The organism is Actinacidiphila sp. DG2A-62, assembly GCF_035825295.1.
GTDB lineage: Bacteria > Actinomycetota > Actinomycetes > Streptomycetales > Streptomycetaceae > Actinacidiphila.
On sequence record NZ_JAYMGI010000002.1, the window covers coordinates 1492951 to 1549431 of the forward strand.

Consider the following 56481-nt stretch of genomic DNA (forward strand, 5'->3'; position numbering starts at 1 on the left):
CCTCCCGCAGCCGTGAGCTGCCCGGCATCGACGAGCTGCACGCCGCGCTGGGCCGCCGGATGCCGGTCTCGCCGCCGCCCGCAGTCGTGCACGGCGACTACCGCCTGGACAACGTCCTCGTCGGCGCCGACGACCGGCTGACCGCCGTGCTGGACTGGGAGATGTCCACCCTCGGCGACCCGCTCACCGACCTCGGGCTGCTGGTGATGTACGGCGAGCAGCAGGACATCCCCGGCTTCCCGGTCCCCACCGCGGCCGGCGCCCCCGGCCACCCGACCTCCGCCGAGACGGTGGAGCGCTACGCCGCCCGCTCCGGCCGCGACGTGTCGGAGATCGGCTGGTACACCGCCTTCGCCTACTTCAAGCTCGCCGTGATCCTGGAGGGCATCCACTACCGCTGGACGCTCGGCCGGACCCTCGGCCGCGGCTTCGACCGGATCGGCTCCGTGGTGCCGCTGTTCATCGACCGCGGACTGCACACACTCCAGCACCAGAAGGGCTGACCCATGGACTTCGGCTACGACGCCAGGACCGAGGAGCTGCGCGGGCGCCTGGACGCGTTCCTCCACGAGCACGTCTACCCCGCGGAACCGGTCTTCGACGAGCAGCGCGAACAAGCGGTCGGCGAGGCGCGCTGGTCGGCGCCGCCGGTGGTGGAGGAGCTCAAGGCCGCCGCCCGCGCCCAAGGCCTGTGGAACCTCTTCCTGCCCGGCGAGCACGGTGCGGGGCTGACCAACCTCCAGTACGCGCCGCTGGCCGAACTGACCGGCCGCAGCCCGCACCTGGCGCCCCCGGCCCTCAACTGCGCCGCCCCGGACACCGGGAACATGGAGGTGCTGGCCGAGTTCGGCACCCCCGCGCAGCGCAAGGAGTGGCTGGAGCCCCTACTGGCCGGGGAGATCAGGTCCGCCTTCGCCATGACCGAGCCGGACGTCGCCTCCTCGGACGCCACGAACATCGAGACGCGGATCGAGCGCGACGGCGACTCGTACGTCGTCAACGGTCGCAAGTGGTACATCTCCGGGGCGATGAACCCCAAGTGCGCGATCTTCATCGTGATGGGCAAGACCGACCCGGGCGCCGAGCGGCACCGCCAGCAGAGCCAGATCCTGGTGCCGCGCGACACCCCGGGCCTGGAAGTGCGGCGCGGCATGCGGGTGTTCGGCTACGACGACGGCGACCACGGCGGCCACGCCGAGGTGGTCTTCCGCGACGTGCGGGTGCCGGCCGAGAACCTGATCGGCGAGGAGGGCGGCGGCTTCGCCATCGCGCAGGCCCGCCTCGGGCCGGGCCGCATCCACCACTGCATGCGGCTGATCGGCATGGCGGAGCGGGCCCTTGAGCTGATGTGCCGGCGCGCGGCCGGCCGGGTGGCCTTCGGCAAGCCGCTCGCCGCGCAGGGCGTGGTGCAGGAGTGGATCGCCGAAGCCCGGGTGGAGATCGAGCAGTTGAGGCTGCTGGTGCTCAAGACGGCCTGGCTGATGGACACCGTCGGCAACCAGGGAGCGCACACCGAGATCCAGGCCATCAAGATCGCCACGCCGGCGGCCGTCCAGCGGATCGTCGACCGCGCCATCCAGGTGCACGGCGCGGGCGGCGTCGGCCAGGACTTCCCGCTCGCCCACCTGTGGGCCGCGGCACGGACGCTGCGGCTGGCGGACGGCCCCGACGAGGTCCACAAGCGCTCGCTGGCCCGGCGCGAGCTCAAGCGGTACAGCTGAGGGTTCCGGCCGGCGCGAGGCATCAAGCGCTGAGGGCTCCGACGCGAGGCCTCAAGCGCTGAGGCCTCGCGCGGAACCGCTGGGGTCCTTCGCGGTACTTCTGGGGCCGCGGCTCCTCAAAGGAGGACGACCAGCCGGCCCACGGTCGCGCCGTCCGCCACCCGCTGGACGGCGTCGGCCGCGCCGTCCAGCGGGACGCGCTCGCTGACCAGCGGGCGCACCTCGCCGTCCGCGGCCAGCCGGGTCAGCTCGTCGTGGGCGTGCCGCACGGCGACCGGGTCGTGGGTGTTGTACAGGCCCCAGTGCAGGCCGTGGATCGAGTAGTTCTTCACCAGCGCGTGGTTGAGCCCGGGCGTCGGGACGGTGCCCGAGGTGAAGCCGACCACCACGATGCGGCCCTCGAAGGCGATGCACTTGGTGGACCGGGCGTAGGCGTCGCCGCCGACCGGGTCGTAGACGACGTTGGCGCCGCGGCCCCCGGTCGCCTCCTTGACCACCGCCACGAAGTCCTTCGTGCGGCGGTCGACCACGATGTCCGCGCCCAGCTCGCGGGCGGTCTTCGCCTTGTCGGCCCCGCCGACCACGCCGATGACGGTGGCGCCGGCCGCCTTGCCCAGCTGTACGGCGGCGCTGCCGACGCCGCCGGAGGCCGCGTGCACCAGGAGCGTCTCGCCCGGCCGCAGCGCGGCGCGCCGGTGCAGGCCGAACCAGCCGGTCTGGTAGCCGATGTGCAGCGCCGCGGCCTGCGCGTCGTCCAGCGCGTCGGGAGCCGGCAGCACGCCCTCCGCCGGCACCACCGCGTACTGGGCGAAGGCGCCGCCGGGCAGCGCGGCCGGGCTGATCACGCGCGCGCCGGCCTCGATCCCGGTCACGCCCTCGCCGAGGGCGTCGACCTCGCCGCACATCTCGACGCCCGGCGTGAACGGCAGCGGCGGCCGGATCTGGTACTGCCCGCGGCAGAGCATGGCGTCGGGGAAGTTCACGTTCGCCGCCCGCACCCGCAGGCGCACCTGGCCGGGGCCGGGCTCGGGGACCGGCGCCTCGTCGAGGCGCATCACCGTACGCGGCTCGCCGGTCTCGTGCACGCGCCATGCCTTCACGTGGGACTCCCCAAGGGGTCAGGGCCGCCGCAGCGAGTGCAGCAGCAGGTCGGAGAACTCGGTGGCCACCTGCCGCGCGGTCAGCGGTCCGTCCGCGTGGTACCAGGTGCCCAGGTGGTGCACCGAGCCGAAGAAGTAGTCGACGACCAGGTCCGGCCGCGGCTCGGGGCGGAAGTGCCCGTCGCGCTGGCCCTCCTCGACCAGCGAGCGGAACGTCTCGTGGTAGCGGCGGCGCTCGGCGCGCACGGCCTTCTGCTTCTCCGGGCTCAGCTGGTGGATCGAGCGGAAGAAGATCTTGGTGTCGTCCAGGTTCTGGATGCTGGTCACGACCACGTCGGCGGCAGCCTCCGCCAGCCGGGCGCGGACGTCGCCGGGGCCGGCCGCGATGGCGTTCAGCCGCTCGGTCTGCAGCCGCAGGACGCGGGCGTAGATCTCGTGCAGCAGGTCGTCCTTGGAGCCGAAGTAGTGGTAGAGCGCGCCCTTGGTGACGCCGGCCGCCTCCACGATCTCCTGCACCGAGGTGCGGTCGTAGCCGCGTTCGGCGAAGAGCCGGGTGGCCTCGGCGAGCAGCCGCTCGGGAACCGCCGGACCGGAACCGGAGGCGGAGCCCGTGCCGGAGCCCGCCGCCGTGCGCGTCCCGGACGCCGCGCGCGTCCCGGACGCCGCGCGCGCTCCGGCGGCCGTACCCGCCCCCGCGCCCGCCGCCGTATGCCTACCGGTGCCCTCGCCCTCGCCCTTCGGCCTGCGTGCCATGCCCTGTCGTCCTCTCTCAGCCCTGCCGGGCGCCCGTTCCCGGCCGGTACGGTCGCGGTGCGGCCGCGCTGCGGACCGTACCCCGGGTAAGGACCCTATCCGGCCGGTCCGCCGCGCCCGGCCGTCACCGGCCCAGCGCCTTCAGCTCGCGCCGCAGGATCTTGCCGGTGGCGGTCTTCGGCAGCTCGCCGAGCACCTCGACCTCGCGCGGGTACTTGAACGCCGCCAGCCGCTCCCTGCAGTACGCGACCAGCTCCGCCGCGTCGGCCCGCGCGTCCGGGCGCAGGCTGACGTACGCCTTCACGCTCTCGCCGCGGTAGGCGTCCGGCACGCCCACGACCGCGGCCTCGCGCACCGCCGGGTGGGTGTACAGGACGTCCTCGACCTCGCGGGGCCACACCTTGAATCCGGACGCGTTGATCATGTCCTTCTTGCGGTCGACCACGTAGAGCCAGCCGTCCTCGTCCATGAAGCCGATGTCGCCGGTGAGCAGTTCGCCGCCGGGGAGGGCGGCCTCGGACTCCCGCGGCCGGTTCCAGTAGCCGGGGACGACCATCGGTCCGCTCACCGCGATCTCGCCGGTCTCGCCGAACGGCACCTCGGCGCCCGCGTCGTCCAGGATCCTGACCATCGTGCCGGGGCCGGGCACGCCGACCGCGAGCGTCCCCGAGGCGGGGTCGACCGGCGCCTCCCGGCCGGGCGGGACGCTCGCGCAGGGCGCGGTGCACTCGGTGAGACCGTAGCCGTTGGCCAGGTACAGCCCGCCGCTGCGCTCGCGGAACGCCTCGACCACCGCCGGCGGCAGCGGCGCGCCGCCGGAGGAGATCAGCCGGAACGACGCGAAGTCCGCGGCGGTCGCGTCCGGCCGGGCCAGCAGCGCCATGAACGCGGTGGACGGGCCGACGGTGTACACCGGCCGGTGCTCGCGGAAGGCGTCCAGGACCACGCCCGGCTCGAAGCGGTACGCCAGCGCCACCGTGTGGCCGCCGGCCAGCGCCGCGGCGAGCTGGCAGACCATGCCGGTGATGTGGAACAGCGGCGCGAGCGCGAAGTACACCGCGTCGTCGTCGAAGCCCTGGACGCGCACCTGGCGGTGGGCGTTGAAGGAGATGTTGCCGTGGGTGTTGAGCGCGCCCTTGGGGTGGCCGCTGGTGCCGGAGGTGTAGCTGACCAGCGCGGTGTCGGCGGCGGCCGGCAGCGGCACGTCGGGGCGGGGCCGGCGGCGGCGCGGGCGGCGGCGAGCAGGTCCTCGGCGTCGTCCGCGGGCAGCCGCCCGCCGCTCAGCACACGGGCGTCGTCGCGGGTCTGCAGGTCGTACTCGCTGGCGGTCAGCGCGATCGCGACGCCGGCGCCGGCCGCCGCGCGGCGCACGTAGGCGTCCCAGGCGCGCTCGGAGCAGACGACGCCCGCGGCGCCGGAGTCGGCGAGGACGTACGCCAGCTCCTGTTCCTTGTACATCGGGTTGACCGGGACCACCGCGCCGCCCGCCTTCCACGCGGCGAGGACGGCGACGGCGAACTGCGGCGTGTTCTGCAGCATGACCGCGAGCCGGTCGCCGGGTGAAAAGCCGCCCGCGCGCAGGTGCCGGGCCAGGCCGTCGGACAGCGCGTCCAGGTCGCCGTAGCCGAGGACGCCGTCGAAGTAGCGCAGCGCGGGGTGGCCGGGGGCGCGCTCGGCATGCGCGAGGAAGGCGTGCAGCACGGACGGCGGGTAGGCGGTGTCCTGCCGCTGCTCGGGGGTGAAGTGCTTGAGCCAGGGGCGGTCGGCGTAGGCGGTCATGCGGGCCCTTCCGTGGAGCGGTCCTGGGCGGGAGCGGAAGCGGCGGGGGCGGCTTGAGCGTGGGCGGTCTGCGCCTGGAGCGCCTCGTAGCCGCGCTGCAGCTTGTTCATGCCGCCGAGCCAGCGTTCGGGCTCGGCGGCGCGCGCCGCGTAGTAACCGGCCACCTCCGGGTGCGGCAGGATCAGGAAGCGCTCGGCGGCGATGCCGTCGAGGACCGCGCGGGCGACGTCCTCCGGCTCGATCGCGGTGGGCCTGAGCACCAGGTCGCCGGCCGGTCCTGTGGAGTCGAGCATCGCGGTGCGCACGCCCTGCGGGCAGACCGCGTGGACGCGCACGCCGCGGTGCCGGTAGGTCAGCGACAGCCACTCGGCGAAGGCCAGCGCGCCGTGCTTGGTCACCGAGTACGGCGCCGCGCCGATCATGGTCAGCAGCCCGGCGGCCGAGACGGTGGACACGAAGCGGCCCTCGCCGCGCTCCAGCCACTCGGGCAGCAGCGCGCGGGCGGCCCGGACGTGGGCCATGACGTTGACGTCCCAGGCCAGTTCCCAGGCCGCGTCGTCGGCCTCGGGGCCGCCCCCGGTGCCGACTCCGGCGTTGGCGCAGAAGACGTCGATCCGGCCGCCGAGCGCGGTGCGGGCGGCGGGTACGACGGTCGAGGCGTCGCCGGGCACGACGGTGGCGCCGATCCCGTCGGCGGTCCTGCGGGCGGCGTCCGCGTCGAGGTCGTTGACCGCGACCCGGGCGCCCTCGGCGGCGAACGCGCGGGCGAGCGCCGCCCCGATGCCCCCGCCGGCTCCCGTGACGACCACCCGGGCGTCGCGCAGCGCTTCCACGGCCACGGCGTGTCTCCTTCGACTCGGCGATCCTCCCGGCCGCGGCGCCCGAGGGACGGCGCGACCTCCGCTCGCATACTAAGCGGTCGGTCACGCGACGGGAAGAGCGTTCGCCGGGCGCGGTCGCCCGCGTCCCCCGGACGGCCGCGGGGGCCGGGCGCGCGTGCGCCCGGCCCCCGCGTCGCCCTCAGCGGTGCGAGGGGAACTCCACGACCTGCTGGAAGGTCGGACGGTTCTGCCAGCTGATCCGGTCGTCGGTGACACCGCCCAGCGGGCGCTGGACGATCGAGTCGGCGCACCACTGGTCGCCGGCCGAGCAGCCGCCGTCGTCACCGGGGTAGACGGTGCTCGCCGGGACCGCGGCGGCCTGCTTCAGCGTGGACAGCAGCACGTCGCGGCAGGCCGCCAGCTGGCCGCCGCCGCAGTACGTCTGCGCGAGCGCGCCCTGCACCGGCTGCCCCAGCACCTTGCGCAGGTCCTTGTCCGCGTAGGACCACCAGCCGTACTGGAAGGAGCTGCCGGCGTGCGAGCCGGTCGGGCCGTGGCCGGCCGAGGGCGACTCGTCGACGGTCAGGTTCGCTTCCAGCGCGGTGTAGAGGTCGCTGCCGAGGCCGGGCTCGAACTCGCCCTGGATCAGCAGCGGCCACCACGCGTCCATCACCCGGATCGCGTCCGCGTTCGCGTACGCGTGGGAGCCGGGCGACGTCTCGTGCCGCTTGGCCCCCGCCTGGCTCCAGGCCGTCAACTGCTGGACGGCGGTGGCCTCCTGGGAGTCGGTGACCGGTGCGGTGCCGATGATCTGCAGCAGTTCGGGCAGCAGGTCCTCGCCGCGCAGGTCGGTCAGCGCCGCGTCCTCCATCGCCTTGGCCAGCGCGGAACGGGTCACGCCGCCCTGCTGGACCAGCGCCTTCACCCGGTCGTTCAGCAGGTCGGCGCGGTGCACCGAGCCGTCGCCGAAGCCGGCCGCGGTGTAGCCGGGGGCCTGCTTGTTGTTCCAACTGACGTAGTAGTCCTGGTCGATGGACTGCGGGTGCTGCGACGGCGGGGTGTAGTCCGCGGTGTTGTACGTCGGGTCCCAGCCGCGCCAGTCGTAGGCGGCCTGCGCCCACACCGGGAAGGAGGCGTCGACGCCGGTGGCGCGCACCGGGTTGGTGCCGCTGTTGTAGTAGGCGGTCTGCCGGGAGTCGGCGTAGAACCAGTTGAACGTGTAGTTGATGTTCTGCGCGGCCTGCTGGAAGGACGCCGCGTCGTGCACGAACGCCGGGTCGTTCAGCTCCTGGAAGCCCAGGATCGAGTCGGCCTCGTGCCGGTAGGAGCTGCGCAGCTGCGTGTACGCGACCGCCTTCCCGCCGATCGTGGCGCGGTACTCGACCGGGCCGTAGGCGGTGCGCCACACCTGCATCCGGTACGAGCGGCCGGCGTGGAGTCGGCGGTGGTGGGCTGCCAGGAGTTGGTCCGCTCCAGCTTCTCCATCGGCACGCAACTGCCGTGGAAAACGTAGTGCGTGGCGTCCTGGCACAGCTCGACCGCGTAGGTGTCGGTGACGTCCTGGGAGGCCGAGGTGGCGCTCCACGCGTAGTCCTGGCCGCGGCCCAGCTCGACGTACATGCCCAGGCCCGCGAAGGAGGCGCCGCGCGCGCTGATGCCGGGGCCCTGCAGTTCCTGGAGCATCAGCAGCTGCGGGGCGAAGTAGCCGGTCTGCGGGCCGAAGACGGCGACCGGGTGGCCGCTGGCGGTGTGCGCGCCGCTGACCACCAGCGCGTTGGACATGCCCTTGCGCGGCGAGGAGAACAGGTTGGACGGCAGCACGCCGGGGCTCTTGGTGGTGGACTGGGTGGCGCCGCCGGTCGCGTCGTAGACCAGCGGCTCGGGCACCACCGAGCCCGGGTCGGGCAGCGCCTCGCCCTGAGCACTGGCGGGCTTGCCCGCGTACGGGAAGCTGTGGCCGTCGTGCACGGTGGACACGGCCTCGGGGTCGTCGCGTTCGCGGAAGGACTCCCAGACCTGGGTGCCCTTGTCGACGCCGTACTTCTGCTGCGCCGCCGCCAGCGACAGCGCGGACTGCACCTCTCCCCCGCCGCCGGTGCCGAACAGCGCGCCGATCACCGAGGCGAGCGCGATCAGGTCGGTGAGCTTGAAGGGCTCGATGGTGCCCGCGTTGGTGATCGCGTCGACGTGCCCGGTCAGCACGTACTCGCCGGGGAAGTAACGGCCGTTCTTGGCCGCGGTGATGTACGCGTTGATGCCGTCGATGTAGGACTGCGCGTCGGCGAGCGCCTGCTGTCCGCGGGCGCCGCCCTGCTGGGAGAGCCAGTCGATCTGCGACTGGAGGTCGTCCTCGGTGTACGGGGCCTGCCGCCAGAACTCCTGCTCCAGACCGCGGTTGGCCGCCGCACCGCCGGCGAACGACGACAACTCGCCGCGTCCGACGTGGCGGAAGAGGTCCATCAGCCACAACCGGTCCTGCGCCGCTGCGTATCCGGCCCCGAACTCGGTGCCCGAGCGGGTGGTGCCCTTGATGTGGGGGATGCCGGTCTTCTTGTCCCGGGTGATCGTGACGTCGGAGCGCGGGCTCGTCGTCGAGGCCACCTGGTCGGAAGGGACGCCGAAAAAGGAGGAGTTGAAGAAGTTCATGATGCTCGCGTCGGTCAGGCCGGGGTAGCCGTCGGCCAGCGAGGAGTAGGGGCCGAGCTGGTCCATGGTGTGCGCGGGGCGGGTGCCGAACACCTTGTTCGCCAGGATGTCGGCGAGGGTGGCGTTGCCGTTCTCGCCGGGCGGGAGGATGTCCGCGCACTGCCCGCCGCAGTAGTCGACCGTGGGGTCGGCGGCGTGCGCGGCCATCGGCAGGGGTGCGATCAGCGTCGCGCCGAGCGCGAGCAGCGCGGCGGCGGTGGCCGTGCGCAGGCGGCCGAGCCGGTGGAACCTCTGGAACGCACCTCTGAACGGTCTGCTGCGCCTGCTGAGAGGTCTGGTGCGCGTGCCGGTCGGTCGTGGGGGAGTCCGCAGCGGCATGTCTGCTCCTTCCGGGTGCCGGTGCGCGGAGGTTACCGCCGGTACGGCAGAGCCGGAAGATGAACATACGTCAACTTTTGGTGAGGGCCGGGCGGGGGCCGCGCGCGGGCGCGACGACGGCCCGTCGGCGGCTCAGGCGGCCCGCAGCACGAACACGCCCCAGCCGAGATAGCGCCGGGTGTACGTCAGGTGGGTGCGGCGGGCGTGGTCGGCGAACTCGCGCATGTCCGCCGCGTCCGGGTGCCCGGGGTGGTCGCGCAGCCAGTCGGAGACGGTGAGCCACTGCGCGGCGGCGTAGCGGTCCCAGCTGTCGCCGTCGGCGAGCACCATCTCCACGAGTTCCATGCCGGCCGCCTCGAACCGGTCCAGCGTGCCGGCCAGCGAGGTGTGGTCGTCGGGCTCCATGCCCAGCGCCTCCAATGCCTCCTCGGGCGCGGGCTCGTTCCAGTAGGGCTCGCCGATCAGCATCAGCCCGCCCGGGCGCAGCGCGGGGCGCAGCAGGTCGATGGTGCCGGCCAGGCCCTGCCCGATCCAGGTCGCGCCGAGGCACGACACGATGTCGTACGCCCGCGGTTCGGCCTCGTACGCACCGGCGTCGCCGCGCACGAAGGCGACCCGGTCGGCCACGCCCAGCTCGGCGGCGCGCGCCCTGGCCGCGGTCAGGAACACCTCGCTGACGTCCACCCCGAGGCCGCCGCTGCCGTAGCGCGCGGCCCAGCTCGCGAGCATCTCCCCTTTACCGCAGGCCAGGTCCAGATGGCGGTCGCCCGCGCGGGGGCGGCAGATCTCGCCGAGCAGCCGCAGCTTCTCCTCGGTGATCGGGTTCATGACGCGGTGCCGGGCTTCGGCGATCTCGTGGTGGCGCAGGCTCATGGGCGCGCATGCTGCCGGATCGCGGGGCGCGGCGCAATCGACGCGGGAGAGGGCGGGGGCCGGGCCGGCCGGGAGCGGGGGCGCCCACCGGGGGTGAGCGCCGGTCCCGGGCGGTGAGCGCCGGTCCGGGGCGGTGAGCGCGGGTGCAGGGCGGGGGACGTTGACACGCGGGGCCCGGCTGACCATGCTGCTGAGCAAGCGCTTGGTCAAATCAACCGGAGGCCCATCCCATGCCGCAGCAGCCCCGCGTCTTCGCCTCGCTCGACGAACTGCGCTCCGCCGTGGGCGAGCAGCTCGGCTGGACCGACTGGGTTGAGATCGACCAGAAGCGCGTCGACCTGTTCGCCGAGGCCACCGGCGACCACCAGTGGATCCACGTCGACCCGGAGCGCGCGGCGAAGGGACCGTTCGGCACGACGATCGCGCACGGCTACCTCACCCTGTCGCTCATCCCGTCGCTGACGCCGCAGCTCTTCCACGTCGAGGGCGTCACGATGGGCGTCAACTACGGCGTCAACAAGGTGCGCTTCCCCTCCACGGTCCCGGTGGGCTCGCGGCTGCGCGCGACCGCGGTGATCGCGGAGGTGAGCGAGGCGGGCGGCGGCGTGCAGCTGGTCACCCGGGTGACGATCGAACGCGAAGGCGGCGAGAAGCCGGTGTGCGTGGCGGAGACGGTGGCCCGCTTCTACCTCTGAGCCGACGGTGTCACGGGCGGGCCCCGGCAGGCGGTGGTCCTGGGGCGGCGGCAGTTGCGAGCCGGCGGCGGTCCCAGGCCGACGCTAGCCCTGGGCCGACGCTAGCCCTGGGCGGGCTCCTGCTGGGTGCGGACCATGCGCAGCACGAGGTCGGCGTAGAGCGCGCCGACCTCGTCGGGCGTCCTGCGACCCTCGGGGTTGAACCAGCGCGCCACGTCGATGCAGAGCGAGAGCACGGCCAGCGTCGTACCGGAGACGTCGGGCACGTCGAACTCGCCCGCGGTGACGCCTTCCTTGATGATCGCGCGGATCGCGTCCTCGGACTGGCGGCGCAGCGCGACGATCTCGGCATAGTGCTCGGGTGCGAGCGCGCCGAGTTCGTACTGCACGACCCGGCCGGTGGTGTGGTGCTCGGCGTGCCAGCGGACGAAGGCGCGCACCGCGACGGCCAGCCGCTCGGTGGGCCCGCCCTCGGCGTCGCGCGCACCCGCCAGCATGTCCAGGGAGAGCCGGTGCCCGACCTTGCTGATCTGGTAGAGCAGCTCTTCCTTGGTCTTGTAGTGGATGTAGAGCGCGGCCGGGCTCATCCCGGCCCGGCCGGCGATGTCGCGGGTGGTGGTGGCGTGGTAGCCGCGCTCGGCGAACGCCTGGACCGCGGCGACCACCAGCCGCCTGGCGGCGTCGGGGGTGATGTCGCCCCACGCCTCGCCGGTTGCCGCCTCCGCAGTCATCGCTCGCTCCTTCCAGGGGTCCGTCGACAGGATCACACCCTACCTGGAAGGTGAGCAAGCGCTTAGATACCGAGCGGTAGCTTATGTCACGTCGCGGGGACGGGTGCCTGGGCGGCGGGTGCGCGGGGCGGGGCGGGGCGGGCCGCGACGGGGCCGGGACGGGACGGGACGGGTTTGGGTCGCGACGGGGCGGTCAGAACGCCGACACGCCCGTCAGCGCCCGACCGATGAGCAGCTTGTGTATCTGGCTGGTGCCTTCGTACAACGTCATCACCCGGGCGTCGCGCAGCAGCTTGCCGACCGGGAACTCGTCGATGTACCCGTAGCCGCCGAAGACCTGGAGCGCGTTGTTGGCGCAGCGCACCGCCGCCTCGCTGGCGTAGAGCTTGGCGACGGAGGACTCGGTGGCGAAGGGCAGCCCGCGGTCGACGAGGTCCGCGACCCGCCAGGTGAGCATGCGCGCGGCGTCGACGTCGACCGCGATGTCGGCGAGCAGCTCCTGCACCAGCTGGCGGCCGGCGATCGGCGCGCCGAACTGCTCGCGCTCCCCCGCGTACGACACGGCCGCGTCCAGACACGCCTGGGCGATGCCGACGCAGCCGGCCGCGACCGACATCCGTCCCTTGGCCAGCGCCGACATCGCCACCGAGAAGCCCTTGCCCTCGGGGCCGAGCATCGCGGCGGCCGGCACCCTCACGCCGCCGAGCACAATCTCGGCGGTGGCCTGGCCGCGCAGCCCCAGCTTGCCGTGGACCTCGCGGCGGATCACGCCGGGCGCGTCGGTCGGCACGAGGAACGCGCTGACGCCGCGGTGCCCCTCGCCGCCGGTGCGGGCGAAGACCAGCATGACGTCGGCCCAGGTGCCGTTGGTGATGAACATCTTGCTGCCGGAGATCACATAGCCGTCGCCCTCGCGGACGGCGCGGGTGGTGAGGTTCGCGGCATCGGAGCCGGTGCCGGGCTCGGTCAGGCCGAAACAGCCGAGCGCCTCGCCCGCGGTCAGCCGGGGCAGCCACTGCCGCTTCTGCGCCTCGTCGCCCCATTGCGCGATCGACTTGGCGACGAGTCCGAGCGAGACCGAGACGATGCCGCGGACCGAGGAGTCGCCGCGCCCCAGTTCCTCGGTGACCAGGCAGTACGCGAGATGGTCGCCGCCCGAGCCGCCGTACTCCTCGGGGATGGTCAGCCCGAGGAAGCCGATGTCGCCGAGCTTCTTGACGATGCCGCGGTCGACGCTCTCCGCGCGGTCCCAGGCCACCGCGTGCGGCGCCACGTCGCGTGCGACGAAGTCCCTGGCCAGCGCCTTGACCGCGGCCTGCTCCTCGGACAGTTCGAGGTTCACTGAGCCACCCGGACCCTTCCTCTTGCGCTCCCTGCGGTCGACGCCCGCCGTCCCGGCCGACACAGGCCGTCGCCATCTCAACTACCAGCGCTAGTTTTTGCGCGCAGCCCCTACTATGTGCCGCATGGCCCGTCCCCGCAAGCCCCTGCTCAGCCGCGACCGCATCGTGTCCGCGGCGCTCGGCCTGATCGACGAGGACGGGCTCGCGGCCCTGTCCACCCGGCGGCTCGCCGCGGTCCTCGGGGTCAGCGGGCCCTCGCTGTACAACCACTTCGCCACCAAGGAGGCGATCCTCGACGCCGCGGCCGACACGGTGATCGAGAAAGTCGACCTGTCGATGTTCGGCGACGGCACCGACTGGCGGGCCGCGCTGCTGCGCTGGGGCCGGTCCTATCGCGCCGCCCTCGCCGACCATCCGCACTTCGTGCCGTTCCTGGCCACCGGGCCGGGACTGCGCCCGGCCGGGCTGCGGATGGCCGACGCGGTCTTCGGCGGCATGGTCGACGCGGGCTGGCCGCCGGCCCAGGCGACCAGGATCGGCGCGCTGATGCGGTACTTCGTCGCCGGCTCGGCGCTCGGCTCCTTCGCGCGCGGCTTCGTCGACGACGCGCAGGCGTACGACCCGGCGGACTACCCGCACCTCGGCCAGGCGCATCTGCTGGTGCGCCACCAGGAGCGGGTGGACAGCACGGCCTTCGAGACCGGGCTGCGCGCACTGGTGGACGGCCTCGACCTGCAGTTCCGCGCGCTCGCGGAAACGGGAGGCGGCGCGGGGCGGCGCGGCGAGGCGTGAGGGGCGCGCGGCGCGGGCGAGCGCGGCTCGCGGGGGGCAGCATGCGGTGCCCGAGTGTGGCGCGCGGCGCGGAGACGTGGCGCGCGGCGCGGGCGGTGAACGGAGGCGGGGAATCCGGGAGCGCGTGTGTGCCGGACGCTGCCAGGATGACGTCCATGGCGACGACGGCGAACACATCATCGGACCGGCGGGGTGGTGTCGACGGCTTCGTCCAGGTCGACTACCTCAAGTACGACGGCTCGCTGCACTGGAACCTGCGGATGCGCCGACTCGGCGAGGACGAGCACGGCGTGTGGCTCGGACTTCCCGCCGACAGCATGATGTTCAAGGGCCTCTACGCTGCGCACCCTGTCCCCGACGCGCACGTCATCCTCTTCCCACGCGGCGACACCTGGTGGACGGCCACCTTCAACGCGCCCCCGCGACGCACCGAGATCTACTGCGACATCACCACCCCGCCCCGCTGGCCCACGGCCGACACCGTCACCATGGTCGACCTCGACCTCGACGTGCTGCGTCGGCGCGGCACCGGGCACACGGTGCTCGTCGACGAGGACGAGTTCGCCGAGCACCAGGTCCGCTACGGCTACCCGCCGGAGGTGATCGCGTCGGCGGAGCAGTCCGCGCGAGGGCTGTTGGAAGCCGTCGCCGCGGGCTCCGGCCCCTTCGGCGGAGCACACCGGAAGTGGCTGGCGATGGTGGAGTAGTACCGCGACGGACGGTCCGCGGTGATCGGAAGCCGGCTCGCGGGGCGGGTGCGCGGGCAGCGGCTGGTATGACTGAGGCATGCAGGAAGAGACGGCACGCTCCGCGATCGACACGTTCATCTCCGCATTCAATGCCTCGCACGACAGCTATGTGACTGCCCTGCTCTCCCAGGCTTTGACCTCGGACGTGGTCTTCTGGGGACCGCTGGGCCGCAGCGAAGGGATCGCGGCGGTCGAGCGGTTCGTGCTGGACATCCGGCGCCACCCGGCGGGGACCGGCACGATGGTGCGCTGCTCGGCGGTGGACATGCCCGACGAGTGGGCCCGGTACCAGTGGGTCTTCACCACGCCGGACGGAGGCCCCCGCCTTGCGGGAACGGACGTCGTCCATCTGCGGCGGAGCCTCATCGACCAGGTGATCGTCTTCGCGGGGGAGATCGAGCCGTCGGACGACCGAGAATCCCCGGGCAGCCGACCTCGGTGAACCCGTCGGCCCTCCGCAGCCCAGGCGACGCGGCCCCGAGCACGGCTGTCGGCAAGCGGGGTTCAGAAGACGACCAGCGCGCGGCCGCCCCGCCCCGCCGTCATGGCCTGGAACGCGGCCGGGATGGCGTCGAGGCCGATCCGGTCGGTGACCATGGCGGACAGGTCGAGGCGGCCCGCCTGCACGTGGCCGGCGAGGACGGGGAGGTCCTTGGAAGGGTCGCAGTTGCCGTACACGCACCCCGACAACGTGCGGCCGAAGTAGAAGAGTTCCAGCGCGGAGAAGGTGACGTCCTGGTCCTGGCCGCCGATGCCCACCACGGTCGTTCGGCCGCCGCGCCGGGTGGCCGACCACGCGGTCCTGATGGTGTCGGCGCGGCCCACGCACTCGATGGCCACGTCCGTGCCGTGTCCCCCGGTCAGCGCGCGGATCTGGCGGGCGGTGTCCTTGCCGTCCGACTGCGCGGTCACGAAGTCGGTGGCGCCCGCCGCCCGCGCCAACTCCTCCTTGCCCGGCGCGACGTCCACCGCGACGATCCGGTCGGCGCCGGCGATCCGGGCGGACTGCAGCACCGCCAGGCCCACTCCCCCGACGCCGAACACCGCCACGGACTCCCCCGCGCGCACCGCCGCCGAGTGGTGCACCGCGCCGTACCCGGTGAGCACCGCGCAGCCCAGCAGCGCGGCGTCGGTGAGCGGGATGCCGTCGGGCAGCGGGAGCACCGCGCCGGCCGCGACGACCGTCTCCTCGGCGAACACCGCCGTGCCCAGCCCCGGATACAACTCGGCGCCGTCCGCGGCCAACGTGGCGTAGGGCGCGGCCGCCGCCTTCCCGGCGTCGGCGCACAGCCACGGCTCGCCGAGGCCGCAGTAGTGGCACGCGCCGCACGCGGGGGCCCAGTTGAGGACCACCCGGTCGCCGGGCGCCACATGCCCGACCCCCTGGCCCACCGACACGACCGTGCCGGCCCCCTCATGGCCGAGCACCGCCGGGACGGGCTGGCGCAGTGTGCCGTTGGACAGCGACAGGTCCGAGTGGCACACCCCCGCGGCGGCGAGCCGGACCCGCACCTGCCCCGGGCCGGGCTCGGGAAGGTCGATCTCGGCGACGGTCAACGGTGCGTCGACGGCGGGCAGTACGGCTGCGCGGACCACGGTCTCTCCTGGCGGCGTCGGGTGGTGCGGGGCGGGCTGAGCGGGGCAACGGGACGAACGGGCGAGCGGGCCGGGCTGAGGCAGGCGCGGGCCCGGAAGCGGGAGCGGGAGCGGGCTGGAGGAGTGGCGCGAGCGGGGCGTCAGAACTGGAGCGACTTGGTCTGGAGGTACTCCGCGAGCCCGTGCGCCCCCAGCTCCCGGCCGACCCCGGACTGCTTGTAGCCCCCGAACGGCGCGCGCACGTTGAACCTCCCCCCGTTGATGTCCACCTGGCCGGTGTCCATGCGCCGCGCGAAGGCGACCGCCGTCTCGTCGTCCGGTCCCCACACCGCGCCGGCCAGCCCGTAGACCGTGCCGTTGGCGATGCGCAGCGCGTCCTCCTCGTCCTGGTAGCGGATCAGCGCCAGCACCGGGCCGAAGATCTCCTCCTGCGCGACCGTCGACTCCGGCGCCACGTCGGCGAGCACGGTGCCCTGGACGTAGTACCCGGTGGGCAGCGCCTCCGGGGCCTCGGGGCCTCCGGCGACGATCCGGGCGCCCTCCTCCACCCCCTTGCGGATATAGCCGCGCACCCGCTCACGCTGCTTGGCGTTGACCACCGGGCCCAGCCGCTCGCCCGGCCGGTACTTGGCCGCGGCTGCCGCGGCCAGCTCCACCGCCTCCTCGTAGCGCTCGGCGTCCACCAGCATCCGCGTCCAGGCGCTGCAGGTCTGGCCCGAGTTGGCGAACACGTTGGCCACCCCGACGTTGACCGCACGGGCCAGGTCCGCACCGGGAAGGATCACGTTCGCCGACTTGCCGCCCAGCTCCAGCGCGACCCGCTTGACCGCGCCGCCCGCCGCCGCGCCGATCGCGCGCCCGACCGCGGTCGACCCGGTGAACGACACCATGTCCACCCCCGGGTGCTCGACGAGCGCCTGCCCCGCGACCGGCCCGAACCCGGTGACCAGGTTGAACACCCCCGCGGGCAGCCCCGCCTCGGCGAGAATCCCGGCGAACAGCTGGGCCACCAGCGGCGTGTCCTCGGCCGGTTTGAGCACCACGGTGCAGCCCGCGGCGAGGGCCGGCGCGACCTTGGCGACGATCTGGTGCAGCGGGTAGTTCCACGGGGTGATCGCGCCCACCACGCCGACCGGCTCCTGGAACACCCGCGAGGTGCCCACCGTCTCCTCGAACGGGTGCTCCGCGGCCAGATCGGCGAAGGTGCCCATCACCGCGGTCGGCATGTCGGTGTGCACGGCGGTCGCGAACGGCAGCGGCGCGCCCAGCTCCCCCGCGACCGTCGCCGCTATGTCCGCGCGCCGCGCCGCCATCAGGTCGCGCGCCGCGGCGAGCACCGCCGCCCGCCGGCCGGGAGCCGTGGCGGACCAGGCGGGCAGCGCCTCGCGTGCGGCCCGGACCGCCGCGTCCACGTCCTGCGCGCCGGCGGCCGGGACGTGCCCGATGACCTGTTCGGTCGCCGGATCGAGCACGTCGACGCGCTCCGCGCCGACGGCGGGCCGCCACTCGCCGCCGATGAACACCGCGTCGCGCCCCTGGTGCACCCGCCCGCTCTGCTCGGGCTCCTGCTGCTTGCCGCCGTCCGCCATCGCTGCCGCCTCCCAGGCCGTCCACGCGTGTCCGCCGAACCTAAACTAGCGCCGTTAGTTTTCTGCCGCCAGGCCCTCCCTGCTCATCCTTCGGCGCTGCTCCCCGCGCCTCCTGTGCCCCCGGCTCCTGCCGCACCGTCCGCCGGCACGGGTATCCGAGCCGTCGTCCGTGGCGGTTTCGGCGCGGGCTCCAGCCGGACGGGGAACCCGTTGAGCACCGCCGTGCCCGACAGCGGGTCCATGCGGGTCCCGTCGAGCAGGTCGTTCACGTTCACCCCCGGTTCCAGGGCCGCGGTGGCGAGGCGGGTGCCGTCCCGGTCGTGGCCCCAGCCGTGCGGGACCGACACCACCCCGGCCCGCAGCGCGTCGGTCACCTCGACCGGCACGGTGATCTCACCGCCGTCGCCCTTGATCCGCGCGAGGGAGCCGTCGGCGAGACCGAGCCGCGCGGCGTCGTCGGGATGGATCTGCACGGTGCAGCGGTTGCTGCCGCCGACCAGCGCGGGGACGTTGTGCATCCAACTGTTGTTGGACCGCAGGTGCCGCCGACCGATCAGCACCAGCCCGGGCTGCCGCTCGCCGGCGTCGACGGCGGCCCGGAGCCGGGGCACGTCCGCGACGACCGGCTCGGGCGCCAGCTCCACGGCGCCCGACGCCGTCCGCAGCACCTCCGGTATCCGCGGGCGCAGGGGTCCCAGGTCGATGCCGTGCGGGTGCTGCGCCAGCCGTGCCAGGGTGAGCCCTTCGGGGTCGGCGCCGAATCCGTCTCCGTAGGGGCCGAGCCGCAACATCAGGTCCAGCCGTCGCTCGTAACCGGTGCGGCCGGTGAGCGCGTCGGCCAGCTCCCCCGGGTCCCGGCCGTGCACCGGCGAGTCCGGGTCCGCGGTCTCCCGGTCGAGCCTGCGCCGTACGGCCTGGGCGTCCACCACGGCGGGGTCGGCCTGCGGGCCGCCCTGTCCCAGCACGGCGAGGATCAGCCGGGCCATGATCTCCGGCTCGTCCGGGGTGCCGTCCTCCAGCGGCACCGCGGGCGGGCTGTAGCGGACGGTGTTGCGGACCGCGAGGGTGCTGAACGCGAAGTCGAAGTGCGCGCTGCGCGACGGCGGGGGCGGTGGCAGCACGACGTGGGCGTGCCGTGCCGTCTCGTTGAGGTACGGGTCGACGCTGACCATGAAGTCGAGTCCGGACAGCGCCCGGTCGAGACGCCGGCCGTCCGGCGCGGACAGCACGGGGTTGCCGGCGACCACCACCAAGGCCCGCAGCCTGCCGTCGCCGGGGGTGTCGATCTCCTCGGCCAGGACGCCCGCCGGCAGTTCGCCCTTGACCTCGGGACGCCCGGAGACCCGGCTGTGCCAGCGCCCGGTGGCGAACCCCTTGCCGGGCCGGGGCGGCCGGGGCCTGCGGGCCGTGGCCGCGAGCGGGAACATGGCGCCGCCCGGCCGGTCGAGGTTGCCCGTCAGCGCGTTGAGCACGTCGACCAGCCAGCTCGCCAGCGTGCCGAACTCCACCGCGGTGCTGCCCAGCCGCCCGTACACGACGGCGCGCGGGGCCGCCGCCAACTCCCGGGCCAGGGTGCGGATCTCCGCGGCCGGCACGTCGCAGTACCCGGCGACCCGGTCGGGCGTGAAGTCCGCGGCCAGTCCCCGTACCCGGTCGACGCCGCTGAGATGCGGGGCCAGGGCGCCGGGGTCGGCGAGCCCTTCGGCGAAGAGCACGTTGACCATCGCGAGCAGCAGCGCGGCGTCGGTGCCCGGGCGCGGCGCGATGTGGCGGTCGGCGACGCGCGCGGTCCTGGTGCGGTGGGGGTCGATGACGACGAGCCTGCCGCCACGCCTGCGCAGCGCCTTGAGCTTGCCGGGGAAGTCGGCGGCGGTGGCCAGGCTGCCGTTGGACACCAGCGGGTTGGCGCCGATCAGCACGAGGTGGTCGGTGCGGTCGAGGTCGGGCACAGGGATGGCGTTGGGGTCGCCGAACAGCAGGCCGGACGACACGTGCTTGGGCATCTGGTCCAGCGTGCTGGCGGTGAACACGGCGCGGGTGCGAAGGGCGGCGATCAACTGCCCCGGGTAGAGGCCGCCGGCCACGGTGTGCACGTTGGGGTTGCCGAGGAAGACGCCGACCGCCTCGCCGCCGTGCGCGCCGACGACGGCGCCCATTCCTTCGGCGACCGCGGCGAACGCCTCCGCCCACCCTGTCTCGACCAGTTGTCCGTCCTTGCGCACCAACGGCCCGCGCAGCCGGTCGGGATCGTTGTCGAGTGCGCCGAAGGAGGCGCCCTTGGGGCAGATGAACCCCGCGCTGAAGACGTCCGCCCCATCGCCGCGGGCGTGGGTCACCCGCCCGTCGCCGATGGTCAGCTCGAGGCCGCAGGTCGCTTCGCAGAGCGGGCAGATGCGCAGTGCTGTACGGGTCATCGTGGACTCCCCACGGACGTCGCGCCGGTGGGCGCGGGGCACGTTCCCCGGCTCGTTCGGGCCGGTGACGAACACGACATTACCCCGTCGTCACCGACCGTGATCGGAGTTATCCACAGGCCTTTCCGCGCCCGGCCCCGCGGGCCCGGGGCAGCGGTCCCGCGCGTCAGCCGAGGACCGTTTCGAGGTAGGCCCGCAACAGGATCTTGGTCTCCTCGATGACCCGCGGATCACCGGACGGCCCGGTTCTGAAGGCCAGTTGCAGCGCGGCGTCGGCTGTCTCGACGGCGACGACCAGCGCGAGGCGCAGCCGCGGATCGGCCGGGTCGGTGGCGAGCCGGTCGCCGAGCAGCGCGGGGAGGCGGTCGGCGAGGTCCTCGTTGGTCTCGCCGGGGACGCCGAAGTCCACCAGCGCGAAGCCCGGCGCGGTGCGCTTCATCGCGGTGTACTCGTCGACCAGCACGTCGACCGCGCCCCGCCAGTCCGTGCCGGTGCCGGGTTCGGTCAGCCGCGCCGCGGCGCGTGCGAGGAAGTCGTCGAGATTGCGGTGCGCGAGCGCGTCGGTCATGGCCCGCTTGTCGGAGAAGAAGCGGTAGACCGAGCCGATGGGGACGCCGGCCCGGGCCGCGACCGCGCGGGTGCTCAGCCGCTCGTAGCCCACCTCGTCCAGTTCCCGGGCGCAGGCGTCCAGGATGCGGGTCAGCCGTTCGGTGCTCCGCCGCTGCACCGGGGCACGGCGCAGGGTGCCGCCGCTCTCGGCGCCACGCGGTTCCGCCATGCGTCCTCCCTAGCCAAGGGGGAGTTTTCCACAGGCCGGAGGCGAGGGGGTTGCCGTCCTTATTCCTGTGCTTCAGCATAGGAATAAGGACGGCGGCAGGACGGGGAACGGATCATGGACGGCTCGGACAGCACCACCGACACGGCGCGCGGCGCGGGGACGGCCCGGGCCGCCGGCGCCGAGGCCACGGCGGACCGGATCGGAGACGGCAAGCAGCTCGCGTACTCCTCGGGCTTCGGCAACCAGCACAGCAGCGAGGCCGTCCCCGGCGCGCTGCCCCTGGGGCGGAACGCACCGCAGCGCGCCCCGCTGGGGCTCTACGCCGAGCAGTTGAGCGGGACGGCGTTCACCGAGCCGCGCGCCCGCAACCGCCGCAGCTGGCTCTACCGGATCAGGCCCTCGGCCGCCCACCCGCCCTTCCACCGCGTCGACAACGGCTCACTGCGCAGTGCCCCGTTCCTCGACGTGCAGCCGGACCCCAACCGGCTGCGCTGGGGCCCGCTGCCGGTCCCCGAGGCTCCCACCGACTTCGTGCAGGGCCTGGTCACCGTGGGCGGGAACGGCGACGTGCTGCGCCGCGAGGGCATCGGCATCCACTGGTACGCCGCCAACCGCTCGATGAACCGCCGGGTCTTCTCCTCCTCGGACGGCGAGTTTCTGATCGTCCCCCAGCAGGGAGCCTTGCTGGTCAGGACCGAGCTGGGCGTCCTGCGCGCCGATCCCGGCCATGTGGCGCTGATCCCCCGCGGCGTGCGCTTCCGGGTGGAGCTGCTGGAGGAGGCCGCCCGCGGATATGTCTGCGAGAACTACGGTCAGCCCTTCCAGCTCCCCGAGTTGGGCCCCATCGGCGCCAACGGCCTGGCCAACGCGCGGGACTTCCTGGCACCGGTCGCCGCCTACGAGGACCGCGAGGAGCCGACGGAGGTGGTCAACAAGTTCGGCGGCAATCTGTGGGCGGCCGAGTACGACCACTCGCCGCTCGACGTGGTCGCCTGGCACGGCAACCACGTCCCGTACGTCTACGACCTGCACCGCTTCAATGTGATCGGGTCGATCAGCTACGACCACCCGGACCCGTCGATCTTCACCGTGCTCACCTCGCCCTCGGACACCCCCGGTCTCGCGGGCGCCGACTTCGTGGTGTTCGCACCGCGCTGGCTGGTCGGCGAGGACACCTTCCGCCCGCCGTACTTCCACCGCAATGTGATGTCGGAGTTCATGGGCCTGGTCGAGGGCGCCTACGACGCCAAGGCCGAGGGCTTCGTCCCCGGCGGCGCCTCGCTGCACAACATGATGTCGGCGCACGGCCCGGACCGCGCCACCTACGACAGGGCGAGCAGCGCCGAACTGGTCCCGCAGAAGATCGACGACGGGCTGGCGTTCATGTTCGAGACGCGCTGGCCGGTGGTGCCGACGGAACTGGCGCTGTCCGCCGGCCACCGGCAGCAGGGGTACGACGCGGTGTGGGAAGGTCTCGCGAGAAACTTCCGGCCGTGAACGCCTTCGCCCCCGACTCACTGGTCCTGAACCGCAGGCTGCCGCTGTGGTACCAGGTGTCCCAGTCGCTGCGCGCCTCGATACTGGGCCGCCGTCCCGACGCTCCCCTGCGGCTGCCCACCGAGGAGGATCTCGCCGACCACTACGGCGTCAGCGTGCTCACCATGCGCCAGGCGTTGAAGGAACTGGAGGACGAAGGGCTGATATCCCGCCACCGCCGGCGCGGCACCTTCATAGAGGCGGCGGCCCGCCGCGGGGCGCCGGTCAAGCTGCTGGGCTCGGTGGACGCGATCGTCGCGCAGCAGTCCGGCGGCAGGACGACCGTGCTGCGGCACGGCCCCGCCCCGCTGCCGCCCGAGGTCGCCGAACACCTGACGGACCTGACCGAGGCGACGGCCTTCCGCCGGCTGCGGTGCGACGACTCGGGTGAGCCCACCGACTGGGCGGAGAACTTCGTCCGCCCCGAACTGGCCGACCGGATCGACCTGGCGGACCTGGAACGCTGGCCGATGACGAAAGTGCTGCGGGACGCCTTGGGAGTGCGGATCAGCAGGATCACCGACACCGTGGAGGCGCGGCTCGCCTCCCCGGAGACCGCGGCCCTTCTCCAGGTCCCGCTGCTCAGCCCGATCCTGCACTACACCGGTGTGACGTACGACGACACCGGACGCGCGGTCGACGTGGTGCGCATCCACTACCGCGGCGACCGGTTTTCCTTCACGGTGACCATGGAGGCGCCCTGAGGGTGCTCAGTAGCATGCGTGCGGTGAGCGACGACGCGCCCCTGCTGCAGGATCTGATGCCCTGGTCCGTGCGTCCGCTGCGGCTCGGCCGCCGGTGGCCGATGGCCCCGGAGCCCGCCTGTCTGAAGGCGCGTTGGGCCCGCCTCACCGCAGCGGACGACGACGCCGAGCGTGCCGCGCTGCTGCACCCCACACGCGCCCGCGGCCCGTACACCGCCGTCGCCCAGCTTCCCGGACACCGGACCCCCACCACCGCGCTGGCCCGCGAGCAGGGTCCCTGTCCCGAGCCGGTGCGGGTCCGGCACGGCGCGTACGACCAGCAGTGGCTGATCCCCGACCACCGCCTGATCGACGCCGCCCGGCCCGAGCTGTGGCGGGTCGCCGACGACACGCAGGTGTTCGCGATCGAGCGGGCGCCGCAGGCCGAACCGGACGAGCCGGCCCTCGCCTTCAGCGCGCTGCTGCCCGACGGACACTCGCAAGGGGGGAAGCCGTCCCTGATACGCCCGCTGTTCCGGCAGCCCGGCGGCCGGGAGCCCAATCTCGCGCCCGGCCTGACCGACTGGCTCGCCGCCCGGCTGGGCCTTACGGTCACGGCGTACGAGGTGCTGGCATGGATCGCGGCGGCGGCCCGGCCCGACCCCGCGGGCACGACCGTGCCTCTGCCGAAGGACGTCGACATCTGGCGTGCGGGCGTCGACTTGGGCGCACGGTCGGTGTGGCTGCACACGCGCGGCGCGCGCTTCGCCGACCCCGCGGCCGGCCGGGACTCCGCCCGGCTGCGCCTGCCCGGCGGCAGCCGCCCCTATGTGCGAGCGCCGCTTCCGGCCGTGCCTCCACCGGAGGGGCCGGAGTTCGACCCGGACGAGCAGTGCCTGCGGATCGGGACCGGCCAGGTGTCACCGGTCTCCTCCGCCGCCTGGGACGTCACGGCGGGCGGGGTGCGAGTGCTGGAGGACTGGTACGGGCAACGGGTCCCGGCGCCCGCGGACGGATCTCTGGAGGCGCTGTGCCCGCCGACTTGGACGCGCGCCGTGACATCGGAACTGCTGGAGCTGATCAGCCTGCTGACGCTGCTGGCCGCGCTTCGCCCCGACCTGGACGCGTTCGGCGAGCGGCTCTCCGCCGCCGCGGCGTCCGGGGCGACACCGGGCGCGACCGACCTGTGCGCCGCTGGAATCCTGCCGGTGCCCGTCGCGAGGCGACGGCCCGCCTCGGTGCTCGAACACCACGAGGAAGGCCCCGACGGGCAGTTCGCCCTGCTGTGACGTGCGCGCGGAGGCGCGTCCTGCGTGCCGTCCGCTTCGGCTCGGGCCGCTGGGGAGTGACGGCCGCGTCGAGTGCGGGCGGGCGGGGGCGCGGGACGTCGCGGGGCTGGGGGCCCCAGCCGGCCGGGCGTGCGGACCTGGGTGTGACTGCCGGCGAGGGCGAGCGGCGCCCTGCCGGAGGTCAGCCGTGGTTGCCGAACAGGGACCGACGCAGCCTCCGCAATGGGGCGAAGAGCGAGACGCGAGCGCCCCGGTTGGTCCTGGTGTGCACGGTGTCACGCGAGGTCAGCTCCCGCATGAGCACGGTCGCCTCCTCGGCCTCGCGGTGCGGCACAGCGGGACCCGCCAGCACCGACAGGTGCCGGTCGAGGCGCGCGCTGGTCGCACTCGAACCGCAGTTGATGGCAGGCACTCTCGGCCTGCTCGGCATCGCTATCTGTTCCATGACACTCCCCACCCTTACGAGGGCACCCGCCTCGGGCAGGTTAACCCTATCGCCCCGCCGCGTCACGTGCGCATCCCAGGTTGCTCTGCGAGCCCGATTCCCCTTTTCCTCAAGGCCGTTGGCGACAAAGCGGCTTGTCGTCGGCGCCCTGACGCCTCTTCCCGGTCCGGTCAGGCGGCTGCCCCGAACACCGGCAGATAGCCCTTCGACTGCCCCTCGGCAGTGGGGTGGTAGGAGTCCTCCGGCGGCAGGGTGACCGCGTGCAGCCACGGCGCGGCGGAGCACAGTTCGTGCCCGGAGAACGCCTTCCGGACGTCGGCGAAGGTGAATCCGTGGTCGGCGGCGCGCTTGGCGACGACCGTGTCCAGGTCGTCCGCCGTGGTGTCGATCGCCTGGCGCGAGGTCTCGCTCAGGCCCAGCAGGCAGTTCCCCGGGATCTCGTACAGGCGCGGGTAGCCGAGGACCACCACGTGTGCGTGCGGAGCCTTGGTCCGGATCGCGTCGTAGGTGCGGTCGAGGAGCTCGGGCAACGTGTCCTCGACGTAGTCGCGCGCCTGCGCCACCCGCTTCAGGCACGTCGACTGGAAGGAGAGGACACATGTCGTCATGACGTCGGAGAATCCGGCGTCGTTGCCACCGATGGAGATGCTGACCAGCGCGGTGGAGGCGTTCAGCGGGCCGAGTTGCTTCGCCACCACGTCCTCCGTCCGCGCCCCGGAGCACGCGGTGAAGGCGAAGGCGGCCGGCGCGTGGGCGGCGGCCCACAGTGCGGGGTAGGCGTGGGCGCTGCGCCGGCAGGACCCGCTGGCCGGGTCGTACTCCCCGGCCCCGACGCCGGCCGAGTAGGAGTCTCCGAGCGCGACGTAGCGAGGGCCGGCGGCGCGCGCTCCACCGGCCTGCGGCGAGGCGGACCGGGCCGGCGCGGCGGCGAGGAGGCTGAGCACGGCGAGCAGCGATCCGAGGATCAGCGCGGCCGCGGATCTCGGGGTTCGTGGTGTTCTCATGGGGGTTCCTTGCATGAGCGGCCGTCAGAAGGTGCTTTCTGGCGACTGGTTGGGCGATCCACCGCAATGTCCGGTGATTACACAGAGTAGTTATCCATCGCTCGACCGCTTGAATCAACCCGTTCGGCCGGATTTCACCCGACCTGACCTGGGTAACGCCCGCACGAAAAACAGTGGGCGAATGCCCCTCGGTGCCGGATCATGGCCGTATGCCCGCCGCATCCGAAGGCCCGAGGAGGCCCATGACGGAACCTCACATGGTCCTTCCGGTCCATGTCCGCCTCGACGACAGCGACTCGCCGTCCGACGTCATCGACGCGCTCTTCCTCGGCCGGTTCACCTCCGGGGAGCATCCGTTCGCGCGGGGCGCGTCACTGGACAGCGTCAAGGCGGGGCTGACGCTGCTGCCGCCGGGCGCGAGCGTGCTGCGCCAGGCGCGGGACAAGGACCGCAGCGCGATCCTCGCCGAGGGCGACGGCTGGAGCATGCTGGTCTCCCGGTGGAACCGGGGCGCGGACGTCACGGTGGCCGCGGTATCCGACGAACTCGCCGAGCGGGTGCTGAAGTCCGCGGTGGACGATGCCGAGGACGAGCCGGAGCCGCAGCCAGAGAGCGTGAGCATGGGCTTCTGGTACGTCTCGCCGCGCCGCGGCCCGCACCGCACCACGCGGCAGATCTCCGCGGCCGCGTGGGAGGAGCTGCGGGGCAACTACACCGCGCCGGTCGCCGCGGCGCTGGACGACGTGATGAAGCTGACCGCCGACGACGTCACGGGCAGGCTGCTGCTTCTGCACGGACCGCCCGGTACCGGCAAGACCTCGGCGCTGCGCACGCTGGCCCGTTCCTGGCGCGACTGGTGCCAGGTGGACTGCGTGCTGGACCCCGAGCGGCTGTTCAACGACGTCGGCTACCTGATGGACATCGCCATCGGGGAGGACGACGAGGCCGGCGGGCGCTGGCGGCTGCTCCTCCTGGAGGACTGCGACGAGCTGATCCGCGGTCAGGCCAAGCACGAGACCGGGCAGGCGCTGTCGCGGCTGCTCAACCTCACCGACGGTCTGCTCGGCCAGGGGCGCAACGTCCTGGTCGGCATCACCACCAACGAGGACTTGGAGCGGCTGCACCCCGCCGTGGTCCGTCCCGGCCGCTGCCTGGCCAGGATCGAGGTGGGCCCGCTCACTCGTGAGGAGTCCGTCGCCTGGCTCGGCACGTCGGAGGGCATCGGCCGCGACGGCGCGACCCTCGCCGAACTGTACGCGCTGCGGCGCGGCGCGTCCGCCGCCGGAACCGCCTCGTCCACCCGCGCGCAGGACGGCCTCTACCTCTAGTACCCCTGCGCCTCCGTACCTCTGGCGGCTCCCGCGGCTCCCGTGCTGCTAGGCGTCGCCGTAGGCCGCCCGCAGTGCCTCGTCCACGGCGGCGCGGGCGGCGTCGCGGTCCAGTCCCAGGCGGCGGGTCCGCTCCACGTAGGCGGTCGCGGCGGCGGCCACCTCGCGGGCGCTCGCGTCGCCCGCGGCGATGTACGTGCCGTGCCGGCCACGGGTCTCGATCACCCCGTCCTCCTCCAGCGCCCGGTACGCCTTGGCCACCGTGTTGGCCGCCAGGCCCAGTTCCTCGGCGAGGCCGCGCACGGTGGGCAGCTTGTAGTTGACCGGCAGCCGGCCCGCGCGCGCCTCCTGCGCGATCTGGCCGCGGAGCTGCTCGTAGGGGGCGGTGGCGGCGGCCGGATCGATGGTGACCTTCAGGCTCATGCCCCGGATCTTGGCACAGCGGGAGGCGCCAGCGGCACCGCCCGACCGGGTCCTTGCGGATCGTGGGCGATGGAGTCGCCCCGCTCGTGCAGGTGCAGCAGGAAGCGGTGTCCCGCGCGGTAGGCGTCGAGGCCGGCCCTGCAGTACGCGACCATGTCGTCCGGCAGTGCGTCCAGTGGGTACCAGCCGATCTCCGAGCACTTGTGCGGCTCGGCGTTGACGGGCTCGGGGGCGTCCCGGCTCTGCCGGGCCAGGAAGAACCAGCCGGTCCTGGCGCTCGCGTCGGGCGCGCGGTGCTGCATGACCAGGACCGCCTCCAGGTCGTCGGGGGCGAGGTCGAGGCCGATCTCCTCGCGGGTCTCGCGGATCACGGCGGACCGCACGTCCTCGCCGTCCTCCACGTGGCCGGACGGCGCGTGCAGCAGGCCGTCCGCGTAGCCGGTGCCGGCGCGCCGGGCCAGCAGCACCCGTCCCTCGCGCACCAGGATCAGGTGGACGTCGACGATCTCGGCGTGCCTGCGCCGCTCGGCCGGGAGGACCACCGCCGCGTAGCGCTCGTCGTCGACCTCGCGGCCCCACAGTTCGGCCGCGTGGCCGAGCTGTTCGATCCGGACCTGCCCGCCCAGCGGCCCGGCCAGTGCGGCCAGTTCCGCCGCGGCCAGGCCCGTGGCAGGCTCGGCCCCCCAGCGCCCCTCGACCAGGACCAGCCGGCCGCCCGGCCTCAGCAGGCCGGCCCAGCGGCGCAGCACCGCGGCGGGGTCGGGGAGCGCCCACAGGACGTGGCGGACGAGCACCGCGTCGTACCCGCCCGGCGCGACGGGCGGGTACGCAGCGTCGCCGACCAGCACCCGGGCGGCGGTGCCCGCCAGCTTCGCGCGGGCCCGCGCGACCATCTCGCCCGACCGGTCCAGCGCGGTGACCCGGTGGCCGTCCTCGGCCGCGAGCAGCGCGAGACTGCCGGTGCCGCAGCCGAGGTCGAGCACGTCCGCAGGCGCGGCGGGCAGCCAGGACCGCAGCCGCGCGGCCCACGCGGCCCGTACGTCCGGGTCGCGCAGGCCGTGGTCGGGCTCGTCGTCGAAGTGCTCGGCGGCGGCGTCCCAGAACAGGTGGTCCTCGGTGGTCATGGGACGAGCCTGCCACCCGCCACTGACAGTCGCCGCGCGGCGGGCGCGGGCCGCCGGCGCCGGCTCGTCCCGCAACGGAACCGCGAACCGGAACCGTGCCCCGCAGCCGCAGCCGCAGCCGGTCGGCGTACCGATCTGCTGGTTGGTCGGCTTGCCGACTTCCCGGTTCTTCCGGATTCCGGATTCTCCGATTGCCTGCTCTTCCGGCCTAACTGAACGCCGACAGGCAGGTGGTGGGGGTCGCGTGCGCCGGGTCGAGCGCGTTCGCGGCCTCGTGGAAGGCGATCCGGTCGGTCAGCCCGATCGTGACGTGCTCGGAGACGTCGAGCGGGCAGAGGTCCTGCAGCACCACGTTGTGCACGTCCGGGCCGGACAGCGCCTGGGTCGTGTACGGGGTGACGACCTCGTCGTAGACGGTCGAGATCACCGTGTAGTGGACCCCGGGCACGGTGTCGCCGCCCGCGTTGAGGGTCTTCTGGAAGGCCGATCCGGCCACCTGGTCGGCGAGTCCCGGGAGGCTGGAGTCGAGGAAGTCGGACGCGCCGGGGAAGTACGGGAGCAGGGCGGTCAGTCCGTCCAGCGTCGTGCCGTGGTTGTCCGGTGCGAGGCCGACCAGCGCGTTCACCTTGGCCGCGCCGCCGAGGTACTTCAGGTAGTAGCGCGGCATCATGCCGCCCTGCGAGTGGCCGACGATGTCCACCTTGGCGGCGTGCGTGGCGGCGAGCACACGGTCGGTGAAGTCCGAGAGCTGCTGCGCGGAGCCGGCGATCGGGCCCAGCCCGCCGATCAGGTTCTCGCCGGGCAGCATCCCGTAGTCGAAGGAGAAGACGCAGTATCCGCGCGCCTCCAGGTAGGGCGCGAAGACCAGCCAGTTGTCGGTCCCGTTGGCGAAGGTGCCGTGCACCAGGACGACGGGGCGGGGGTGCTGGGCGGAGGGACGGCAGGTGAAGTCGTTCCACCCGCTGGTCGGCGCCGAGGACGCCGGCGAGGACGCCGACGCGGCCGCGGTGGGGACGATCGCCATGGCGGTCGCCAGGGAGAACGCGGCCAGGAGTCGTCTCCAGGGCAGCTTCATGTGATCTCCTCGCAGGTCATGAGAGTCAGTGGGGCCGGGGCAGCCCGAAGGCGGCCGGAAGCCGTACGTCCACACGCCCTGTGATCCGGATCACTCATGCCGGGCTCATGACAAGTTACGCACGAGTAAGAAGCGGGTGGCTAGTTACGGGCGGGTAAAAAAATCGCTCCCCAGGTGGCACCGGCGGGAAGCGGGAAGGTGTCACGGCGGGAGCAGACCCGGGAGACGGCCGGCGAGGTGGCCTAAGAGTCCTGCGGCCGTACGAACGGCGCCAGGGTGGCCGGGTACACGGCATCGGAGCCGAACCGTCCGCGGGCCCGGTCGGCGGCGGCCTCGGCCGCGCGGGCACGGTCCTCGCCCGGGTCCATGCTGAGCTGGCGGTGGGCGTCCTCGGCCGGCAGGAGACCCTCCGCTCGCAGCGTGAGGACGCGTACGCGCGCGCGTTGCAGCCCCAGCCGCGCCAGCAGCCCCAGGGCGGCGGCGGCCAGCGCGGGCGAGTGGCCGGTGGCCTCGGGGAGGGCGCAGGCGCGGGCGACCGAACTGCGGTCGGCGCAGCGCACGGTGAGGGTGAGTCGCCCGGCCGCCTGGACCTCGGTGCGCAGCCGCGCCCCCAGGCGCTCGGCGAGTGCCAGGACCGCCCGGTGCTGCTCCGCCGGGTCCAGGCAGTCCCGTTCGAAGAAGTGGTCCGCGGACAGATGTGCCGGGGGTGTCTGCGGGACGACCGGCCGCGGGTCGCGGCCGCGGGCCCGCTCCGCCAGCAGCCGGGCGGGCCCGGCGCCGAGGATGCGCTGGAGGGTCGCCGGCGGGAGGTCGGCGACCTGGCCGACGGTGTGCAGGCCGTATTCGCCGAGGGTCTCGGCGGTCCTGCGGCCGACGCCCGGCAGCGCGATCAGCGGTCGCGGCCGCAGCCAGGCGTCGACACCCTCCTGGTCGCGGCCGACCTGTGTGGTGGCGCCCGGCTCCGAGACGGCCGCGGCCATGGCGGCCAGCATGCGGTTGCCCGCCAGGCCGGCGCTGACCTTGATGCCGTACAGGCCCATGAGCCGGAACGCCGCCATGTGCACCATGTCCTGCGGGTCGCGGTCGAAGTACCGCAGGCAGGACGTCAGGTCGAGCTGGACGGCGTCGGGCGGGAAGGCCTGGACGTGCGGGGTGAGGCCGGCCATCAGGTCCAGCACCTCCGCGTACTGCGCCTCGTCCCGCACGCCGTGCAGGTGCAGATGGGCGATGTGCCGCGGCTGCCCGCTCATCCCGCGCTCCCCGGGCTGCGGTGGCCCAGCTTCTTCAGGTCGGCGGCACGGGTGCCGGCGGGCTGGAGATCGGCGTAGGGGTGCAGGCGAGCGCCGGTGGTGCCGTTGGGCAGCGTGCGCCGGGGCTGGGCGGGGGTGGGCTGCGGGCCGGGCGCGCCGAGCAGTTCGAGGGCCGCCTGGGGGCCGTTGTCGCGGCGGGTCGCGGCGATCTGCTCCAGGTCCCAGGCCATGGTACCGACGACGGTGCGCCGGGTGCCGCGGACCTGCACCGTTCCGCGCACCAGCAGCAGGCCGGAGTGGAAGACGGTGTAGGCGCAGGACTCGTGGGAGTCCTCGAAGAAGGCGAGGTCCACCAGCCCGGAGCCGTCCTCCAGGGTGACGAAGATGATCCGCTTGCCGCTGGCGATCGGCGGGGTCTGGGTGGAGGCGCGCGCCCCGGCGACCAGGACCTGCCGTCCGGCCGGCAGGTCGGCCAGGTGGGCGGCGTCGGTCGCGCCGACCTCCCGCAGCAGCCGGTGGTGGTAGTCCATCAGGTGCCGGGAGACGTCGATGCCGAGCGTGGCGAGTTCGGCGCCCAGGGCCTCCCGGCCGGTCGTCTCCGGCAGTCCGCTGGGCTCGGAGCCGCCGATCGCACCGGCGTCGAGGGGCAACTGGCCGGCGCCCGCGGTACGCACCCGGGACTGCCGGTGCAGCTCGGCGATCTGGAGCAGCAGGTCGCGCCGGGTCAGGCGGCCGTCGTGCAGGCATCCCAGGGCGCCGATCCCGGCGAGGCGCTCGGCGACCGGCCGGCTCGGCCGCGCGCGCTGCCAGAAGTCCGACAGCGACCCATAGGGACGGCCCGCGGCGATCCGCGCGCACTCGTCCTCGCTGATCCCGTGCACCCCGGACAACGCGAGCCGGACGCCCCACCGGTCGTCCCCGACCCGTTCCACCACGTGTTCCGCGTGGGAGCGGTTGACGTCGACCGGCAGCACCGGGACGCCGCGCCGGCGGGCGTCGGAGACGATGACGCGCTTGGGCCACATGCCGGGGTCGTGCTCCAGCAGCCCCGCCACCAGGAAGGCGGGGTGGTGCGCCTTGAGCCAGGCCGACTGCAGCGCGGGCACCGCGAAGGCGACCGCGTGCGCCCGGCAGAACCCGTACGCGCCGAACGCCTCGACGGTGGCCCACACCTGGTCGCGCACCTCGGGGGTGTAGCCGCGGGCGGCCGTCTCGTGGTGGAACCACTTCTTGATCCGGGGCAGCTCCTCCCGGTTCCCCAGCGCCCGCCGGACGATCTCGGCGTACGCCGGATCGCAGCCGGTCATGACCTCCAGCGTCTCGATGATCTGCTCGTGCCAGATGGTCACCCCGTAGGTGTCGCGCAGCACCGGCTCCAGGTCCGGGTGGGCGTAGTGGGGGTCGCCGCCGTGCCGGGCGGCGATGTACCGCTCGGGCATGCCGCCCTGGACCGGGCCGGGGCGGAAGAGGCTGATGTCGGCGATGACGTCCTGCACGTCCCGCGGCTGCAGCCGGGAGAGCAGGTCCTGCTGGCCGGGCGACTCGAGCTGGAACATCCCGATCGTCTGACTCTCCTGGATGAGCTTGAAGGCGAACACGTCGTCCAGGGGCACCTGCCGGGCGTCGTCCAGGTCGACGCGGTTCCCGGTGACCCGCTCGATCTCGGCGACGGCGTGGGCCATCGCCGACTGCATCCGCACGGCCAGGACGTCCAGCTTGATGTTGCCGAGCGCCTCGACCTCCTCCTTGGCCGCCATCGCCATCGGGTAGTCGCCCTGGGGGGTGGGCTGCACCGGCAGCCGGTCCAGCAGCGTCGCGTCGCTGATGATCACACCGCAGGGGTGCATGGCCATGCCGTGCACCAGGGAGTCGAGTCCTTCGGCCAGCTCCCACAGCGGCCCGTACCGGTCGGCCTGCGCGGCCAGCTTCCGCAGCTCGGGCAGTTCGGCGAGCGCGCCGGTGATGTCGCAGGCCCGCAGATGCGGGAAGCTCTTCGCGATCCGGTCCACCTCGGCCGGGGGGATCCCCAGGGCGAGGCCGGTGTCCCGCAGCGCCCTGCGGGCCCGGTACGTCTCGGGCATCGCGGTGACCGCGACCCGCTCGCGGCCGAAGCGGCGGAAGATCGCGTCGTACGCCTCCAGGCGCCGCGCCGACTCCACGTCGATGTCGATGTCGGGCAGGTTCTCGCGGCGGCTGCTCAGGAAGCGCTCGAACAGCAGGCGATGCTCCAGCGGGTTGGCGGTGGCGATGCCCAGTGCGTGGCAGACCATCGAGCCCGCGCTGGAGCCGCGGGCCGCGACCCGGATCCCCAGCTCACGGATGTCGGCCACGGCCTGGCCGACGGCGAGGAAGTACGAGTCGTAGCCGAGTCCGGCGATGACGGACAGCTCCTGGTCCAGGCGTTCGCGTGCCCGCACGTCGCGGTCCAGGCCGCGCCGGGCCAGGCCGGCCAGCGACCGCTCCCGCAGCAGCTGCCGTGCGCCGCCGGGCCCGGGAGGCGCACCGACGGCCTCGGGCTCGGGGAAGTGCCGGGACCCCAGGCCCAGGCCGGTTCCCGGGTCGAGACGGCAGCCGTCCGCGGTGGCGGCGGTGTCCGCGAGCAGCCGGCCGGCCCGGCGCGGACCGGTCCCGGCGTGCTCGGTGACCGCCTGGGCGATCCGGGCCATCTCCCGCTCCCCCTTCAGCCAGCGCTGCCCGCCGTCCAGCCGTCGCCGGTCGATCGGTCGCAGCAGCCGCGCGGCGTCCAGCACATCGGCCAGGCGGTGCTGGTCGGGGTCGGCGTAGCGGACGGCGTTGGTCAGCACCGCGGTGGTACGGGTGCGGTCGGCGAGCGCCAGGGTGCGGGCGGCGAGCCGCAGCGATCCCGGCGCGGCGCCGGGCCTGCCGTGGACCACCGCCTCCAGCCGCAGTCCCTCGCCGAAGACCTCCCACCATGGGCGCAGCAGCCGCACCGCGACGTCCTCCCGGCCCGCGGCCAGCGCCCGCACCGGCTCCGACAGCGGTCCGAGCAGCACGGTCAGCCCGGAGCCGCCGTGCTCGCGCAGTGTCTGCCAGGACGCGACCACGGGCGCGGCGCCGCCCGCGGTCCCCTCGTGGGCGGCGGAGGTGATCCGGCACAGCCGGGCCCAGCCCTCCGGGTCCCGGGCGAGCAGCGTGCAGCGCAGCGGCGGTTCGACCACGTGGGCGCCGCCGCGCGCGGGGGTGCGCCTGCGCCTGTCCGCCGGGGGCGGGACGAGCGCCTCCACCGCGAGGTCGATCCCGAACACCGGCCGCACCCCGCTGCGCTCGCACTCCCGCGCGAAGCGCACCGTTCCGGTCACGGTGTCCCGGTCGGTCAGCGCGAGGGTCGTCATGCCGCGCTCGGCCGCCCGCTGGACGAGCTGCTCGGGGTGTGCGGCGCCGTATCGCTCGGAGTAACCGGACGCGACATGCAGATGGGCGAAGCCCGCCATGCCGCACCTCCACTCCTCCATCCCTTTTCGGCCATCCGTCCGATACGCCTTTCGTACCTTCGTTCGATTAGCTTAGCCCAGTCGCCCCAGGTCAGCGAGTCGGACAAGCATGTGTTCGGTTCATCACGCCGGCCGGACGCCGACCGGGAAGCGGCCGGATCACGCCGCTCCCGGCCATCTTCCGGGCGGGGAAACCGACTTGACGGTCGGACTCGGCGGACTGGCACGATGCAGGACATGAGCGATGGGGCGAAGGAGCGGGACGCGGCCGGGGACCGGGCCGGACCGGCGGCGGGACCGGCGGCGGGACCGGCGGCCGGGCAGGGCGCGGAGCAGCCCGGGCTCCGGGGCACCACCGCGCTGCTGGTCACCGTCCCCGAGGCGGACCCGCTGGTGGGCGGCGCCCGGCGGAGATACGACCCCTCGGCCGGCGCCGGGGTGCCCGCGCACGTCACGGTGCTCTACCCGTTCCTCCCCGCGGACCGGATCGACGACGCGGTGACGGCCGAACTGCGGACGCTGTTCGCCGCGCGGGAGCCGTTCACACTGGCCTTCACCGGCTTCGGCCGCTTCCCCGACCTGCTCTGGCTGATCCCCGAACCGGACGCGCCGCTGCGCGCGCTCACCGCCGCGGTCGAGGCGCGCTGGCCGGAGGCGCCGCCGTACGGGGGCGAGTACGAGGACCCGGTCCCCCATCTGACGGTCGCGGGCGGGCAGCCGCCGGAGGTCTACGAGGCGCTGGAGCGCGAGTTCCGCGGCGGGCTGCCGCTGCGTACCAGCGTCACCGGGGTCCATCTGGTGGTCAACGACGGGGTCCGCTGGCGGCTGCGGGAGACTTTTCCGCTCGCCGGCCACCCGGACGAGTGAATCCGACGGATTCGGACCGGAGTTCGGAACACGATGCGGACGCGGCGCGTTGGGCCGTACACAAGCAGTCACCAAATCCGCATGGATCGGCCGAAATCGATGACGTCGGACGTTCCGCGCGTATCAGACGAACCGGGAGCGATCATGAGCCGGAACCCCGCCACCGAGGCACTGCTCGACCTGTTGCGGCAGGGCGGTCTCGGCGTGCTCGTCACGCAGAAGAAAGACGGCAGGCCGCAGTTGTCCAACGTCTCGTTCACGTACGACGAGGAGTCGCGGACCATCCGCGTGTCGGCGACGGACGACCGCGCGAAGACGCGGAACCTGCGCCGCGATCCGCGCGCGAGCTTCTACGTCGGGTCGTCCGACGGCCGCTCCTACCTGGTGGCGGAGGGAGACGCCGAGCTGTCGGCGGTGGCCGCCGATCCCCATGACGCGGCCGTCGAGGAACTCATAGACGTCTACCGGAAGATCGCCGGCGAGCACCCGGACTGGGACGAGTACCGCGCGGCGATGGTCGCCGACCGCCGACTGGTGATCAGGCTGCGCGCGGACCGGGCCTACGGGAGCGGCCCCCAGGGGGCGACGAGCGGCCCGCTCGACTGAGCCGCCCGGTCGACGCGCCGGCGCCGGTCCCGACGCGACGCCCCGGTCGCCGCGTGGGGGACGGCGACCGGGACGTCGAGACGAACAGCATGAGCGGGGCGGACCCGGCGCCGGGGCGCCGGGGACGCGTCAGTAGACGCTGACCCCGTACGCGCTGAGCGCCTCGGTCACGGGCTGGAAGTAGGTCGTGCCGCCGGAGGAGCAGTTGCCGCTGCCTCCGGAGGTCAGGCCGATGGCCTTGGTGCCGTCGTACAGGGAGCCGCCGCTGTCGCCGGGCTCGGCGCAGACGTTGGTCTTGATCAGGCCGTTGACGATCTCGCCGTTGCCGTAGTTGACGCTGGCGTTGAGGGCCTGGACGGTCCCGCTGTGGATGCCGGTGGTCGAGCCGCGGCGCTTGACCGACTCGCCGACGTAGGCGTTGGCGGCGCTGGTGATGTCCTGGCTGCCGACGGTCCCGTCATGGGCGACGGAGGAGTCGTAGCGGACGATGCCGTAGTCGTTGGTGGGGAAGCTCGTGCCGACCGTGGGGCCGATGTAGGCGTTGGAGCTGGTGTAGTAGTCCGGGTAGCCCTCGGTGCAGTGGCCTGCGGTGAGGAAGTAGTAGGTGCTGCCGCTGCGGACGTTGAAGCCCACGGAGCAGCGCCAGCTGTCGGTGTAGATCGCGTCGCCGCCGGAGAGCAGCTTGCTGAAGGTTCCGGAGACGCGGGTGATGTGGACCGCGTCGCCGTAGCCGGCGGTCGCCTGGCGGAGCTTGGCGAGCTGGGCGGCGGTGACCCTGCTGTCGATGTTCACTTCGAGGGCGTTGGTCCTGGTGTCGACCGACCAGGCGGTGCCCGCGATGTCGGCGCTCTTGGTGGCGTCGCCCGCCTTCAGCAACTGGGCGGTGCTGTGGTCGACCAGGCGCGGGGTGGCGCCGGCGGCGCGGACGGCGTCGGCCGCGGCCTGGGTGGTGACGTTGACGACGGACGTCTTGGCGGCCGCGTCGTAGTAGGTGCCGGCCGTGGCGTTCGCGCCCAGACGGGCGGCGAGGGAGGCGGCGGCGTCGGGACTGACCTTGGCCGTGGGAGCGGCCGAGGCTGCGGGCAGGGCGAACGCGGTGGCGGCGAGCAGGCCGGACGCGACCGCGATCATCGTGATGCGACGGGACTTCACACGTTCCTCCTGTGGGGGTGGAGGCGGACTTGACCCTGATCTTGTCGATGTACTGTCAGGTCAACACCGATTAAAGAACACCTCATGCGTCTGACAAGTACGCAGGAGAGTATTCAGACCCCACAGGCAACACACAAGAGGGCCGCCGACACCGATATCCGGCGCACGGCAGCGCCCCGGCGGCCGGGGAGCCGCCGGGGCGCGCGGAGATGAGGGTGTCTCAGCTGGTGAGAACGGCGCGCTCCCCCGCTTCGAGGGCGTAGGGCAGGGTGTTCCCGGGAGGAGGGAAAGGGCAGATGAACGCGTCGGCGAAGGCGCACGGCGGCAGTTGGGCGCGGTTGAGGTCCACGGTCGCCGAGCCGTCCGCGGCAGGGGCGGACACGTACAGGAAGCGGAACCGGAAGGTGGACGTGCCGCTGGTTGCGTCGGCGATGACGGCCCACAGCCGGCCGTCGTCCTCGACGGCGACGGACAGGGTGTGCTCGACGCCGGCGGCGGTGAAGGTGAGTTCGCCGCCCAGGGCGAGATCGCGCTCGCGGCCGTCGGCGTTGGGCAGTCGCACCGGGCGCGGAGCGTCGTACGCGCGGAAGGCGCCGGGCACCACCCAGCGCGCGTCGAAGGCGAAGGCGTCGATGCCGGCGAACGCCTTCCTCGCCGGGGACTGCGCGTCCCAGACACGCACCCCGAGCACGCCCTCGCGGACGATCGCGGCGACCTTGCGGCCGTCCGCGAGCAGCAGCGGGCCGCCTTCGGGAAGGAGCACGGCACGGTTGCCGTCCGAGGTCTCGTGCACGACGTTCCCGTTCTCCTCCCGCCAGCGGCCGGGGAGGTCCGGCGCCTCGCCGTCCTCAAGGTCCTCCAGCCAGTGGGTGGCGGTGAGGGCGAGCGGGCCGTCCGGAGCGGCGACGGACGCGGCGCGCCGCTCACGCCACTGCTCCCAGTCGGAAAACGCCAGGTCAGGTGCTTGTGTGGTCATGTGCTCAAGCCTTCCATACCGGTCGGGGGAGCCTGATGTGCTCCCGAAGGGTGGTGATGTCGCGGGGCCCGAGCGGGACGCCGGTCGCCCGAGGGGCGCTGACGGTGCGGAGGGGGCCGGCGGCGTCGGCGGGGGTGTTCGGGGCGGCGCCGGACGGTGGAGGCCGAGGTGTTCGCGCAGGGTGCCGCCCGGGTGGAAGGTGCGGAAGGCGCCGCGGTGCTGGAGCAGGGCCACCGTGCCGTTGACGAAGCGCTCCAGGTCGCGGCCGGGCTCGACCGGGCGGACCAGGAAACCGTCGACGGCGCCGGCCTCACGCCAGCGCACGACGAGTTCGGCGAGGTCGACGGGGCCGCCCCGGAAGAGCAGCCCACCGGCGCCGTCGTCGACCGGGCCGACCTCGACGCCGGGCTCGTGGCCGAGTTCGCCGTGGCCGAAGTCGATGGCGAGGTCGGCGAAGACCAGCAGCCGGTCGGGGTCGCGGCCGGCCTGGGCGGCCAGTGCGCGCAGACTCGCGCCGGTCTCGGCGGCCTGTTCCGGGCGGGCGGCGCGGACGAAGGCGATGTCGGCGTGGCGAGCCGCGAGAGCGGGGCCCGGTCCCGGCTGCCCGGCGTCCACGGCGATCACCGGCCGCGGCCGCGCGGCACGCGCGTCCCCCGACGGCGCGCAGGTGTCCCAGGCGTCCACCACGGCGTCGACCACCGCGGCCACCGCGTCGTCCGCCGCGCCGGCCGACCCGGCGTCGGTACCGGTGCCGATGGTGGCGGACGGGGCCTGCGCCCGTGCCGCGGAGGGTCGGGGGACGGGCGGGAGTGCGACGGCCCAGCCCGCACGGCCCTCGGAGAGCCGGTCGAGGGTGGCCAGGGCGTCGGCGAGGGCGACGCCGGCCGGGTCCGGGGCGAGCAGCGGGAGGACGCCTATGCGGTCGGTGGCCGGAGCGATACGCGTGGGCAGCGCGAGCGCGTCGGGGGCGGACTCGGCGGCGCACCGCAGGACGACGAAGTCGAGGCCGCCGCTCTCGGCCAGGCGGACCAGATCGGCACAGCGCTCGACGGCGAGCGGGCCGCGTGCGTCGATGAGTGCTGCGAGGTGCAGCGCGCCGGTCGGCCGGTGGGCGCGCGGGGCGGCCTGCGGCCTTGCGGACGGCGTCCGCCCGGCCACCGGCCCGCGCGGTCCGGGCACCCGTACCCCCGCGACGACCCCGGCGCCCGCCCCGGCCGCGGGCACCGGCGCGGCACCCGAGCCAGGGCCCGCCCCGGGCAGCGCGGACGACCCGACGGGGACGGGTGGGGAGTCGGAGACGAGGTGCGGCGCGGGGGAAGGTGACGGGTCGGCAGGCATGCGGGGCTCCAGACGCGTGTGCTGGACACGCGGAGACGGAAGGCAGGACGGATGCCGCCTTCACCGCACAGCCGCCGCGTCCCTCAACGCGGCTCGCCCCGCAAGGGGCTTGACATGAGGCTAAGCCGAGCGTGTCGCCGGATGTCAAGCGTGTCCGACAGGTGGACGGCGAGGCCGGGCGCGGTTGACGGGGTGGCGGCGCTGCTGCTGGACTGAGGTCATGCGCAGTTGTCGGCTGGTCATCCGCGGCCACATCGACTTCGGTCGGGTGTGGTCGGCATCGTGTTGTCACCGCTGACCAGGCGCTGACTCCGCCCCGGGCCCGCATCGCGGCGCACCGCCGGCGCCATCGCCACCGACCGGCCTCCAGGGCCCCGGCGCACGCGCCCCGCAGACGCCGCGTCCGCCCGCCCCGCCGGTCGGCCTCCCCCGCACGACCGCCTCAACGCGCTCGCCACACCGGCCCCGGCCGGACCTCCCTCAGCTCATGCGTCCCGTTCACACGTCCGCGCACCGCCCACCACCGGCGCATCCCCGCACCCCTGTACAGCTCACCGGCCCACCGGCCCACCGGCTCACCCACAGACCACCGCATCAGCGCATGCTCAGCAGTCACACCCACAGTCGCAGCAATCACATCCGTCGCAGCAGTCGCAGTCACAGCACTGGCAGCAGTCGCAGCAGTCCCCGCAGTCATCGCACTTGTTGCACCATGCCTCGCGGCGCCGGCCGCTCCAGGCGTCGTCGTGCTCGGTGCAGCACACCCGGCAGGTGCAGCACAGGCCTGTGTAGACGAGGCAGCCGGCGATCAGGCCGCGCCGGCGCGGCGGCTCGGGCGGCGGCGGGAAGCCGCCGGGACCTGCGGGGTCGCCCGGCGCGTACGGGTTCTGCCCCGGCCCCGGCGCGTAGGGACTCCCGCCGGGCCCGGGCCCGTACGGGCTGCCGCCGTAGGGGCCTGCCGCGAGCACACCCGCGTCAGCCGCGTCAGCCGCCGCCTGCGCACGGTCGCCGCCCCCGGCCCCGCTCTCGTGTTCCGTGTGGCCGCAGCTCGTCGTGCCGAAGGCCCGGTCGACCGACCGGGCGAGCTCGTGGACCAGCAGTTCGTGGCTGAGCCGGCCCGCGGCGGAGTCGGCGAACTCCACGTCGCGCAGCGCCAGCCGGATGCCGTGCCGCGCGTCGTCGCACAGCCGCCGCGCCTCGGCCAGGTCGGTGCCGGTCGCGGTGAGCGGGTTCCAGGCGCCGGTCCTGGCGTCCTCGTCGAGGTCCTCGACCGCGTCGAGCAGGTGGGCGAGCCGGCCGAAGAGCCTGGCCTCTTCCAGCGCGGCCCGGTTGCCGGGGCGCCCCGCGAGCACGGCGGTGTGCGCGAAGGCCGCGGCGGTCGCGGTCTCGGTGGGTTCGGTGACCGCGAGCACCGGGGTCCCGGGCCCGGCGGCGGCCTCGACCGCGCCCTGCCGGCCGACCGCGTCGACCAGCACCGCCGTGTCGAAGCCGAGGTCGCCGCCGGTGCGGGCGCCGGCCCGGTCCCAGCGGCGGGCGACCGTGCGCGCGGCGGCGGCGACCGGGCGGCGCGCGAAGGCGCCGTCGGCGTCCTCCACGTGGTCGCGGACCTTGGCCGAGGCGAGCACCAGGGAGACGGCCGCGGCCAGTCGCGCCCCCTCGCCCTTGGCGACCGGAGCGGTCCGCATGCCCCGCAGCGGGCAGGGTCCCGCGGTGCGCCGTAGGTCCGCCGTGGCCGTGGACTGCGCCTCGACCAGCACGGAGATGATCAGACCGTCGTAGTTGGTCGCGACCCGCGCGAACTGCCCGTGCCCGTCGCGCAGCGCGAGGCACAGCCCGCACAGATGGGCGACCCAGGAGGCCGCCATGCCCTCCGACATCCGGTGCCGGCACGGTCTGATGATCCCGAACATGAGCCGCTCCCCCGTTGAACTCGGCTTTTTGACCGGCGGTCATGTTATCGGGCCGGGTACACGGGGCAAGGTACGGCCGTACGGCCCTGTGAATCACCCGGAAGTGGAGAGCGTTCCCATCCGACCGTCACCGTGCTTACCCCTGCCGCGGCTTGACGGTGCGCCACTATCGTGTGTGCCAGTACCGTCACAAGTCGCCTGCTTGGCGGCAATCCGCTTGGCACATCATCCACATCATGGACGACCATAGGTATTGCGGACGGTACGACCGCGTGTGAGAGAGGAGGCGTCCATGGGTTCGGTTCGACGGGCGAGTGCCTGGCTGGGCCTCGTCGACGACAACGGCGGCGAGGGTTACTACGACGAGGAGTACGCCGACTACGGCGAGGGTGGCCCGGAGCGTGCCGACACGTGGGTGACCGACCCTCGGGTCCGGATCGCCACGGAGTCGGCGCACGAGCAGGGGCGCCGGATCGCCACGGTGACGCCCGACGGCTTCCGGGACGCACGCGGCATCGGTGAGCTGTTCCGCGACGGTGTGCCGGTGATCGTCAACCTCACCGCCATGGAGCCGGCCGACGCCAAGCGCGTGGTCGACTTCGCGGCCGGTCTCACCTTCGGCCTACGCGGCTCGATCGAGCGCGTGGCCAACCGGGTGTTCCTGCTCACGCCGGCGGACTACTCGGTGATGAGCGGCGAGGCCCGCCGCGGCGGCGACCGCTTCTTCAACCAGAGCTGACCGAGGCGCTCACCGGAACGCGTCGATTCCGGTGAGTGCCTTGCCCAGTACCAGTTGGTGCATCTCCACCGTGCCCTCGTAGGTGAGCACGGACTCCAGGTTGGTCGCGTGCCGCATCACGGGGTATTCCAGCGAGATCCCGTTGGCGCCCAGGATCGTGCGGGCCGTGCGGCAGATCTCGATCGCCTCGCGCACATTGTTGAGCTTGCCGAAGCTGACCTGCTCCGGCCGCAGGCTCCCGGCGTCCATCCGCCGCCCCAGATGGTGGGCGAGCAGGATCCCCTTGTGCAGTTCGAGCGCCATGTCGGCGAGTTTGGCCTGGGTGAGCTGGAAGCCGCCGATGGGCCGGCCGAACTGCTCGCGCCCCTTCGCGTACTCCAGCGCCGCCTCGAAGCAGGCGCGCGCGGCACCCATCGCGCCCCACACGATGCCGTAGCGGGCGTGGTTGAGGCAGCTCAGCGGGCCGCGCAGGCCGCTGACCCCGGGCAGCACCGCGTCGGCGGGCAGCCGTACCCCGTCCAGCACCAGCTCGCTGGTGACCGAGGCGCGCAGGCTCCACTTGTGGTGGATCTCCGGCGCGGAGAAACCGGGGGTGTCGGTCGGCACGACGAAGCCGCGCACACCGTCGTCGGTCCGCGCCCAGACCACCGCCACGCCCGCGACCGACCCGTTGGTGATCCACATCTTGCGGCCGTCGAGCACCCAGTCGGAACCGTCGCGCCGGGCCCGGGTGCGCATGCCGGCCGGGTCGGAGCCGTGGTCGGGCTCGGTGAGGCCGAAGCAGCCGATCACCTCGCCCTTGGCCATCTCCGGCAGCCACCGCTCGCGCTGCTCCGGGGAGCCGTAGCGGTGGATGGCGTACATCGCCAGCGAGCCCTGCACCGAGACCAGGGAGCGGATGCCGGAGTCCGCGGCCTCCAGCTCCAGACAGGCCAGCCCGTACTGCACCGCGCTCGCGCCCGCGCAGCCGTAGCCGGTCAGCGGCATGCCGAGGGCGCCGATCGCGCCCAGCTCGCGGGCGAGTTCGCGGATCACCGGCAGCCGCCCGGACTCGTACCATCCGGCGACCTCCGGCAGCACCCGGTCGCGGGCCCAGCGCCGCACGGTGTCGCGGATCGCGAGGTCCTCGGGGCCGAGCAGGTCGTCCAGGCCCAGCGGGTCGTACGGGTCGAAGACAGCAGTCATGGCAGGGCGGACCTCCGGCCCGAAAACTAGCGGTGATAATCGGCGGTTCGCGCCGACGTTACGGCTCAGTCTCCCGCGCGTCCAGAGCGTACGGCGACCGTGGCCGTCCGGTGGCGCGCCGGGTCCGAGGCGGGGCGGACGGTCTGCGCCGCGGCCTTGGCCACGGCTCCCGCGCCGGCCGCCTCGCACTCCATCACCCGCGGCAGCCGCAGCGCCGCGCACGCGCCGCCGACCAGTAGGGCCGCGCTGACCAGCAGCGTCACATGCATGCCTTGCACGAACGAGTGACGTGCGGCGTGCCGCAGCGCGCTGCCGGGGGCGCCGCCGAGCCGCTCGGCGATGTCGTACGCCTCGCCGAGCGAGCGCCCGGCCGCGGCGGAGTCGCGGGGGCTGATCCCGGTGGCGTGCGGCGCATAGGCGGCGTTCATCACACTGCCGAGCAGCGCTATGCCCATCCCCGCGCCGAGTTGGTACGAGGTCTCGCCGATCGCCGCCGCGCCGCCCGCCCGGTGCGCGGGCGTCTCGTTGAGCATCGTCTCGTACGCGCCGAACAGCGTGGTCTCCAGGCCGAAGCCGAGCAGCACGAAGGCGGTGGTGAGCAGCCAGGGCCGGTCGTGCTGGCCCATCGCGGTCAGGCCGAGCACGGCGAGCGCGGTGAGCGTGAAGCCGGCCGCGACCATCCGGCGCGGGCCCAGCCGCAGCAGCATCCGGGAGCCGGCCAGGCCCGCCGCCATCGCCGCGAAGGTCAGCGGCAGCAGCCGCAGCCCGGTCCGCAAGGGGCTCAGGCCGAGCACCAGTTGCAGGTACTGCACGGCGATCAGCTCCAGGCCGACCAGCGCCAGCATGGCCAGCACGATGCACCCGACGGCGGCGGAGAAGGCCGCGTTGCCGAACATCCGCACATCGATCAGCGGGTGCGCGCGGCGGCGCTGGCGGCGCACGAAGAACACCAGCAGGGCCGCGCCGGCCAGCAGCGGCAGCCAGACCGAGCCGGCCGCGGGCGGTGTGCCGCCGCCCAGCCGCTTGATCCCGAAGACGCAGCCGAGCACGCCGAGGGCCGCGGCGGCGGCGCCCGGCAGGTCCCAGGGGCCTTCGGCGTCGCTGCGGGATTCCGGCAGCAGCGGCCAGGCCGGCAGCAGCACGGCCATCAGCGGCAGGTTGACCAGGAAGACCGAGCCCCACCAGAAGTGTTCGACGAGGAAGCCGCCGAGCACCGGGCCGACCGCGGCGCCGACCGCGGCCACCGCGCTCCACAGGCCGATCGCCATCGCCCGCTCCCGCCGGTCGGGGAAGTCCTGGCGCAGGATGGAGAGCGTGGCCGGCATGATCATCGCACCGCCGGCGCCGAGCAGCGCGCGGGCGCCGATCAGCACGTGCGCGTCGGGCGCGAAGGCGGCGAGCGCGGAGGCCGCGCCGAACAGCGCGTAGCCCGTCAGCAGGACGCGGCGGCGGCCGATCCGGTCGCCGAGGGTGCCGAACAGGATCAGCAGCGAGGCGGCGACCAGCGGATACGCGTCGACGATCCACAGCAGTTGCTGGTCCCCGGGGCGGAGGTCCTCGGTGAGCGCGGGGACCGCCACGTGCAGCACCGTCGCGTCCAGCGCGACGATCAGCAAGCTCAGGCAGAGCACCGTGAGCACGGTCCATCGGCTGACCGGCCGCCTCATAGGCATACCTCCACGAACGACTGCGCGACAGCGTACGGCAGTACGGCGGCGCGACCGCCGGATCGTGGCCCCTCTCACTGCGGCCGGGCGCGCCGTCCCGTCGCGGCCGGCTCCCCGCGGGCCAGGGAAACCGCGAAGAAAGTCGAGGGAAATAAGCGATAAATAAGAAGACGACGATGTGAGTATCAACACCCGAACATAAACTCCATGGAGCCTTCGTATTCACGCCAAACCGCAGGTGCCAATGGGTTGGTGAGACGCACTCCACATCACATCGTCATTACAAAGCGGCCCGTTCAGGCGATCTGCGCCGTCACACGCTGTAACGTCGACTGAGTGCGTACCGATGAGAGGCTCCACCGCACGGCGGAGCGCCCGACCACGCGCGCCCTGCCGCGCATGAGTCGAACACGCGTATGGCTGTTCGTGCTGACCCTCGCGGTCTACGTGGCCATCGTCGTGGGCGTTCTGACCACCTCCAAACTGGTGACGCTTGACTGGCAGGTCATGCTCTGGCGTCCGTACAAGCAATGGCCGCAGATCCACGCATTTCTGGATTATTTCGTGGTTCTCGGTCAGCGCGGGCCCACCGCCGTGATGGTCCTCGCCTGGCTCGGCTGGCGTTCCTGGCGGCACCGGACGCTGCACCCTCTGCTGGTGCTCGGCACCTCCCTCCTCCTGCTGAACATCACCGTGGGGGCCGTGAAGTACGGCCTGGGACGGCTCGGACCGCATTACGCGACGACCGTCGGATCGGCGGAGATGTTCGCCGGCGGCGATATATTTCCGTCCGGGCACACCGCGAACGCCGTGGTCACCTGGGGTGTGCTCGCGTATCTGGCCACCACGCAGCGGGCCCGCAGGCTGGGCTCGGTGATCAGCGCGCTGCTGGCGCTGGGCGTCGGCGCGACCACCGTCTACCTGGGTACGCACTGGGTGAGCGACGTCCTGCTCGGCTGGGCCGCGGGGCTGCTGATCCTGCTCGCGCTGCCCTGGTTCGAGCCGTGGATGGCCCGCGCGGAGACATGGATCGTCTCCGCCTGGGCGAGGGTGCGGGCGCGCTCGTCGCGCCGGGCCGCGGCCGTGGCGCCGGTTCCGGCGCCCGCGCTGGTCACCCCGAGGGTCGTCGAGGAGGGCGACCAGGGCCGCGAGACGGTGGGAGCCGCCCAGGCCGGCGCGAGCCCCGCTCCCCCGCACCCCTCCCCGCACGTGGCCGGCCGCCCGGTCGCCGGCGCCGTGCGCGGCGAACGCACCGCCCCGTTCGCGCCCGCCGGCAGCCGCAGGCCGCCCGCGGAGCGCTCGGCGCGGTCCGCGCCACCGCTGATGCACCAGCAGGTCCGCGGCCGGGGCCTGACCGGCTGATCCCGCCCGGGCGGGGCCCGGGCCTCATGCGCGGGGTGCGCCGCTGCCCAAGGGCTCCTAGCCCAGCCAGCAGCGGCGCACCTTTCCGCCGTCCACGCCCAGGTTGAGCCGTCCGACGACGTACTCCAGTGTCACCACCGCGTCCTGCGGGAGGCTGCGGACCGTCGTCCAGCCGTGCTCGCGGGCGCGCCGCTCCGCCTCCTCCTGGGTGAGGCCGAGATACGCGTCCAGGTCGTCACGGGGGTTGTCGCCGGGGAAGTTCGCTCGCGCAGCCATACGGCCACGGTAGGCGACATCGCGCCGGGGGACCGCCGCCGGCGGCCACGGGACCGCGGCCCGACCGCGAGGGACCGTCACGGACCACCGGGGACCGCCAGGGCCGGGGGCCGCCGGAAACCGCCAGGGCCGGGGACCGCCAGGGACCGCCAGGGAACCGCCGAGGGCCCGCTCCTCCCCCGCGCCGCCCGCCGTGGTCACTCTGCGCACATGCGAATTCGTCCTGCATCCACTTCCGGGACGTCCTCTTCACAACTTCCGCACAGTCTCCGTACGGAATCGCTCGGCTTACCCGCGGGAGCCCCGGGTCGCGCTCCGCATCCGCGCGGCCTTTCGCAGCGCCGCGCCCGCGGTGTCCGCGGCCGACAGGAATGCGCCGAGCGCCCGGCCCCGGCCGGCCCGCAGCGCCGCGCGGACGCGGTGGCCGGGCCGTGCGCGGTCGTCCAGCAGGGACTGGAAGAGCCGGACGTGCCGCTCGGCGATCCGCCGCGGGTCGTAGGCGGCCGAGGAGCGCAGGGCGGCGCGGCCCATGGCCGTGCGGCGCTCGTCATCCTCGATCAGCTCCAGCAGCGCGGCGGCGATGGCCGCGGTGTCGCGCGGCGGCACCAGCAGGCCGTTCACCCCGTGCTCGACGATCTCGCCGGGCCCGTGCGGGCAGTCGGTGGAGACCACGGGGAGCCCGACGCGCATCGCCTCGGCCAGCGTCATCCCGAAGGACTCCAGGGTGGAGGTGACCGCGAGCACCGACGCCTTGGCGAACTCCGGCTCCAGCGGCGTGACCGCGCCCATCAACCGCACCTGCTTGTCCAGGCCGAGTTCGGTCACCAGCGACGCCAGCTCGGCCTTCTTCGGGCCGCTGCCGTACAGCCGCAGCGTCCAGTCGGGGCGGGCCGCGGCGACGGTGCGGAACGCGCGGATCAGATCGTCGTACCGCTTGGCCTCGGTGAGCCTGCGGCGGCGACGACGACCGGCGCGGTGCAGTCCGACGGCGGGACCTCGGCGGCCGGCACGCCGTTGGGGACCGCGGTGACGCGCACGCCGGGGAGCCTGCGGCGGTAGGACGCCGCGTCCGCCTCGGTGGTCGTGGTCACCGCGTCGAGTCCGGGATAGGCGCGGCGCAGCGCCAGCACCAGTCGGGTGGAGTGGGTGTCGAGCGTCAGGTGCTCCTGGGCGACCCTGACCAGACGCTGCGGCGCCTGCCGGGCCAGGTGCACATTGAGGCCGGGGCGGGTGCCGACCAGCACGTCGGCGCCGGGGTCGGCGAGCCAGCGGCCGATCAGCTCGTCGGTGAGCGCGCTGTACTCGGCGTGCCGGCGGTCGGAGGACGGGAAGACCCGCGAGGGCGTGCGCCGCCGCGGGTCGTCCCTGACGTTGTCGGGGCTGTCCGCCCGCAGGTCCGCCAGATGGTGCAGGCGGACCCGCGGATCGTACGCGAAGTAAGGCTCGTCGCGGTCGCGGAAGACCGAGACGACCTGGACGTCGTGCTCGGCCGCGAGCTGCCCGGCCAGGGTGCAGGTGGTGCGGATGGTGCCGCCGAGACCGTAGGCGTTGTTGATGAGAAAGGCGATGCGCATGCGTGTCCCGGTCCCCCCGCCGCGTCCCCGCCCGGCCGTTGGTCGCCACGGGCCGGCGGGCTTGCCGCCGACCCTAGCAACAACCGCTCGGTAACCTGGAGTTCACCCCCGGGGAAGCGTGAGCACGGTCCCGGCCGCCACCCGGTTCGGGTCCGGGCCGATCACCGACTTGTTCATCTCGTACAGCCGCTTCCAGCCGCCGGGCACGTGGTAGGCCACGGCGATGCCGGACAGCGTCTCGCCGCGGGCCACGGTGTGGTGGGCGCCCCCGCCGGAGCCGTTGGCCGCCTGACCCTTCCCGGCGGACGAGGCGGCGGAGCCCCCGGGCCCGGCGGCGGACGAGCCGGACGAGCCGGACGAGGCGGTGCGGGCCGGCAGGTCGAGCTTGCGGGAGCACACCGGCCACGCCTGCCAGCCCTGGGCGCGCAGCACCTTGCGGGCGATGCTGATCTGGTGGTCGCGGCTGGCGAGGTCGGCGCGCCGGGCGTACGCCCGTCCGCCGAACCGCTCCCAGGTGGGCTGCCAGAACTGCAGTCCGCCGTAGAAGCCGTTGCCCGAGTTGATGTGCCAGTCGCCGCTGCTCTCGCACATCGCCAGGTCGCTCCAGACCGGCGAACTGACGGCCGGCGCGGTGGCGGGCGGGGTGTCGGCGGAGGCGGGCGCCGCCGCGGAGGCCGGCCGGTGGGCGGTGTGGGCGGTGTGGGCGGCGGAGGGAGCCGACGCTGCCGCTGAGGGGGCGGAGGCGGCCGCGTCCTGCGGGGTTCCGGCGAACGCGGTTCCCCCGGGCGCGGCCTGTCCGGCTCGTGCGGGAGGGGCGGCGGTTTGGCGCACAGAGGCCGCGGCGGTGGCCGGCTGCGCCATGAGCGGGAGCAGGGACGCCGCGCCGAGGACGGCAGCGGCGGTGGCGGCGCGCAGGCCGGCGGTGGACCCGGCGCGCGACGAGCGACGCGCCGAAGTGATTTGACGACAATTCGACAGTTCGATCATCGGGCCACGCTAAGCACAGGGTGCTCGCGTTCCCGGGGCACCACGTCCCCACGCGGCGCGCATCCCACCCGACTGGCCCATGGCGGCCGTGTCCGCCGCGCAGCGGAACGGTCGCAAACCGTGACCCGCACGCCGGGCCGTCCGTTGTCACAGTGCGCCGGAGCACACCCGGCCCGCCCAAGACCCGCAGCGCCGCACAGCACGGCGCGGCACTCCAAGGAGACTCCCGTGGCGCCCCTGCTCGACGTGAGCGACGAAGTACGAGCCGAGATCGGAGACGAGGAGGCCGAACGGCTCCTGGCCGGCGACAACGCGCCGGGCACGTACGACTGCACGTCCTGCCGTACGCCCGGCGACACCGCGCAGGAACGGACCAGCACCGTGCTGTTCGTCGGCGAGGAGACCGCGGTGCTGGCGTTCGCGCACGCCGCGTGCATCCCGTCCCAGGTGGTGCCGGTGCCCGAGGCGCAGTTGCAGGGCGCGGTCCGCAGCATCTCGCCGCAGACCGCCGGGGCGGGGCCGGACGGACCGGGCGGGGGCGGGGGCGGGGGCGCGCAGGACGCCGGCGGGCAGGAGTCGCCGGACCTCGCGCCCCGGCAGGCGGTGCTGGGCATCACCTGCGGTCTGATCGTCGTCGAGGAGCAGCTGTGCCCGGCGCTCGTCGTGGAGCCGACCGGGCCGGTCGCCCGGGTCGGCGCGACCGGCGGCGGCGACGACTTCCTGCCGCTGCTGATCGAGCAGGGCTTCGTGCCGCAACTGGACCTGGAGGCGCGGCCGTCGCCGCTGGCCGGCTGGTCGGTGCTGCTGGCGATGGGACAGCTGCACGCGGTGCTGCAGCCGGGCACCGCCGGCGCCCCCGCGACCGCCTGGTGGCAGGCGCACCAGCCGCTCCAGGTCAGCGACGGGTGGCGGGCCGCGGTCGGCCGGAGCAACGAGGTGTACGTGTACGCCGGTCCGCACGGCTCGATCGGCCGGCAGCCGCGCGAGGACCTGATGCGGGACGCGCTGGCGAAGGCGTGCGCGCGCGGGCAGCTGGTCGCGGCGACGATGCCGCTCGCGGGGACCTGAGCAGGTCGGGCGGGCGCGCCATGGGACCGGAAGCACGTCAAAGATCTGCAATTCAACCGAGTGGCCCGCATCCAGGGGCATTCCGGGTCGTTGGCACTTACGTGCACACCTTTGACGCCTCCACCCCCAGGTCCCCGTATCAGCGCGCCATTCCCGGGATGCGCAGCGCGCAGGAGCACGCGTCAGGCAGCGGCACGCCGATCTACGACGCGCTGTACTCGGAGTACCGCAGGCTCTTCAGGACGCTGCCGGGGGACCGCAGCGGCGAGGAACAGCTGGAGTTCAAGGGCTTCGCCGCGTGGCACGCGCAGTACCCGCCGTTCACGCCGGGCGGCAGGCACCGCGGCGGCGGTCCGGCGGCGCTGCCGCCGGGCCGCTCCGACAACCGGCCGGGCTGAGCGCGGGGGCTACTTCTTGCGGCCCCGCTTCTCCCTGACCCGCACGGACACCTGGATCGGCGTGCCCTCGAAGCCGAACTCCTCGCGCAGCCGCCGCTCGATGAAGCGGCGGTAGCCGGCCTCCAGGAAGCCCGAGGCGAAGAGCACGAAGCGCGGCGGCTTGCTGCCGGCCTGGGTGCCGAAGAGGATGCGCGGCTGCTTGCCGCCCCGGATGGGGTGCGGGTGGGCGGCGACCAGCTCGCCGAGGAAGGCGTTGAGCCGGCCGGTGGGGACTCGGGTCTCCCAGCCGGCCAGCGCGGTCTCGATCGCCGGGACGAGCTTCTCCATGTGCCGGCCGGTGCGCGCCGAGACGTTGACCCGCGGCGCCCACTGCACCTGGACCAGGTCGCGCTCGATCTCGCGCTCCAGGTAGTAGCGGCGCTCCTCGTCCAGCAGGTCCCACTTGTTGTAGGCGATGACCACCGCGCGGCCCGCCTCGACGGCCATCGAGATGATCCGGGTGTCCTGCTCGGCGAGCATCTCGCTGGCGTCGATGAGGATGACCGCGACCTCGGCCTTCTCCAGGGCGGCGGCGGTGCGCAGCGAGGCGTAGTAGTCGGCGCCCTCGGTGAGGTGGACGCGCCGGCGGATGCCCGCGGTGTCGATGAACTTCCAGGTCACGCCGCCGAGTTCGATCAGCTCGTCGACGGGGTCGCGGGTGGTGCCGGCCATCTCGTTGACCACCACGCGGTCGCTGCCCGCCACCTTGTTCAGCAGGGACGACTTGCCGACATTGGGCCGGCCGATCAGTGCGATGCGGCGGGGGCCGCCGACGGTCTCGCCGAAGGTCAGCGCGGGCGCCTCGGGCAGCGCCTCCATGATGGCGTCCAGCAGGTCGCCGGTGCCGCGGCCGTGCAGCGAGGAGACCGGGTGGGGCTCGCCCAGGCCGAGGTTCCACAGCGCGGCGGCGTCCGCCTCGCCGGACGGCCCGTCCACCTTGTTCGCCGCCAGCACCACCGGCTTGCCGGCCCGGCGCAGCAGCTTCACCACCGCCTCGTCGGTGTCCGTGGCGCCGACCGTGGAGTCCACCACGAAGACCACCGCGTCGGCGGCCTCGATCGCGAACTCGGCCTGCGCGGCGACCGACGCGTCGATCCCGAGCACGTCCTGCTCCCAGCCGCCGGTGTCGACGATCTTGAAGCGGCGGCCGTTCCAGTCGGCTTCGTACGTGACCCGGTCGCGGGTGACGCCCGGCCGGTCCTCCACGACGGCCTCGCGGCGGCCGATGATGCGGTTCACCAGGGTCGACTTGCCGACATTGGGCCGACCGACGACGGCGAGCACCGGCAGCGGGCCGTGGCCGGCCTGTGCGAGGTCGCCGGCCACCTCCTCCGGGTCGAAGCCCTCCTCGGCGGCGAGCTCCATGAACTCGGCGTACTCGGCGTCGCCGAGCGCGCCGGTGTCGCCGTGGTCGAATTGCTGGTCCATGAGGTCTCTCCGTCGATCTGTCGATCTGTCGTGGCGCCCGCGGTCGGGCGGTCCTTCGCGGTGTCCGCGGACGGGCGCCGCGGCGGACCGGGCGCCGGGCGGTGCGGGTCAGCGGGCAGTGCCGGTCAGCGGGCGGTGCCGGTCAGCGGGCGGTGGTCATCGGCCGGTGGTCCGCCTGGCCTCGGCCAGGTGCGCGGTCAGCCGCTCCTGGATGCGCAAGGTGGCGGCGTCCAGGGCGCTGCGGGTGCGCCGCCCGCTGCCGTCGCCGGCGTCGAAGGGCTCGCCGAAGACGACGTCGATCCGGGCCCGCAGCGGCGGCAGGTCGCGCACCACGCGGCCCGGCCGGGCGCTGCCCAGCACGGCCACCGGCAGCACGGGGGCGCCCGAGCGCAGCGCGAAGTAGGCCAGGCCGCCGCGCAGCTCGGCGAAGTCGCCGGCGCCGCGGGTGCCCTCGGGGAAGATGCCGAGGACGCCGCCGCGCTCCAGCACCCCCAGCGCCGCGCCTATCGCGGTGCGGTCGGCGCTCTCCCGGTCGATCTCGATCTGGCCGATCGAGCGCAGGAAGGGGTCGAGCGGGCCGACGAAGGCCTGCTTCTTCACCAGGAAGTGGATCGGGCGCGGCGAGGTGCCGATGAGCATCGGGCCGTCGATGTTGTGGCTGTGGTTGCCGGCGAGAATGACCGCGCCCCGGGAGGGGAACCGCCAGGCGCCGAGCACCCGGGGCCGCCACATGCCGTGCATCAGGCCGATGCCGATCCCACGGGCCACGGCGGCGCCGCGCGGGCCGGGCGCCGGCCGGGGCGCGGGCCGCGGCTCGGGCCGGGTCGATGCGGTCACCGGGGTGTCGTCTCCTCGACCGCGGCGGCCGCCGGCGCGGCCGCGGGCTGCTTCTCGCGGACCAGGGCCACCACGTGCTCGACGACCTGTTCCAGATTCAGCTCGGTGGTGTCGACCTCGATCGCGTCGGCGGCCTTGGCCAGCGGGGAGGTCTTGCGGCCGGAGTCCGCGGCGTCGCGCCGGATCAGCGCGGCCTGGGTGTCGGCGACGGTGACCGCGCCCTTCAGTTCGACGCTGCGGCGGGCCGCGCGGGCCTCGGCGGAGGCGGTGAGGAAGACCTTGACGGTGGCGTCGGGCAGCACGGTGGTGCCGATGTCGCGGCCCTCGACCACTATGCCGGCCGCGGCGGACGGCGCCGCCGCGGCGGCGCGCTGCATCTCCACCAGCCTGGCCCGCACCTCGGGCACCGCGCTGACGGCGCTGACCGCCGCGGTGACCTCCTGGGAGCGGATCGGCACCGAGACGTCCACGCCGTCGACCGTGATGGTGGGCGCGCCGGGGTCGGTGCCGGAGACGATGACCGGCTTGCCCGCCTGGTCGGCGACGGCCACCGGGTCGTCGACGGCCACGCCGTTGCCGAGCATCCACCAGGTGATCGCGCGGTACATCGCGCCCGTGTCGAGGTAGCTCAGGCCCAGCCGGGCGGCGACCGCCCGGGAGGTGCTGGACTTGCCCGTGCCGGAGGGGCCGTCGATCGCGACGATCACCGGTTCGACCGGATTTTCCACAGCGGAAGGCCTTCCTCGTGCACGGGAGCGTTTGTCGATGCGCCGGCGAGCGGCGGGGGCGTGGGCGTCCCCCGTGGTCACCCGGACGCCACCCACAAGGTTACCGGCCCGCCGGACCCCGTACGCCCGCCCTGTGGACAACCCCGCGCCCCGGTGCCGACCCGCCCCCCGCGGTACGGCCCCGCGCCGCGGCACGCGGGCGCGCCGCCGGCCCCGGCCCGCTACTGCCGCAGCGCCCAGCCCCGCTCGCGCAGGGCCGCCGAGAGCGTGGGGGCCGAGCCCGGCTCGACGAAGAGGTTGACCCGGCCGGCCTGCTGCCCGGTGGAGTGCTCGATCCGCACGTCCTCGATGTTGACGCCCGCGGCGCCGGCGTCGCCGAAGAGCCGGGCCAGCTCGCCCGGCTGGTCGCCGAGCAGCACGGCGACGATCTCGTACGACTTGGGGGCGGTGCCGTGCTTGCCGGGGACCTTGGAGCGCCCGGCGTTGCCGCGGCGCAGGATGTCCTCGATGCCGGCGGCGCCGTCGCGGCGCTTGGCGTCGTCGGCGGACTGCAGGGCGCGCAGCGAGGCGACGGTCCCGGCCAGGTCGGCGGCGAGGTCGGCCAGCACGTCGGCGACCGGTCCGGGATTGGCGGCGAGGATGTCCATCCACATGCCCGGCTCGGACCCGGCGATCCTGGTGACGTCGAGGATGCCCTGCCCGCACAGCCGGACCGCGCTGTCGTCGGCGTGTTCCAGGCGCGCGGCCACCATGCTGGAGACCAGTTGCGGGGTGTGCGAGACCAGGGCGACCGCGCGGTCGTGCGCGTCGGCGTCCATCACCACCGGCACCGCGTGGCACAGCGCGACCAGTTCGAGCGCGAGGTTGAGCACCTCGGTGTCGGTGGCGGGCGTCGGTGTGAGCACCCAGGGTCGGCCCTCGAACAGCTCGGCCGAGGCGGCCAGCGGCCCGGAGCGCTCCCGGCCGGCCATCGGGTGGGTGCCGATGTAGCGGCTGAGGTCGCAGCCGAGCGCCTCCAGTTCGCGGCGCGGTCCGCCCTTGACGCTGGCGACGTCCAGGTAGCCGCGGCCGAGGCCCCGGGAGACGGCGTCGGCGAGGCTGGCCGCGACGTGGGCGGGCGGCACCGCCACGATGACCAGGTCGACCTGCTCCTCCGGCTCCCCCGCGATGCCCGCGCCGAGCGCCGCGGCGGTACGGGCGGCGGTGGCGTCGTGGTCGGTGAGCCGGACGTCGACGCCGCGGGCGGTGAGCGCGAGCGCGGCGGACGTGCCCATCAGGCCGGTTCCGATGACGAGGGCGGTCCTCATGGCGACCAGCGTAGTCAGCGCGGCGCGGGCGGCGCGCGGGCCGCCCGCAGGGCGAGACGGACGGCCCCGGCGGCCGGAGCGGGCCGGAGCGGCGGGCCGGGAGCAGCGGTCCGGAGCGGTGGTCCACAGTGGCAATCCGGACGGACACGCCGCGGGCCGGACGCGCGCGGCCCCGGCGGCGGGAACGTGCGGTCCGCCGCACGTGACCTTCGTCACGCGCGGAGACCCCCCGCTCACCGTCCGAAGCGCGAAATGTTCCGCGCGGGGCGTACGCGCTCGCGATAATCGCCCCCATGCGCGAATCTCCTGGGACCGAGGAACGCGGGCACGCACTGGTCAGGGACCACACCGTGTACACCTGCGTGACGGGCTCGCGCGCCTTCGGGCTGGCGACGGAGGGCAGCGACACCGACCGCCGCGGGGTGTTCGTCGCGCCCACCCCGCTGTACTGGCGGTTCGACAAGCCGCCCACCCATGTCACCGGCCCGCTCGACGAGCAGTTCTCCTGGGAGGTCGAGCGGTTCTGCACGCTGGCGCTGCGCGCCAACCCCACTGTGCTGGAGTGCCTGCACTCGCCGCTGGTGGAATACGCCGACGCGGTCGGCCGCGAGCTGCTGGCGCTGCGCGGGGCGTTCCTGTCCCGCCGGGCCGAGGCGAGCTTCCGCGGCTACGCGGCGCAGCAGCTCAGCCGGCTGGAGGCGACCGTCAGGGCGCAGGGCGAGCCGCGCTGGAAGCACGCGATGCACCTGGTGCGGCTGCTGATCAGCTGCCGCGACCTGCTGCGCACCGGGCGGCTGGAGATCGGCGTGGGCGAGCACCGGGAGGCGCTGCTGGCGGTCCGGCGCGGCGAGCGCGGCTGGGACGCGGTGCGCGCGTGGATGCGGACGCTGCACGAGGAGATCGACGCGGCCCTCCCCCGCAGCCCGCTGCCCGAGGAGCCGGACCGGGCCCGGGTCGAGGACTTCCTGATCCGGGTCCGCGGCCTGACCGCGGCGGCCCCTCGCCCGGCCTGACGAAGCCGGGCCGACCCGAGCAGCGTGGGGCCGACCGGGACGCGCCGAAAGCACCGACCGCCCGGTCGCGCCGCCCGCGCCCCCGCCCGCGCCCACGCCCGCACCCGCTACAGCTCGACCTCGCGCATCAGCATGCCCACCTCGGTGTTGGTCAGCCGGCGCAGCCAGCCGGACTTCTGGTCGCCCAGCGGGATCGGGCCGAAGCTGGTGCGGACCAGCCGGTCGACCGGGAAGCCCGCCTCGGCGAGCATCCGCCGCACGATGTGCTTGCGCCCCTCGTGCAGGGTCACCTCGACCAGGTAGTTCTTGCCGGTGTTCTGCACGATCCGGAAGTGGTCGGCGCGGGCCCAGCCGTCCTCCAGCTCGATGCCGCTCTTCAGCTGCTTGCCGAGGTCGCGCGGCAGCGGGCCCTGGATGGCGGCGAGGTAGGTCTTCTGCACGCCGTAGCGCGGGTGGGTGAGGCGGTGGGCCAGCTCGCCGTGGTTGGTGAGCAGGATCAGGCCCTCGGTCTCGGTGTCCAGCCGCCCGACGTGGAAGAGCCGGGTCTCGCGGTTGGTGACGTAGTCGCCGAGGCACTGCCGCCCGTCCGGGTCCTCCATCGTGGAGACCACGCCGGCCTTGTCGAGCGCGAAGAACAGGTACGACTGCGTGGCCACG

General features: G+C 73.9%; 46 protein-coding genes and 3 pseudogenes (2 of these 49 cut by a window edge). 17 read left to right on the forward strand and 32 right to left on the reverse strand.

Annotated features, from left to right (window positions below; translation table 11 throughout):
* Positions 1 to 503: the 3' portion of a phosphotransferase family protein gene (locus VSR01_RS06685; protein WP_326448352.1), read on the forward strand. It extends 529 nt beyond the left edge of the window; only the last 503 of its 1032 coding nucleotides appear in the window; its start codon lies beyond the left edge, outside the window; its stop codon occupies positions 501 to 503.
* Between the two features lie 3 nt (positions 504 to 506).
* A complete protein-coding gene (locus VSR01_RS06690; protein ID WP_326448353.1) occupies positions 507 to 1721 on the forward strand; it encodes an acyl-CoA dehydrogenase family protein in 1215 nt (404 codons plus the stop codon).
* A 116-nt stretch (positions 1722 to 1837) separates the two neighbouring features.
* Here the strand turns inward: VSR01_RS06690 and VSR01_RS06695 are convergent, their stop codons facing one another.
* The 6 genes and pseudogenes from VSR01_RS06695 to VSR01_RS06720 form a co-directional block, all read right to left on the reverse strand.
* Positions 1838 to 2821, reverse strand: a complete 984-nt coding sequence (locus VSR01_RS06695) for an NADPH:quinone oxidoreductase family protein (RefSeq protein WP_326448354.1) — start codon at positions 2819 to 2821, stop codon at positions 1838 to 1840.
* A gap of 18 nt (positions 2822 to 2839) precedes the next feature.
* Complete coding sequence (locus VSR01_RS06700) at positions 2840 to 3574, reverse strand: TetR/AcrR family transcriptional regulator (RefSeq protein ID WP_326448355.1); 735 nt, start codon at positions 3572 to 3574, stop codon at positions 2840 to 2842.
* A gap of 124 nt (positions 3575 to 3698) precedes the next feature.
* Positions 3699 to 5353, reverse strand: a pseudogene (locus VSR01_RS06705) (class I adenylate-forming enzyme family protein).
* Positions 5350 to 6186, reverse strand: a complete 837-nt coding sequence (locus tag VSR01_RS06710) for an SDR family oxidoreductase (RefSeq protein ID WP_326453523.1) — start codon at positions 6184 to 6186, stop codon at positions 5350 to 5352. Before VSR01_RS06710 ends, VSR01_RS06705 begins: the two are co-directional and overlap by 4 nt.
* 187 nt (positions 6187 to 6373) lie before the next feature.
* A pseudogene (locus VSR01_RS06715) lies at positions 6374 to 9198 on the reverse strand (penicillin acylase family protein).
* 132 nt (positions 9199 to 9330) lie between these two features.
* Positions 9331 to 10071 carry an SAM-dependent methyltransferase gene (locus VSR01_RS06720; RefSeq protein WP_326448356.1) on the reverse strand — a complete coding sequence of 247 codons (741 nt, stop codon included), beginning with the start codon at positions 10069 to 10071 and terminating at the stop codon, positions 9331 to 9333.
* A gap of 230 nt (positions 10072 to 10301) precedes the next feature.
* On the opposite strand from VSR01_RS06720, the gene VSR01_RS06725 reads away from it, so the two are divergent.
* A complete protein-coding gene (locus VSR01_RS06725) occupies positions 10302 to 10766 on the forward strand; it encodes a MaoC family dehydratase (RefSeq protein WP_326448357.1) in 465 nt (154 codons plus the stop codon).
* Positions 10767 to 10867: 101 nt separating this feature from the next.
* Here the strand turns inward: VSR01_RS06725 and VSR01_RS06730 are convergent, their stop codons facing one another.
* A complete protein-coding gene (locus tag VSR01_RS06730; RefSeq protein ID WP_326448358.1) occupies positions 10868 to 11497 on the reverse strand; it encodes a TetR/AcrR family transcriptional regulator in 630 nt (209 codons plus the stop codon).
* A 193-nt stretch (positions 11498 to 11690) separates the two neighbouring features.
* Entirely contained in the window at positions 11691 to 12839 is a 1149-nt protein-coding gene (locus VSR01_RS06735; protein WP_326448359.1) for an acyl-CoA dehydrogenase family protein, read from the reverse strand.
* A 124-nt stretch (positions 12840 to 12963) separates the two neighbouring features.
* Here VSR01_RS06735 and VSR01_RS06740 point away from each other — a divergent pair, with 124 nt between their 5' ends.
* The 3 genes from VSR01_RS06740 (at position 12964) to VSR01_RS06750 (ending at position 14823) form a co-directional block, all read left to right on the forward strand.
* Positions 12964 to 13632 (forward strand): TetR/AcrR family transcriptional regulator, encoded by a 669-nt coding sequence (locus VSR01_RS06740; protein WP_326448360.1) that lies wholly within the window; start codon positions 12964 to 12966, stop codon positions 13630 to 13632.
* Positions 13633 to 13778: 146 nt separating this feature from the next.
* Positions 13779 to 14339: a DUF402 domain-containing protein gene (locus VSR01_RS06745; RefSeq protein ID WP_326448361.1), complete on the forward strand. Its 561-nt coding sequence runs from the start codon at positions 13779 to 13781 to the stop codon at positions 14337 to 14339.
* A 79-nt stretch (positions 14340 to 14418) separates the two neighbouring features.
* On the forward strand, positions 14419 to 14823 hold the full coding sequence (locus VSR01_RS06750) for a nuclear transport factor 2 family protein (RefSeq protein WP_326448362.1): 405 nt from the start codon (positions 14419 to 14421) through the stop codon (positions 14821 to 14823).
* Between the two features lie 62 nt (positions 14824 to 14885).
* Here VSR01_RS06750 and VSR01_RS06755 read toward each other — a convergent pair whose 3' ends face one another.
* The 4 genes from VSR01_RS06755 to VSR01_RS06770 all read right to left on the reverse strand — a co-directional run bounded on the left by VSR01_RS06755 (position 14886) and on the right by VSR01_RS06770 (position 20758).
* The gene (locus tag VSR01_RS06755; protein WP_326448363.1) at positions 14886 to 15977 is read right to left on the reverse strand and encodes a zinc-binding dehydrogenase; all 1092 of its coding nucleotides are present in this window, start codon (positions 15975 to 15977) and stop codon (positions 14886 to 14888) included.
* Between the two features lie 140 nt (positions 15978 to 16117).
* Positions 16118 to 17566 carry an aldehyde dehydrogenase family protein gene (locus VSR01_RS06760; protein ID WP_326448364.1) on the reverse strand — a complete coding sequence of 483 codons (1449 nt, stop codon included), beginning with the start codon at positions 17564 to 17566 and terminating at the stop codon, positions 16118 to 16120.
* Positions 17567 to 17649: 83 nt separating this feature from the next.
* Positions 17650 to 19980, reverse strand: a complete 2331-nt coding sequence (locus tag VSR01_RS06765) for a molybdopterin oxidoreductase family protein (protein WP_326448365.1) — start codon at positions 19978 to 19980, stop codon at positions 17650 to 17652.
* 166 nt (positions 19981 to 20146) lie between these two features.
* Positions 20147 to 20758, reverse strand: coding sequence for a TetR/AcrR family transcriptional regulator (locus VSR01_RS06770; RefSeq protein WP_326448366.1), 612 nt, complete (start codon positions 20756 to 20758; stop codon positions 20147 to 20149).
* Positions 20759 to 20872: 114 nt separating this feature from the next.
* Between VSR01_RS06770 and hmgA the strand changes: the two genes are divergently transcribed.
* From hmgA to VSR01_RS06785, 3 genes are read left to right on the forward strand one after another with little or no spacing between them, the layout of a single operon-like run.
* Positions 20873 to 22255 carry a homogentisate 1,2-dioxygenase gene (hmgA, locus tag VSR01_RS06775; RefSeq protein WP_326448367.1) on the forward strand — a complete coding sequence of 461 codons (1383 nt, stop codon included), beginning with the start codon at positions 20873 to 20875 and terminating at the stop codon, positions 22253 to 22255.
* A complete protein-coding gene (locus VSR01_RS06780; RefSeq protein WP_326448368.1) occupies positions 22252 to 22998 on the forward strand; it encodes a GntR family transcriptional regulator in 747 nt (248 codons plus the stop codon). Before hmgA ends, VSR01_RS06780 begins: the two co-directional genes overlap by 4 nt.
* A 14-nt stretch (positions 22999 to 23012) precedes the next feature.
* Entirely contained in the window at positions 23013 to 24266 is a 1254-nt protein-coding gene (locus VSR01_RS06785; RefSeq protein ID WP_326448369.1) for a type ISP restriction/modification enzyme, read from the forward strand.
* 181 nt (positions 24267 to 24447) lie between these two features.
* Here the strand turns inward: VSR01_RS06785 and VSR01_RS06790 are convergent, their stop codons facing one another.
* Together VSR01_RS06790 and VSR01_RS06795 are read right to left on the reverse strand one after the other, a co-directional pair.
* Positions 24448 to 24711, reverse strand: a complete 264-nt coding sequence (locus VSR01_RS06790; RefSeq protein ID WP_326448370.1) for a hypothetical protein — start codon at positions 24709 to 24711, stop codon at positions 24448 to 24450.
* Positions 24712 to 24881: 170 nt separating this feature from the next.
* On the reverse strand, positions 24882 to 25715 hold the full coding sequence (locus VSR01_RS06795) for an SGNH/GDSL hydrolase family protein (protein WP_326448371.1): 834 nt from the start codon (positions 25713 to 25715) through the stop codon (positions 24882 to 24884).
* Positions 25716 to 25957: 242 nt separating this feature from the next.
* On the opposite strand from VSR01_RS06795, the gene VSR01_RS06800 reads away from it, so the two are divergent.
* Positions 25958 to 27043 carry a DUF5925 domain-containing protein gene (locus tag VSR01_RS06800; protein WP_326448372.1) on the forward strand — a complete coding sequence of 362 codons (1086 nt, stop codon included), beginning with the start codon at positions 25958 to 25960 and terminating at the stop codon, positions 27041 to 27043.
* 48 nt (positions 27044 to 27091) lie between these two features.
* On the opposite strand, the gene VSR01_RS06805 is transcribed toward VSR01_RS06800, so the two are convergent.
* From VSR01_RS06805 to VSR01_RS06825, 5 genes are all read right to left on the reverse strand, one after another.
* Entirely contained in the window at positions 27092 to 27466 is a 375-nt protein-coding gene (locus tag VSR01_RS06805; protein WP_326448373.1) for a GntR family transcriptional regulator, read from the reverse strand.
* On the reverse strand, positions 27463 to 28590 hold the full coding sequence (locus VSR01_RS06810) for a methyltransferase domain-containing protein (protein ID WP_326448374.1): 1128 nt from the start codon (positions 28588 to 28590) through the stop codon (positions 27463 to 27465). Before VSR01_RS06810 ends, VSR01_RS06805 begins: the two co-directional genes overlap by 4 nt.
* Before the next feature lie 208 nt (positions 28591 to 28798).
* The gene (locus VSR01_RS06815; protein ID WP_326448375.1) at positions 28799 to 29665 is read right to left on the reverse strand and encodes an esterase/lipase family protein; all 867 of its coding nucleotides are present in this window, start codon (positions 29663 to 29665) and stop codon (positions 28799 to 28801) included.
* A 242-nt stretch (positions 29666 to 29907) separates the two neighbouring features.
* Complete coding sequence (locus VSR01_RS06820) at positions 29908 to 30915, reverse strand: DNA polymerase Y family protein (protein ID WP_326448376.1); 1008 nt, start codon at positions 30913 to 30915, stop codon at positions 29908 to 29910.
* Positions 30912 to 34367 (reverse strand): DNA polymerase III subunit alpha, encoded by a 3456-nt coding sequence (locus VSR01_RS06825; RefSeq protein WP_326448377.1) that lies wholly within the window; start codon positions 34365 to 34367, stop codon positions 30912 to 30914. Before VSR01_RS06825 ends, VSR01_RS06820 begins: the two co-directional genes overlap by 4 nt.
* A gap of 237 nt (positions 34368 to 34604) precedes the next feature.
* On the opposite strand from VSR01_RS06825, the gene VSR01_RS06830 reads away from it, so the two are divergent.
* Together VSR01_RS06830 and VSR01_RS06835 are read left to right on the forward strand one after the other, a co-directional pair.
* A complete protein-coding gene (locus VSR01_RS06830; protein WP_326448378.1) occupies positions 34605 to 35234 on the forward strand; it encodes a 2'-5' RNA ligase family protein in 630 nt (209 codons plus the stop codon).
* 144 nt (positions 35235 to 35378) lie between these two features.
* Positions 35379 to 35840: a PPOX class F420-dependent oxidoreductase gene (locus VSR01_RS06835; RefSeq protein ID WP_326448379.1), complete on the forward strand. Its 462-nt coding sequence runs from the start codon at positions 35379 to 35381 to the stop codon at positions 35838 to 35840.
* A gap of 129 nt (positions 35841 to 35969) precedes the next feature.
* Here the strand turns inward: VSR01_RS06835 and VSR01_RS06840 are convergent, their stop codons facing one another.
* The 3 genes from VSR01_RS06840 to VSR01_RS06850 form a co-directional block, all read right to left on the reverse strand.
* Entirely contained in the window at positions 35970 to 36971 is a 1002-nt protein-coding gene (locus tag VSR01_RS06840; RefSeq protein WP_442785654.1) for a S1 family peptidase, read from the reverse strand.
* 241 nt (positions 36972 to 37212) lie between these two features.
* On the reverse strand, positions 37213 to 39306 hold the full coding sequence (locus VSR01_RS06845; protein WP_326448381.1) for a DUF1684 domain-containing protein: 2094 nt from the start codon (positions 39304 to 39306) through the stop codon (positions 37213 to 37215).
* A gap of 605 nt (positions 39307 to 39911) precedes the next feature.
* Complete coding sequence (locus VSR01_RS06850) at positions 39912 to 41216, reverse strand: DUF5685 family protein (protein WP_326448382.1); 1305 nt, start codon at positions 41214 to 41216, stop codon at positions 39912 to 39914.
* A 292-nt stretch (positions 41217 to 41508) separates the two neighbouring features.
* Between VSR01_RS06850 and VSR01_RS06855 the strand changes: the two genes are divergently transcribed.
* Positions 41509 to 41955 carry a cell division protein SepF gene (locus VSR01_RS06855; protein ID WP_326448383.1) on the forward strand — a complete coding sequence of 149 codons (447 nt, stop codon included), beginning with the start codon at positions 41509 to 41511 and terminating at the stop codon, positions 41953 to 41955.
* Between the two features lie 9 nt (positions 41956 to 41964).
* Here the strand turns inward: VSR01_RS06855 and VSR01_RS06860 are convergent, their stop codons facing one another.
* Both VSR01_RS06860 and VSR01_RS06865 read right to left on the reverse strand, forming a co-directional pair.
* Entirely contained in the window at positions 41965 to 43140 is a 1176-nt protein-coding gene (locus VSR01_RS06860) for an acyl-CoA dehydrogenase family protein (RefSeq protein ID WP_326448384.1), read from the reverse strand.
* A 65-nt stretch (positions 43141 to 43205) separates the two neighbouring features.
* Positions 43206 to 44807, reverse strand: coding sequence for an MFS transporter (locus VSR01_RS06865; RefSeq protein WP_326448385.1), 1602 nt, complete (start codon positions 44805 to 44807; stop codon positions 43206 to 43208).
* A 336-nt stretch (positions 44808 to 45143) separates the two neighbouring features.
* On the opposite strand from VSR01_RS06865, the gene VSR01_RS06870 reads away from it, so the two are divergent.
* Complete coding sequence (locus VSR01_RS06870; protein ID WP_442785407.1) at positions 45144 to 46169, forward strand: phosphatase PAP2 family protein; 1026 nt, start codon at positions 45144 to 45146, stop codon at positions 46167 to 46169.
* A gap of 57 nt (positions 46170 to 46226) precedes the next feature.
* Here VSR01_RS06870 and VSR01_RS06875 read toward each other — a convergent pair whose 3' ends face one another.
* The 3 genes and pseudogenes from VSR01_RS06875 to VSR01_RS06885 all read right to left on the reverse strand — a co-directional run bounded on the left by VSR01_RS06875 (position 46227) and on the right by VSR01_RS06885 (position 49006).
* Positions 46227 to 46445 (reverse strand): proteinase inhibitor I78, encoded by a 219-nt coding sequence (locus VSR01_RS06875; protein WP_326448387.1) that lies wholly within the window; start codon positions 46443 to 46445, stop codon positions 46227 to 46229.
* 288 nt (positions 46446 to 46733) lie between these two features.
* Positions 46734 to 48019, reverse strand: a pseudogene (locus VSR01_RS06880) (glycosyltransferase).
* Between the two features lie 102 nt (positions 48020 to 48121).
* Positions 48122 to 49006 carry a transglycosylase family protein gene (locus tag VSR01_RS06885; RefSeq protein WP_326448388.1) on the reverse strand — a complete coding sequence of 295 codons (885 nt, stop codon included), beginning with the start codon at positions 49004 to 49006 and terminating at the stop codon, positions 48122 to 48124.
* Between the two features lie 228 nt (positions 49007 to 49234).
* Here VSR01_RS06885 and VSR01_RS06890 point away from each other — a divergent pair, with 228 nt between their 5' ends.
* Both VSR01_RS06890 and VSR01_RS06895 read left to right on the forward strand, forming a co-directional pair.
* The gene (locus tag VSR01_RS06890) at positions 49235 to 50074 is read left to right on the forward strand and encodes a hypothetical protein (RefSeq protein ID WP_326448389.1); all 840 of its coding nucleotides are present in this window, start codon (positions 49235 to 49237) and stop codon (positions 50072 to 50074) included.
* A 158-nt stretch (positions 50075 to 50232) separates the two neighbouring features.
* Positions 50233 to 50472 carry a hypothetical protein gene (locus VSR01_RS06895; RefSeq protein ID WP_326448390.1) on the forward strand — a complete coding sequence of 80 codons (240 nt, stop codon included), beginning with the start codon at positions 50233 to 50235 and terminating at the stop codon, positions 50470 to 50472.
* A gap of 9 nt (positions 50473 to 50481) precedes the next feature.
* On the opposite strand, the gene der is transcribed toward VSR01_RS06895, so the two are convergent.
* The 4 genes from der to VSR01_RS06915 form a co-directional block, all read right to left on the reverse strand.
* Positions 50482 to 51939: a ribosome biogenesis GTPase Der gene (gene der / locus VSR01_RS06900; RefSeq protein ID WP_326448391.1), complete on the reverse strand. Its 1458-nt coding sequence runs from the start codon at positions 51937 to 51939 to the stop codon at positions 50482 to 50484.
* Between the two features lie 156 nt (positions 51940 to 52095).
* The gene (locus tag VSR01_RS06905; RefSeq protein WP_326453524.1) at positions 52096 to 52680 is read right to left on the reverse strand and encodes a lysophospholipid acyltransferase family protein; all 585 of its coding nucleotides are present in this window, start codon (positions 52678 to 52680) and stop codon (positions 52096 to 52098) included.
* A 92-nt stretch (positions 52681 to 52772) separates the two neighbouring features.
* Complete coding sequence (cmk, locus tag VSR01_RS06910) at positions 52773 to 53504, reverse strand: (d)CMP kinase (RefSeq protein ID WP_326448392.1); 732 nt, start codon at positions 53502 to 53504, stop codon at positions 52773 to 52775.
* A 221-nt stretch (positions 53505 to 53725) separates the two neighbouring features.
* On the reverse strand, positions 53726 to 54811 hold the full coding sequence (locus tag VSR01_RS06915; RefSeq protein WP_326448393.1) for a prephenate dehydrogenase: 1086 nt from the start codon (positions 54809 to 54811) through the stop codon (positions 53726 to 53728).
* A 293-nt stretch (positions 54812 to 55104) separates the two neighbouring features.
* Here VSR01_RS06915 and VSR01_RS06920 point away from each other — a divergent pair, with 293 nt between their 5' ends.
* On the forward strand, positions 55105 to 55824 hold the full coding sequence (locus VSR01_RS06920; protein WP_326448394.1) for a nucleotidyltransferase domain-containing protein: 720 nt from the start codon (positions 55105 to 55107) through the stop codon (positions 55822 to 55824).
* Between the two features lie 107 nt (positions 55825 to 55931).
* On the opposite strand, the gene VSR01_RS06925 is transcribed toward VSR01_RS06920, so the two are convergent.
* Positions 55932 to 56481 carry the final stretch of a pseudouridine synthase gene (locus VSR01_RS06925; protein ID WP_326453525.1) on the reverse strand. Its footprint extends 665 nt past the window's final position, so only the last 550 of its 1215 coding nucleotides appear in the window; its start codon lies beyond the right edge, outside the window — the gene reads right to left on this strand; the stop codon is at positions 55932 to 55934.

Coding starts and splice junctions, on each gene's coding strand:
- VSR01_RS06690 (WP_326448353.1), top strand. CDS start 507: ATGGACTTCGGCTACGACGCCAGGACCGAGGAGCTGCGCGGGCGCCTG.
- VSR01_RS06700 (WP_326448355.1), bottom strand. CDS start 3,574: ATGGCACGCAGGCCGAAGGGCGAGGGCGAGGGCACCGGTAGGCATACG.
- VSR01_RS06720 (WP_326448356.1), bottom strand. CDS start 10,071: ATGAGCCTGCGCCACCACGAGATCGCCGAAGCCCGGCACCGCGTCATG.
- VSR01_RS06725 (WP_326448357.1), top strand. CDS start 10,302: ATGCCGCAGCAGCCCCGCGTCTTCGCCTCGCTCGACGAACTGCGCTCC.
- VSR01_RS06730 (WP_326448358.1), bottom strand. CDS start 11,497: ATGACTGCGGAGGCGGCAACCGGCGAGGCGTGGGGCGACATCACCCCC.
- VSR01_RS06740 (WP_326448360.1), top strand. CDS start 12,964: ATGGCCCGTCCCCGCAAGCCCCTGCTCAGCCGCGACCGCATCGTGTCC.
- VSR01_RS06745 (WP_326448361.1), top strand. CDS start 13,779: ATGACGTCCATGGCGACGACGGCGAACACATCATCGGACCGGCGGGGT.
- VSR01_RS06750 (WP_326448362.1), top strand. CDS start 14,419: ATGCAGGAAGAGACGGCACGCTCCGCGATCGACACGTTCATCTCCGCA.
- VSR01_RS06760 (WP_326448364.1), bottom strand. CDS start 17,566: ATGGCGGACGGCGGCAAGCAGCAGGAGCCCGAGCAGAGCGGGCGGGTG.
- VSR01_RS06765 (WP_326448365.1), bottom strand. CDS start 19,980: ATGACCCGTACAGCACTGCGCATCTGCCCGCTCTGCGAAGCGACCTGC.
- VSR01_RS06770 (WP_326448366.1), bottom strand. CDS start 20,758: ATGGCGGAACCGCGTGGCGCCGAGAGCGGCGGCACCCTGCGCCGTGCC.
- hmgA (WP_326448367.1), top strand. CDS start 20,873: ATGGACGGCTCGGACAGCACCACCGACACGGCGCGCGGCGCGGGGACG.
- VSR01_RS06785 (WP_326448369.1), top strand. CDS start 23,013: ATGCGTGCGGTGAGCGACGACGCGCCCCTGCTGCAGGATCTGATGCCC.
- VSR01_RS06790 (WP_326448370.1), bottom strand. CDS start 24,711: ATGGAACAGATAGCGATGCCGAGCAGGCCGAGAGTGCCTGCCATCAAC.
- VSR01_RS06795 (WP_326448371.1), bottom strand. CDS start 25,715: ATGAGAACACCACGAACCCCGAGATCCGCGGCCGCGCTGATCCTCGGA.
- VSR01_RS06800 (WP_326448372.1), top strand. CDS start 25,958: ATGACGGAACCTCACATGGTCCTTCCGGTCCATGTCCGCCTCGACGAC.
- VSR01_RS06805 (WP_326448373.1), bottom strand. CDS start 27,466: ATGAGCCTGAAGGTCACCATCGATCCGGCCGCCGCCACCGCCCCCTAC.
- VSR01_RS06810 (WP_326448374.1), bottom strand. CDS start 28,590: ATGACCACCGAGGACCACCTGTTCTGGGACGCCGCCGCCGAGCACTTC.
- VSR01_RS06815 (WP_326448375.1), bottom strand. CDS start 29,665: ATGAAGCTGCCCTGGAGACGACTCCTGGCCGCGTTCTCCCTGGCGACC.
- VSR01_RS06820 (WP_326448376.1), bottom strand. CDS start 30,915: ATGAGCGGGCAGCCGCGGCACATCGCCCATCTGCACCTGCACGGCGTG.
- VSR01_RS06825 (WP_326448377.1), bottom strand. CDS start 34,367: ATGGCGGGCTTCGCCCATCTGCATGTCGCGTCCGGTTACTCCGAGCGA.
- VSR01_RS06830 (WP_326448378.1), top strand. CDS start 34,605: ATGAGCGATGGGGCGAAGGAGCGGGACGCGGCCGGGGACCGGGCCGGA.
- VSR01_RS06835 (WP_326448379.1), top strand. CDS start 35,379: ATGAGCCGGAACCCCGCCACCGAGGCACTGCTCGACCTGTTGCGGCAG.
- VSR01_RS06840 (WP_442785654.1), bottom strand. CDS start 36,971: ATGATCGCGGTCGCGTCCGGCCTGCTCGCCGCCACCGCGTTCGCCCTG.
- VSR01_RS06845 (WP_326448381.1), bottom strand. CDS start 39,306: ATGCCTGCCGACCCGTCACCTTCCCCCGCGCCGCACCTCGTCTCCGAC.
- VSR01_RS06850 (WP_326448382.1), bottom strand. CDS start 41,216: ATGTTCGGGATCATCAGACCGTGCCGGCACCGGATGTCGGAGGGCATG.
- VSR01_RS06855 (WP_326448383.1), top strand. CDS start 41,509: ATGGGTTCGGTTCGACGGGCGAGTGCCTGGCTGGGCCTCGTCGACGAC.
- VSR01_RS06860 (WP_326448384.1), bottom strand. CDS start 43,140: ATGACTGCTGTCTTCGACCCGTACGACCCGCTGGGCCTGGACGACCTG.
- VSR01_RS06865 (WP_326448385.1), bottom strand. CDS start 44,807: ATGAGGCGGCCGGTCAGCCGATGGACCGTGCTCACGGTGCTCTGCCTG.
- VSR01_RS06875 (WP_326448387.1), bottom strand. CDS start 46,445: ATGGCTGCGCGAGCGAACTTCCCCGGCGACAACCCCCGTGACGACCTG.
- VSR01_RS06885 (WP_326448388.1), bottom strand. CDS start 49,006: ATGATCGAACTGTCGAATTGTCGTCAAATCACTTCGGCGCGTCGCTCG.
- VSR01_RS06895 (WP_326448390.1), top strand. CDS start 50,233: ATGCGCAGCGCGCAGGAGCACGCGTCAGGCAGCGGCACGCCGATCTAC.
- der (WP_326448391.1), bottom strand. CDS start 51,939: ATGGACCAGCAATTCGACCACGGCGACACCGGCGCGCTCGGCGACGCC.
- VSR01_RS06905 (WP_326453524.1), bottom strand. CDS start 52,680: ATGCACGGCATGTGGCGGCCCCGGGTGCTCGGCGCCTGGCGGTTCCCC.
- VSR01_RS06915 (WP_326448393.1), bottom strand. CDS start 54,811: ATGAGGACCGCCCTCGTCATCGGAACCGGCCTGATGGGCACGTCCGCC.
- VSR01_RS06920 (WP_326448394.1), top strand. CDS start 55,105: ATGCGCGAATCTCCTGGGACCGAGGAACGCGGGCACGCACTGGTCAGG.